The sequence below is a fragment of the Lentzea kentuckyensis genome (assembly GCF_002150765.1).
Lineage (GTDB): Bacteria > Actinomycetota > Actinomycetes > Mycobacteriales > Pseudonocardiaceae > Lentzea > Lentzea kentuckyensis.
In genome coordinates this window covers 56,326-113,753 of record NZ_MUYM01000016.1, presented here as the reverse complement: position 1 = coordinate 113,753, position 57,428 = coordinate 56,326, and the positions used below count along the sequence as shown (strand labels likewise).

Here is a 57,428-nt window from a genome sequence, read left to right as displayed (position 1 = left end):
GCACCGACGACCATCGGCGCCACCGAGACCGTTCCGCTGGTCTACGACTTCTGGGGCTTCCCGCAGCGCTACTACGAGGTCACGTACGAGGCTCCTGGCGCACCTGAGCTCGCCGAGGACGTGCGCAAGCTCCTCGGCGGGCACGTCGAGCAGGACACCGAGCGCGGCCTCGACCACGGCGCCTACGTGCCGCTGAAGGAGATGTTCCCGGACGCGGACGTGCCGGTGCTGCAGATGTCGATGCCCACGCTCGACCCGCGTGAGCTGCACGAGATCGGCCGGAAGCTGGCGCCGCTGCGCGACCAGAACGTGCTGATCGTCGGCAGCGGGTTCATGACGCACAACCTGAGCTGCGTGCACTTCGACCAGGGCCCGGACCACGAGGCGCCGTCGTGGTCGAAGGAGTTCGACGACTGGGCGCACCAGCAGCTGGCCAACGGCGACGTGGACGCGTTGCTCGACTTCCAGCAGAAGGCGCCGGCCGCCGGCATCGCACATCCGAGGACCGAGCACTTCGCGCCGTTGTTCGTGGCGCTCGGCGCTGCGAGCGACGAGAAGGCCCGTACCAGCGTCGAAGGCTTCTGGTACGGACTCTCGAAGCGGTCCGTGCAGTTCAGCTAGCCGCCCCTTCGAGGAACAGCGTGGCCAGCCGCCGCGCGAGCGGGGGCGTCCCGGAGCGGACGCCCCCGCTCGCCATCAGGAGCAGCACCACGTCGTCGACCGAGAAGTCGGCCCGCAGCCGCCCGGTCGCCTTCGCCCGCCTGATGAGCTCGGCGAGCGAGCGGAACGACGTCTCGCGCACCGAGGCGAAGTCGATCGCCCTGGGATAGGCGCTCGTGAAGGCCGCCGAGAACCCGCGGTCGAGCACGTGCAGGAGGCACAGCTGCTCCACGGTCCGGCAGAACCCCTGCCAGGGATCCGGGTTCGCGAGGCCCTCGTCGACCACGGCCGTGCAGGCCGCCAGCCGCTCCGCGAACGCCTCCGCCAGGAGCGCCTCCTTGGTGGGAAAACGGCGGTAGAGCGTCGCCGGACCGACCCCGGCCCGACGGGCGATCTCGCGCATCGGCACGTCCAGGCCTTCGGAGGCGAAGGCCTCCCGCGCGACCGCCAAGATCCGGTCGCGGTTGTCCCGGGCGTCCGAACGCAGGTTCTGAGTCAGATCCACCGTCACCGTCTCAGTTTCGGCTAAGTGGACGCCCTGTTCCACTAATTTCGCCGTCATGCGAGCACTTCAGTTCAGCCAGTACGGACCCGCTGACCTCCTGCACGTGGCCGAGGTCGCCGAACCGCACGCGGGTCCCGGCCAGGTCCGCATCGCCGTGCGCGCCTCCGGGGTCACTCCTGGCGACACCTACCTGCGGTCCGGGATGTTCGGCGAGCGGTTGTCGTCGCGGTTGCCGTTGCCGCACGTGCCCGGCGTGGACGCGGCCGGTGTCGTCGACGAGGTCGGTGAGGGGGTGACCGGCGCGAACACCGGCGACGAGGTGTTCGGGATGGTCGACCTGGCCCTGCTCGGCGGAGCCAACGCCGAGTTCGCGGTGCTGGCCGCGTGGGCACCGAAGCCGGCCGCCCTGAGCTGGGAGCAGGCGGGCGGCGCGGCGGCCAACGTGGAGACCGCCACCAGGGCGCTGGACCTGCTCGGGGTGCGCGACGGCACGACGTTGCTGATCGCGGGGGCCGCGGGCGGGGTCGGCACCGTGGCGATCCAACTGGCGGCGGCCAGGGGTGCGCGGGTGATCGGGACCACCGGGCCGTCGAGTCAGGACCTGGTGGCCTCGCTGGGGGCGACGCCGGTCGAGTACGGCGAGGGCTTGGCCGAGCGGGTCGCGGCGGCGCTGTCGCGGCCGCCACACGACGGTGGTGCGGTCGGCGCCGTCCTGCACTGCGCGGGCACCGTGCCCGACCTCATCTCGATCGCGGGCTCGCCGGACCGCGTGGTGACGATCGCCGACCTGTCCGGCGACCACGGGATCCGGCTGACACACACCGCGGCCGGCCCTGATGCCGATCCCCAGGCGCTGCACGGCCTCGCCATCGCGGCGGCACTCGCCGAGCAGGGCGCGTTCACCGTTCCGCTGGCCGAGGTCTTCCCGCTCGCCCAGGGAGCCGACGCCCACAGGCTGAGCGAGACCGGGCACGCCCACGGCAAGATCGTGCTCGTCTGAGAACGCGAAAGCGCCGCGACACCGAGGTGCCGCGGCGCTTTCGGTCTGATGCCTAGCCCCGTGTGAGGGTCAGGCCGTAGCGCGACAGGATCGGGTTCACCGGCTGGAAGTACGTGGTGCCGCCGGACGTGCAGTTGCCGGAACCGCCGGACGTCACGCCCTGGGCCTGGCCGAAGCCCGAGCCCGCCACCCACGAACCACCGGAGTCACCGGGCTCCGCGCACGCGTTGGTGCGAGTGAGGCCGCGGACGGTGCCCTGCGGGTAACTCACGGTCTGGTTCTTGGCCTGGACCGTGCCGCAACGCCAGCCGGTCGTCGAGCCGGAACGGCAGATCTGCGCGCCGACAGCCGCCTCGCTGGAGCCCTTGACGATCACGTTGGCGCCGCCGTAGCGGTTGACCCACGGCCGCGGCGTCCAGTTCGCGTTCGTGCGGACCCACGAGTAGTCGTTGCCGGGGAACGTCGAGCCGGCGAACGTGCCCGCCGCGACCCGGTTGTAGCCGGACACCGCGGTGCCCGTCGTGCCGCAGTGGCCCGCGGTCACGAAGCCGCCGGACACGGAGAAGCCGAGCGAGCAACGTCCGCCACCCATGTAGATGGCGTCACCACCGCGCAGGTCGTACAGCGGCTTGGGGTTCTCGGTCACCTCTTCGACCGTGACGTTCGAGCCGATGGACTTCGCGGTGGCGATGAACCTGTCCGCCGCGGCGTCGCGGGTGAGCTTGTTGACCTCGACCACGACGCTGTTGGACTTCTCGTCCACCCGCCAGCTGGTGATCGCCGAAGGGGCGGTCATGAGGTCGAGCACCGACTTGGTGCCGTTGAGCTGAGTGAGCGAGTTCGACACGACCTGGGTGTCGGCGCCGCTCACGGAGAGTCCCGGCCTGGTCACGGCGACGGTCAGTCTGCCGCTCGCCTGGTCGATCCACGCTCCGCCGAACGCGTCGCCCAGAGAGGACTTCGCCTGCTCCGCGATATCGCTCGACTTCTGGTCAGAAGCCAACCGGACGCGGGCCTGCTCAGCGTTCAGGCCCAAATCACGCTGGACCGCTTGGAGCAATTCGGCCGGGTAGCTCTCCGTGTCGGAACCGGTTGGGGCGACCGGTGCGGCAGGGGCGCCAAACGCCGGTACGCTGAGAGCAGTCACGACTCCGGTGGCGAGCAGAACGGCACCGGTTACACGGGCCGCACTCGTGCGGTTCATCAGACGTCTCCCTCACTTTCGGGTGCAGGGGAACCCGAGAGATCGGTTGCAGGGACCTCTCTCGGGGGCTCTAGGGGGACGGGTGGTGGGGCGGCGGCAGGGGTCGCCCCACCCCTCCCACTTCATTCCAGCTGAGTTCTCGACCAAGGACGCTGCGCTCAAGTGGTCGTTCCACGAGCCTCATCGCGCCCTCCCTCAGTCTCTTTCGGAGCTAAACGTTCGCCCGTTCGAGTGATACTGCCGGGCCGTTAGCTATTACGCCTGAACCCGACAGTGGACGAAGTGTGTCACAGCTCACGACAGATCAACTCCGCTGCGTAGCAATTGACAGTTAACTGTCGCTCAACGTAGTGACGTGATCACCGAATGGGGTCGACAGTTGACGGGGGTGTCGAGCTGTCGGTCGGCTGTCGGGATCCTGTCGACGTAGTCGGCGGTCCGGTCGGTGTCGTGCTTTCGGTGGGCGACTGACTGGTCGTACTCGACGGGCTCGGTGGCACCGTCACGGTCACCGTTTCGGTCTTCGTCGTCTCGGTGTGGGTTTCGGTGTGCGTGCTCGTGCTCGACGTCGGGCCGGTGTCCGCCGATGTCGGCTTTCCGGTGACGAGTTGGACGCTCGTGACGGTGAGAACGGTGACCACGAAGGCGAGCAGGCCGCCGACCGCGATGACCTGCCAACGCTTTTCGCGTTCCATCGACCGTTGGTAGAGCACGGCGCCCACAGTGGTCACCACGCTCGCGAGGATCGCGCCGATGATGGTGCCGACGACGTTGAGGCGAAGGCTCAGCACGGCCGCGGTGACGGCGGCGAGCACACTCGCGACGAGCTTGACGGGGGGTGATCTTCTCCTTATCAGACATGACACTTGTGGGACGTCGGGCACAGTTCACCGGTTGTGCGCCGGTGACGTGCATCATCAACGCATGCGCTTGGTGACTCTCGAAGACGTCCACGCGGCCGCCGCCGCGATCGCCCCGCATGTCGTCCGCACACCGTTGCTGTCCTTCGGTCCGGACTTCTGGATCAAGCCGGAGTGCCTCCAGCCGATCGGGGCCTTCAAACAGCGCGGCGCGGTGAACGCGTTGTCCCGCATACCTTCCGAGGACCGCGCCCGTGGTGTCGTGGCGTACTCGAGCGGTAACCACGCGCAAGCGGTCGCCTACGCCGCCAAGACCCTCGGCATGCCGGCGGCGATCGTCGTGCCGAACAACACGCCCCAGCTGAAGATCGACGCGACGCGCGCGCACGGCGCCGAGGTGTTCGTCGTCGGCATCACCGAACGCGAGTCGCGCGCCTACGAACTGGTGGAGGAGCGCGGCGCGACGTTGATCCCGCCGTTCGACCACGCGGACGTCATCGCCGGCCAGGGCACCATCGGCCTGGAGATCCTCGACGACCTCCCCGAGGTCGCCACGATCCTGGTCCCGGTGAGCGGCGGCGGGTTGATCTCTGGTGTCGCCACGGCCGTGAAGTCGTTGCGCCCCAACGTTCGCGTGATCGGCGTCGAGCCAGAACTGGCCGGCGACGCCGCCGCGTCGCTGCACGAGGGCAAGCTGGTCCGCTGGGACGCGCACGACCGTGCCCGCACCGGCGCCGACGGCCTGCGCGCCGAGCCGTCCGACCTCACGTTCGCCCACATCCGCGAGTACGTCGACGACATCGTGACCGTCACCGAGGACGAGATCCGGGCAGCGGTGGGGGAAATCGCCCGGCGCACGCGGGTCGTCGCCGAACTGAGCGGCGCGGTTCCCGTTGCCGCGTACCTGAACCGCGAACTGCCCACCGGCCCGACCGTGGCCGTGGTGTCCGGCGGCAACATCGAGCCGAAGCTGTTCGCCGAACTGGTCGGCGAATGATCTCGCTCGACGACGTCCGGAAGGCGGCGGCGGTGATCGCACCGCACGTGGTGCGCACGCCGCTGCTGCCGTTCGGTTCCGGCTGGCTCAAGCCCGAAAACCTGCAGCCGATCGGCGCGTTCAAACTCCGCGGCGCGCTGAACGCGTTGGCACGCCTGGAGAATCGCGCCAACGGCGTGGTGGCCTACTCCAGCGGCAACCACGCCCAGGCCGTGGCGTTCGCGGCCCGGCTGCACGGCGTCCCGGCGGCGATCGTGATGCCTTCGAACACCCCTGAGGTCAAGATCGCGGCCACGAAAGCACTGGGAGCCGAGGTCTTCATCGTCGGCATCACCGAACGCGTGGAACGGGCGCAGGCCCTCGTCGCCGAACGCGGCGCCGCGCTGATCCCGCCGTTCGACCACCCTGACGTGATCGCCGGCCAGGGCACGATCGGCCTGGAGATCCTGGAGGACCTGCCTTCCCCGGACGCCGTCGTGGTCCCGATGTCCGGCGGCGGACTGGTCTCCGGCGTCGCCACGGCGATCAAGGCGCTGAGCCCCGGCACCCGTGTCATCGGAGCGGAACCCACCCTGGCCGCCGACATCGCGGCGTCGCTCAAGGCCGGCGAACTCGTGCGCTGGGACCCTCTGCAACGCGCTCAGACGGCCGCTGACGCGCTGCGGGACGAGCCCTCGGAGCTGACCTGGGCGCACATCAGCAAGCTCGTCGACGACGTGATCACGGTGTCGGAAGATGAGATCCGCACCGCCATGGCCGACCTGGTCGGGCGCGCCAGGCTCGTCTCAGAACCCAGCGGCGCTGTCGCGGTCGCGGCGCAGGCGAAACTCGGCGGCGGTGTCGCCATCGTGTCCGGCGGCAACGTCGATCCGGTGCTGTTGCGCGGCGTGCTGGCCAACGGCCAAGCAAGCTGACCGAAACGGAGAGCCGGGTGCTCAGCCGCGGCCGGCGATCACGAACCAGGTCACTGGCTCGCGTGCTGTCCGCCTGACCGGATGTGCGTCGGCGGGCCCTCGACGCCGCAGTGCAGGCAGTCGCCGGGGTGCGGGTTGTCCGGCTGCTCGTGGTCCGTGGCCAGCACCCGGTTGTCCACGCCGATCGCGAGCACGCCACCCGCGATCGCCGCGACCGCGCACAGCACGAGGGCCATCTGCCAGCCGGAGGTCATGACCGCGGGGTTCGTGTAGTCCTCACCGATCAGGCCGACCGCCGCGGGCAGCACGGCCATGGCGAGCAGGCTGCCGGTGCGCGCCACGGCGTTGTTCACGCCCGACGCGACGCCCGCGTGGTGATCGGGTGCGGCGGCGAGCACGGTCGCGGTGACCGGTGCGACCACGGCGGCCAGGCCGAGGCCGAACACGACCACGCCGGGCAGCACGCCGGTCAGGTACGTCGAGCCGGGTTCGGCCCCCCGCAACAGCAGCATGCCCAGGCCGATCACGATCGGGCCGATGACGAGCTGCCAGCGCGGGCCGTAGCGTTGCGCGATCTTCCCCGAGGTCGACGACAGCAGCAGCATGATGATCGTGAGCGGCACGCTGGCGAGGCCGGACGCCGTCGGCGAGTAGCCGAGCGACACCTGCAGCTGCAGGACCAGCAGCACCATCACGCCGCCGAGCGCCGCGTAGACCAGGAACGTCAGCAGGTTCGCGACCAGGAACGTCCGGTCGCGGAACAGCTCCGGCGGCACCAGCGGATCCGCCGACCGCACCTGGACCACGCCGAACGCGATCATCGCGATCAGCCCGAGTCCGGCCACCAGGTAGGACTGCTCGACCAGGCCGCCGGTCAGCAGGGCGAGCCCGACCGCGCCGACCAGCGCCGAAACGTAGTTGGGGTGCCCGGCTTGTTCGTCGCGCGACTCCGGCACCGACCGCAGCGCGAGCCACACGCACAGCGCGGCCACCGGCAGGTTCACCAGGAACGCGAGCCGCCACGACCACGCCTGCACCAGCAACCCGCCGACGAACGGCCCGATCGCGGTGGCCACGCCGGACAGCCCGGACCAGGCGCCGATCGCGCGCGACCGGTCCTCCCGGTTGAACGACGACTGCAGGATCGCGAGCGCACCCGGCGTCAGCAGCGCCGCGCCCACGCCCTGCAGCACGCGCGCGGCGACCAGCACCGGCACGTCCCACGCGACGCCGCACAGCAGCGACGAGACGCCGAACCACACCACGCCGATCACGTAGACCCGCCGCCGGCCGAACCGGTCACCCAATGATCCGGCGACCAGGATCAGCGAGGCCAGGGCGAGCATGTAGCCGTTCAGGATCCACTGCAGATCGGTGACCGACGCGCTGAACTCCGCGCCGATCCGGGGCAGCGCCACGTTGACGATCGTGCCGTCGAGCATCGCCATGCCCGAGCCGAGGATCGTCGTCGCCAGCACCGCGCGGGCGCGTGGCGTGCCCCAGGTGATCATGCGCGGCTGATCAAGACGGTCGGTTCAGCGTGGCGACGAACTTGTAGCGGTCGCCGCGGTAGACCGAACGCACCCACTCGATCGGATTGCCCTCGGTGTCGAACGAGTGCCGCGACAGCAGCAGCATCGGCAGGCCGATGTCCGCACCGAGCAGCTCCGCCTCTTCCGGCGAGGCGAGCGCGGTCTCGATCGTCTCCTCGGCGTGTCCCATCTCGACACCGAACCGCTCGGACAGCACCTGGTACAGCGAGGCGCCGGGCGCGAGGTAGCGCCTGAGCCCGCGGAACCGTCCGAGCGCCAGGTGAGTCGTCTCGATCGCCATCGGCTCGTTGTCCGCGAGGCGCAGGCGGTGCAGGCGCAGCACCTTCGCACCGGGACGCACGCCCAGCAACCGGGCCAGCTCGGCCTCCGCGGGCATCTCCGAAGCCTCGATGAGCTTGGACGACGGCACGCGGCCCTGAGCACGCATGTCCTCTGTGTACGAAGACAGTTGCAACCTCTGGGCGACCTTCGGTTCGGCCGCGAAGGTGCCCTTGCCCTGCACCCGGAGCAGCCGGCCTTCGACCGTCAACTCGGCAAGCGCTTGCCGGACGGTCGTCCTGGAGACGTCGAACTCCGCGGCCAGCGACCGTTCCGTGGGGATCGGCGAACCGGGCGGCAGCGCCCTCAACAGGTCGAGCAGGTGCCGCTTGAGACCCCAGTACTTGGGTTCGCGTTGTGCACGCGTCCTGGCGTCCACGCCTGATGCAGGCGTCGTCTCCAGCATGGCCTCCTCCTCGCACTCCATGTCACGCCACACAAGGATGCCTTGTCCGTGTCGATTCGTGCGTCTTAACCCCCGCCATTCGACACAAAAAAGGTCCGAGGACTCCGCAACGCTTTGGCAACGCGCTTGACAGGACCGGTGACGCAGCACACGCTGTTGCACATTGGTCTACACCACTTGGGCGTTCCGGCCGAGGGGCCGGGCTTGCTGAAAGGGCGCGACTGTGAAGGGCTGGAGAGGACTCGCTGCTGGTGCCGCCGCACTGGCAGTGGCCGTGTCGGGATGTGGCACGAGCACGAACAGCGGTAGCGGCACGGAGACCAAAGAGATCACCGTGTGGCTCATGGACGGCTCCGCGCCGACGACCCTGACCGACGCTCTGAACAAGGAGTTCGAGAGCGCGAACGGCATCAAGGTCAAGTACGAGGTCCAGAAGTGGGGCGGCATCCAGGAGAAGCTGACCACCGCGCTGGCCAGCAGCACCCCGCCCGACGTCATCGAGCTCGGCAACACCCAGACGGCGAGCTTCGCCGACCAGGGCACCCTCGCCGACCTGACCGCGGACGCCGGCCAGTTCAACGGTGGCGAGTGGCTGGGCGGCCTGAAGGACTCGCTCACGCTGAACGGCAAGCAGTACGGCGTGCCGTTCTACGCCGCGAACCGCACGGTCATCTACCGCACCGACCTGTTCCAGGCCGCCGGCATCGCGCAGCCGCCGACGTCGCGGGCCGAGTGGATCGACGCGATCAACAAGCTCAAGGCCGCGAACGCGTCCAACCCGGACTTCCAGGCCCTCTACCTGCCCGGCCAGTCCTGGTACTTCCTGCTCTCGCTGCTCTGGGACGAGGGCGGCGACGTCGCCACGCAGGACGGCGGCAAGTGGACGAGCAAGCTCGACTCGGCGCAGTCCAAGGCCGGTTTCGAGGCCTACAAGGCGCTGTACGACGCCTCGGCCGCCAAGAAGGCGCCGGCTGACACCGACGAGGCCAAGCCGCAGCAGATGGAGGTCTTCGGCACGGGCAACGTCGGCATGATGATCGGTCTGCCGTGGGAGCTCGCCGGTGCCGTCAAGGCCAAGCCGGACCTGAAGGACAAGACCGCGGCGTTCCCGATCCCGTCCAAGAAGGCCGGCTCGACCGCGCCGGTGTTCCTCGGCGGCTCGAACCTCGCCATCCCGGCGGCCAGCAAGAACTCCGCCGCGGCCAAGAAGTACCTGGCGCTGCTGTCGTCCAAGAAGTACCAGGAGCAGCTCGCCGAGGGCGGCTCGGTGCCCGGCACCTCGAAGGACACCGCGAAGCTCGCCACCACGCCGCTCGGCAAGGCCATGGCGACCTCGTCCCAGAACGGCAAGGTCACCCCGGTGACGCCGAAGTGGGCGGCCGTCGAGGCGGGCCAGAACCCGCTCAAGGACGCGCTGACCGCGTACCTGACCGGCGCGAAGACGCTGGACCAGGCGACGAAGGACGCGAGCGACGCCGTCACCAAGGCCATGGGCTAGCCCAGCTGAGATGACGGCCGTCAAGACGACCGAAACGGCAGCGCCGGCCGGGGACATCCCGCCGGCGCTGCCGCCTGCCGTGACGGGCGGGGCGCGCCAGCGTCGCCGCCGGGCCGGCGCCTTCGACCGGGCGCTGCCCTACCTGCTGATCGCTCCGGCGCTCATCGCGATCCTCTGGCTGATCGGGTTCCCGGTCGTCTCGGTCTTCGTGACGAGCTTCCGCCAGCTCAACCTCGGCGAGCTGGTCCGCGGCGAGATCGTGTGGACCGGCATCGACAACTACGTGACGGTGCTGCAGGACGAGCGCTTCTGGACCGTCTCGCTGCGGACCGTGGTGTTCACCGTCGCCGTCGTCGGCGTGTCGGTGGGCGCGGGTCTGCTGATCGCGCTGCTGATGCGCAAGCTCTCCGGGTGGGTCCGGGTCGCGCTCCAGGTCACGATGCTGTGCGCGTGGGCGATGCCCATCCTCGCGTCCGCGACCGTGTACATCTGGATGTTCGACCAGAACTACGGGATCTTGAACAAGACTCTGGTGCAGCTCGGTTTCGACCAGTTCGCCGGGCACTCCTGGTTCGGTTCCGGCACGTCGACGCTGACCGTCGTCGGTCTGCTCATCGTGTGGCAGGCGATCCCGTTCCTCGCGTTCTCCCTCTACGCCGGAGTCCTCGGCGTGCCTCGTGACCTCTACGAGGCCGCGGGCATCGACGGCGCGACGGGTTGGCAGACGTTCCGCGCGGTGACGTGGCCGGAGATCAAGTCGTTGCTGATGATGGTGACGTTCCTGTCGACCCTGTGGGACTTCAAGGTCTTCGCCCAGATCTGGGTCTTCAAGGAGGGCGGCCCGAGCGGTGAGAGCACGACGCTCGCCGTGCTGCAGTACCTGGAAGGCATCGCGAAGAGCCACTTCGGCGTCGCGGCCGCGATCAGCGTGCTGATGATGGTCATCCTCGGCCTGATCACGTTCCAGTACCTGCGCCGCCTGCTGCAGACCGAGGAGGGCAAGATCTGATGCTCAAGAAGTCTGCGGCGAACGTCGCGGGCCTAGTGCTCGCGCTGTTCTTCCTCTTCCCGACGTACTGGATGATCACGTCCGCGTTGAAGCCCAAGGGCTCGACGATCACCTCGGACTACGACCTCGTGCCGTTGTCGGTGACGTTCTCCAACTTCGTGACGGCGTGGACGAAGCCCGGCTTCCTGTCCTCGCTCGGCAACAGCCTGCTCGTGACGCTGAGCGCGGTGCTCGCCGCGATCATCGTCGGCATCACCGCGGCGGTCGCCATGTCGCGCTTCGCGTTCCGCGGCCGCAAGTCGTTCGTGCTGCTGATGCTGGTGGCGCAGATGGCACCGTTCGAGGCGTTGCTGATCCCGATGTTCCTGATGATGCGGGATCTCCAGCTCTACGAACACCTTTCCTCGTTGGTGCTGGTGTACTTCGCCGTGACGCTGCCGTTCTGCGCGTGGACGTTGCGCGGGTTCGTCAACGGCATCCCGGTCGAGCTCGAAGAGGCCGCGATGGTCGACGGCTGCGGCCGTTGGGGCGCCTTCCAGAAGGTGACGCTGCCGTTGCTCGGACCGGGCCTCGTCGCGACGTCGGTGTTCGCGTTCATCACGGCGTGGAACGAGTTCCTGTTCGCCAAGGTGCTGATCCGCAGCCAGGACAGGGAAACCCTGCCGGTGTGGCTGTCCGGTTTCCAGACCGCGTTCGGCACCGACTGGGGTGGCGCGATGGCCGCGTCAGTCCTGTTCACCGTGCCGGCACTGGTGTTCTTCCTCATCGTCCAGCGCAAGATGGTCGCCGGCGTCACCGCCGGTGCAGTGAAGGGATGACGCGTGGATCAGTTGGCCGCTGCCGTTCTGCTTCCCGGATTCCACGGAACGACCGCCCCCGACTGGTTGCTGCGGCGGGTCGCTGACGGTCTTGGCGGCGTTGTGCTCTTCGGGCGCAACGTCGTCGACGACGCCCAGGTGACCTCTCTCTGCGGTGAACTGCGTTCGGTGCGCCCGGACGTGGTGATCGGCATCGACGAGGAGGGCGGCGACGTCACGCGGCTCGACGCGGGCCGCGGCTCCGAGGTGCCGGGCAACCACGCCCTGGGCGCGGCGGACGACCTCGACCTGACCCGCTCGGTCGCCGTGTCGATCGGCGCGCGCCTGGCTCGTTGTGGCATCTCGCTGAACCTGGCCCCGTCCGCGGATCTGGTGCTGACGCTCGACGACCCGATCATCGGCGTCCGCGCGTTCGGTTCGGACCCGGTGCACGCCGCCCGGCACGTGGCCGCATGGGTCGAGGGCCTCCAGGCCGTCGGCGTTGCCGCTTGTGCCAAGCACTTCCCCGGCCACGGAGCGTCCACTGAGGACTCTCACGAGCAGCTGCCGATCCTCCCGCGCACCGAGGAACAGCTGCGCGCGGTGGAACTCGTGCCGTTCCAGGCGGCCGTGCACGCGGGCGTCCGCTCGATCATGACCGGACACCTCGTCGTCCCCGAGTGGGGCAACGCGCCGGTGACGCTGAACAAGCACGCGATCGACCTGCTGCGCACCGAACTGGGCTTCACCGGCGCGGTGATCACCGACGGCCTGGACATGAAGGCGGTCGGCGGCGACCTGGCCCAGGGCGCCGTGCGCGCCCTGGCCGCAGGTGTAGACGCGATGTGCCTCGGCGGCATGGCCCTGGACGACAACGACCTGCAGTGGCTGATCGACTCGATCGTGGCCGCCGTGAAGTCCGGCGACCTGTCCGAGGAACGCCTGACCCAGGCAGCGACGCGCTCCCTGGCCCTGGGCCTCCCTCCGTCCACCGTGGACGCCCACGACGCCGAGATCGGCCTCACCGCAGCTCGACGCGCGGTGGAGGTGCGTGGCCGCGTTGGTGTCGGTGCCGACCCGGTCGTCGTAGACCTGGTCGTGGACCCGTCGATCGCGGTCGGCGACGTCCCGTGGGGGCTGGGCCCCTACCTGCGCGAGATGCTTCCGGGCACCGAGGTGATCGCGGCCCGCGACATCACGGCTGGCGAAGTTGCGAAAACCGCAGGTGACCGGACGATTGTGGTGGTGACCCGAGATGCCCACCGCCACACCACCGCTCGACAACTGGTAACAAACTTAACTAATCTGGGCCTGGACGTCGTGCACGTCGAAACCGGTGTGCCGGGTCCGGACCTGGGCAGCGTCGCCCGCATCGACACCCACGGCGGTTCTCGGGTGAGCCTCCGAGCCGCGGCCGAGCTGATCCTGAAAGGCACGACATGACCACGCCCCAGCCGGGCCGGCACATGGCAGCGGAGATCGCCGAGCAACCGTCGATCTTCTCTTCCCTGTACGCCGCGCGCTCGGCCATCGCCGAGGTAGCCGCCGTCATCCGCGAACGAGCCCCGCGCTTCGTCCTGTTCGCGGCCCGCGGTTCCAGCGACCACGCCGCCATCTACGCGAAGTACCTGACCGAAATCCTGCTCCAGCTCCCGGCGGGCCTGGTCTCGGCTTCCACGACGACGCTGTACGGCGCCGAGCCCGACCTGCGCGACGTGCTCCTGGTCACGGTGTCGCAGTCCGGCGGCTCCCCCGACCTGCTGGAGGTCACCGCCTCCTACCGCAGGCGCGGGGCTCTGACCGTGGCGGTCACCAACACGCCCAATTCGCCTCTGAACGCGGCCGCCGAGCTGTCGGTGGACGTCTCCGCGGGCGTCGAGCACGCCGTGGCGGCGACCAAGACCTACTCGGCCACCCTGCTGGCGTTGTACCTGCTGATCGACGCCGTGCGCGGCGGCGACGGTGAGGCCGCGGCCTCGCTGGGCGAGCTGGCCCAGGTGACGCTGGACGCGTCGGCCCCGACCGTCGACGAGGCCGTGCGCCGCTACCGGTTCGTGGACCGCGTCCTCACCACCGGCCGCGGCTACTCCTACGCGACGGCGCTGGAGGCTTCGCTCAAGCTCGCGGAGACCTCGTACCTGGCGGCCCGCGCGTACAGCGGCGCCGACCTGCTGCACGGCCCGGTCGCGGCCGTGGACGGCGAGACGGCGGTTCTCGCGATCACCTCGCTGGGCAAGGGCGGCGACTCGATCCGCGACGCCCTCGACGTGGTGCACCAGCGCGGCGCTGACGTGGTGGCAGTCGGTTCGGCCTCCGAGAAGGTGGGCGCGACCCTGGCGATCGCCATCCCGGAAACCGCTGAGGAAGTGGCTCCAGTCCTGGAGATCCTCCCCGTGCAGCGCCTCGCCTACGGCCTGGCACTCGCCCGCGGTGGCGACCCGGACAGCCCGCGCGGCTTGAACAAGGTCACCCGCACGCTGTGAACGACGGAAAGGCCCGCCCGGATCTGCTTCGGGCGGGCCTTTCGCCTTCTCAGCCGAAGATCTCCCCGACGAGCCTCGCCGTCGCCTGCTGGAACGGCACGGCCAAGGACAGGCCGGCGTCGTCCACGTAGTTCAGCGCGGCGGTGAGGGTCTTGCCGCCGTCGATCGTGCAGTACATCAATGCCGCGTGGCCCATGATGCCGCCGTTGTGGGTGATGACCTTGCCGCTGCCCGTTTCCTGCACGAACACGCCCAAGCCGTACGGCACCTTGGTGTGCGGCTCGAACATCTCGGCCAGCAGCGGGGCCGCCACGAGCTTGCCGCTCACGAGCGCGGTGATGAAGGTGTGGAGGTCGGCGGTCGTCGAGATCATGTCGCCACCGCTGGAGATCCACGACGGGTTGTGGCTCGTGACGTCGATCGTCTTCTCCTCGCCGCCGGTCTCGTACCGGTAGTAGGCGTGGGCGTGCGGGTCACCGACCTCCGTCTCGGTGGTCGGCACCACGGTGTCCGTCAGCCCGAGCGGCTCGAAGATCAGCCTCTGCATCTCGTCGGCGAGCGAACGGCCGGTGACCTTCTCGATCAGCAGCCTGGCGATCACGTAATTGGTGTTGGAGTAGCTCCAGTCCGCGCCCGGCTCGAACCGCGCGGGCTTGGCGAGAGCCAGCCGCACCAGCTCCTCCGGCAGGTGGGTCTTGAACCGGTTGTTCACCCATTCCTCGCCCTGCCAGGCGATTCCGGGCACGACCGTGCCGTCCTCGAAGACCTCGCCGGTGAAGTTGAAGATCCCGCTGGTGTGCTGCAACAGCATGCGGACGGTGATCCGCCGGTCGATCCCGAACTCGGGCAGGTGGTCGTCCACCGAACCGTCCAGCTCGATCCTGCCCTCGGCCACCAGCTGCAGCACCACCGTCGCGACGAACGTCTTGGTGTTGCTGCCGATCCGGACCCGCCCGTCGAGCGGCGGCGGCCCGCTCTTCCCGAGCTCGCTCAGTCCAGCCGAGCCGACCCACTCGCCGCGCTCGTCGTGGACCCGCAGCTGCAGGCCGGTGAAGCCCGTCTCGACGATCTCCTGGATGGTCTTCTGCATCGTGATCAGCCCCAGTGCTCGTTGTTTCCGATGCAGAAAACGCTACGTTGCGTTCACGAACTCAGACAACGAGAGAGTTGCTTCAGGTCATCGTTAGTACAGTTCAGACACCTAATATCGTTGCAACAGTTCTGTTTTCAATGCAATGATCTCCACGAGCGTCGTTGCAATGAAATCGATTCGAAGCAACGAAGAGGGCCCCTGCTCGACCGAGCAGGGGCCCTGCTGTCGTCAGACTCACTGACCCGCTGTGGCGTACCCGGCGGAGACGGGCTGGACGGGCACCGCAGCGTCGAACACGACCTCGCCGTCGACCCACACCTTCTTCGGGCGCAGCTCGTCGTCCCACCACACCAGGTCCGCGACAGCACCGGGCGCGAGGCGGCCGAGACCGGACTCCCCGATGACCTCGGCGGGCACGATCGTGGCCGACGCGAGCGCGTCCGCCATCGGCACGCCCACGGACACGATGTTCCGCACCGCGCGGTCGAGCGTGAGGGCGGACCCGGCGATCGTCCCCTCGGGCGAGCGCGGCACGCCGTCCTCGGTCAGCAGCACGTCGGCGCCGCCGAGGTGGTAGCGACCGGGCGGCATCCCGGCTGCCGCAACGGCATCGGTGACCAGGGCGACCCGCGCCCCGGCCGCGTTGAACACCAACCGGCACACGTCCGGCCCCACGTGCGCGAGGTCGGCGATGAGCCCCAGCGTGAAGCGGTCGTCCACCAGCGCCACGCCGGGCACGCCGGGTTCGCGGTGGCCGAGCGGGCGCTGGGCGTTGAACAGGTGCGTGACCATGCGCGCGCCGGCGTCGGCGGCGGCGCGCGTCTGCTCACCGGTGGCGTCGGAATGACCCACGGCCACCAGAACCCCGGCCTCGACGAGCCGCCTCACGGCCTCGAGACCACCAGGCTGCTCAGGCGCCAGCGTCACCATCCGCAGGGCGCGGCGGAGCGTGTCGTCGTTGAGCAGAGCCGAGATCTGGTCCGGTCCGGGCTCGACCATGTACGACGGGTCGTGCACGCCGGCGCGTTTCGGCGACAGGAACGGCCCTTCGAGGTGCACCCCGAGCGGCCGGGCGCCCACGCCGTCCGGCAACGCGGCCGAAGCGGCCAGCACGGCCCGGGCCTGGCGTATCACCACGTCAACGGGCGCGGTGATGAGCGTGGGCAAGAACCGGGTCACACCGGTCGAGGGCAGAGCCTCGGCCACGGACCGCATCCCGGCGGCGTCGACCTCGGCGAAGTCGACGCCGACGGCGCCGTTCACCTGTACGTCGACGAGTCCGGGTGTGAGCAGTCCATCGGAGAGGACCTCCGCGCCGGGTGGTGCTTCACCGGTGGTCACCTCGACGATGCGGCCGTCCCTGATCCGCACCGAGGCAGGACCGACGATCGTGCGACCGAGCAAAGCGCGCGGTGCTGCGACAACGGCGTCCAAGATCCCTCCTTGAATGGTCCAGACCATTATGGCGTCAACAGCGGGTTCACGTCACGTCTCGTTAAGAGATAACCATCCCACATAACAATCCGTGAATCACGGCCGTATCGACCGGTACCCGTCGAAGATGACCATCCGTGGCGCATACTGGGGCCCAGACATCCGAGGTCTACGACGAGTTGAGGGTGCTGTGGCAGTCACTGACGACGCGATCCTGCGGGTCAAGGAGATGATCGTTTCGGGCGAGCTCAAGCCCGGCGACCGCCTCCCGCGTGAGGCTGACCTGGCCGAACGTCTCGGTCTGTCGCGCAACTCCCTGCGCGAGGCCGTGAAGGCGCTGTCACTCGTTCGAGTGCTCGACGTCCGCCAGGGCGACGGCACCTACGTCTCCAGCCTCCGCGCCGACGACCTGCTCGGCGCGCTGTCGTTCGTGCTCGACCTGCACCGAGGCGAAGACTCGGTCCTCGAAGTCCTGCAGGTCCGCCGCATCCTCGAACCCGCCGCCGCCGCGATGGCCGCCCAGCGCGTGGACGCGGAAGAGATCATCAAGCTCCGGGCGTTGTGCGACGCCGCCGAGTCCGCCAAGTCCGTGGAGGAACTGGTCGAGCACGACCTCGACTTCCACCGCGCCATCGCCCAGTGCTCCGGCAACGCCTACCTGGCCCAACTCCTCGACACGCTGGCCGGCCCCACCGTCCGGGTCCGCATCTGGCGCGGCATCACCCAGTCCAACGCCGTCGACCGCACCGTCGCCGAGCACCGCGCCATCGTGGACGCGCTCGCCGCCCACCAGCCGGAACTCGCCCGCAGCTGGTCGACGGTGCACGTGGCCGGCGTCGAGCAGTGGCTTTCCGACCTGGCCTAATTGGCTGCTGGCGTCTGCAAGTACCACCAACTCAACATCAACAGGCCCGTAACTACCTCCAACCTGTTCGACGACTACCGAACAGGTTGGAGGTAGTTACGGGCGGTTCGATCAAGAGTTGGTGGTACTTGCAGACGCCGTTAGCCGAGCTCAGACCTGGCGTAGCTGCTCCAGCACCGCGCGCACCGCAGGCTGCCCGTCCGCCCGATTCCGCACCACAGCCGAAACGGTCCGGAACACCTGCTGCTTCAACGGCCGCAACGCCACCCCGGGCCGCCGAGCCACCGACGGCACCAACGCCACCCCGAGGCCGGCCTCGACGAGCCCGCACATCACCCCGAAGTCGTCGCAATAGGCCTGCGCCCGCGGCACGAACCCAGCCGCGCCACACGCCCGTTGCGTCAGCTCGTGGCACGACGCGTCGGTGCGCGGCATGATCCACGGCCGGTCAGCCAGCACCGACAGATCCACCGAATCCTGCTGCACCAACGGATCCGAAAGCGGCAAAGCAACGTTCACCGGCTCCACGAACAGCTCAAAAGACTCGCACGAGGTGGGCAACGAGCGCGGCATGATGTTGTACGAGTGGATGACCGCGATGTCGATGTCCCCGCGCCGCAACGCCGGCAGCGAAGCCTCGGGCTCCATCTCGTGCACGAAAAGCTCCACATCGGACCCGTGCGCCGAGCGCAGCACCTGAATCACGCGCGGCAGCAAGGCCGCAACGGACACGAACGCTCCAACACGCACCACGCCGGACACAGAAGTCCGCAGCGAAGCCAGATCAGCCTCGGCCGCGGCCAACTGGTCCAGCACCAGCTGGGTGTGAGCAGCCAGGACGTGCCCGGCGCGGGTCAACGACAACCGCCGCCCGTCCCGTTCGACCAGGGGGACGCCGGCCTCGCGCTCCAGAGCAGCCAGCTGCTGGGACACGGCCGGAGACGTCACGTGCAAGGCCTCCGCGGCAGCGGTGACCGTGCCGTGGACCGAGAGAGCGTGGAGCAGCCGCAGCCGTCGTACGTCCAACACAAAGCTCAGCTTAACGTTCCGAGCAGAACTTCTAACTGGAACTTTCCAAACGTTCGAGTCACGCTGGAGTCATGTTCGGACGAGTGCTGGTAGCGATGGTCACCCCGTTCACCCCCGACGGTGACCTGGACCTCAAGGGTGCGCAGGAGCTGGCGGCGCACCTCGTCGGCAAGGGCGGGGCGGACGGGCTGGTCGTCAACGGCACGACCGGCGAGGCGCCGACCACGAGCGACGCCGAGAAGGCGCAGGTCATCAGGGCCGTGAAGGACGCGGTCGGCCAGGACGTCAAGATCCTCGCGGGCGTGGGCACCAACTCCACCCGCCACACCATCGAGCTCGCGCACCAGGCCGAGCAGAACGGCGCGGACGGCCTGCTCGTCGTCACGCCGTACTACAGCAAGCCCACGCAGGAAGGCGTCGAGAACCACTTCCGGCAGGTCGCCAACGCAAGTGGCCTCCCGGCGCTGCTCTACGACATCCCCGGCCGCACCGGCACGGCGATCGAGACCGAGACGCTGATGAAGCTCGCCGAGCACCCGCGAATCGTCGGCGTGAAGGACTGCAAGGTCGACCTGCTCGCGACGGCAAGGGTCATCGCCGAGACCGGGCTCGACTTCTACTCCGGCAACGACGAGCTGATCCTGCCGCTGTACTCGATCGGCGGCGTCGGCACGGTCAGCACCGTCGGGCACGTCGTCGGCAACGAGATCAAGGCGATGCTCGACGCCTACGACGAGGGTGACAACAAGGAAGCCCTGCGCCGCCACCAGGCCCTGCTGCCGGTGATCACCGCGATCATGACCCGCGAGCCCGGTGCCGTCGCGGTCAAGGCCGCGCTCAACCTGCTCGGACTCCCGGCGGGCCCGGTCCGCGAACCGCTCGCCGGTGCCACTCCCACCCTCATCGCCGAACTGCAGGCCCTCTTCGCCTAAAGCGCGTAGACCCGGCGAGCAGTGCCCGAGAAGATCGCGGCCTGCTCGTCGGGCGACAGCTCGGAGACCAGCTCCCGAGCCGCCCCCAGCCACTCGTCATAAGTGGCCGCCAGCAGACACACCGGCCAGTCCGAGCCGAACATCAGGCGATCGGTACCGAACGCGTCGAGCACCACCTCGAAGTACGGCCGTAGTGAAGCCACGTCCCACGACTTCCAGTCAGCCTCGGTGACCAGGCCGGACAGCTTGCACGTCACGTTCTCGTGCGCCGCCAGCGACCGGATCAGCTCGGCCCACTCCCCGACCCCCGACCCGATCGCGGGCTTCGAGCAGTGGTCCACCACGAAGGAAACCTGAGGCAACGCGGCAACGGTCCGGCGCGCGGCCGGCAGCTGGTGCGGCAACGTCAGCAGGTCGTAGACCAGCCCGTGCGAACCGACGGCCGCGAGCCCGTGCCAGACGTCCTTGCGGCACAACCACTCCGGGTCCGGCTCACTCTGCACCTGGTGCCGGATCCCGCGCAGCCAGGAACCGTCCGGGCCGCCGACCAACGCATCCAGCGCATCGCCCACACCCGCGGACGTCAGATCGGTCCAGCCCACCACCGCGCCCACGACGTCGGAAGACGCCGCCACAGCCAAGAACTCCGGCGTCTCCTCCGCCACGCACACCGTCTGCACCAGCACGGAGGCCGAGACCTCGGGTGCGGAAGCCACGAAGTCCGGTTCCAGGAACGACCGCCGGATCGCGCCCATCGGCGGATCGGTGATCCAGTCCTGGTCCCGCACCGACAGGTCCCACAGGTGGTGATGCGCATCGACGATCACGGCGTCGGAACCTCCGCGTCCAGCAGCCCCGACGACTTCAGCTCGGCCCACAGCTCAGCGGGAATCGCTGCCGAGAAGTAGGCAGCGTTCGACGTCATCTGCTCGGCGGTCCGCGACCCGATCACCACCGACACCACGGCCGGATGCCCGAGAGCGAACTGGATCGCCACCTCCGGCAACGTCACGCCGTGCCGTTCGCACACCTCGGCGATCGAACGGGCGCGAGCGACCAGCGCAGCCGGCGCGTTCTCGTAGTTGTACTTGGCATCGGCGGCGACGACCGGCTTGGACAGCAGCCCGGAGTTGAAGACACCGCACGCCACCACCGAGACACCGCGTTCGACACACGCCGGCAGGAACGACGGCAGCGCCGGCTGCTCCAGCAACGTGTACCGCCCGGCCAGCATCACCACGTCGATGTCGGTCTCGCGGACGAACCGCTCCGGCATCTCCCACTGGTTCATGCCCACGCCGATGGCGCCGACGACACCCTGCGACCGCAGCTCCTCCAACGCCGGATAGGCCTCCGCGAAGGCCACGTCCCAGTAGTCGTCGGGATCGTGGATGTAGACGATCTCCACCCGGTCGGTGTCCAGACGCTCCAAAGAGGACTCGATGGACCGCCGCACACCGTCCGCCGAGTAGTCCCGAACCCGCCGGAAACGCCGCGGCACCGCGAAGCCCTCGTCGTCGAGGCCTTCCCCGTCGAACGGCTCCAGCAACCTCCCGACCTTCGTGGAGATCACGTACTCGTCGCGCGGCCGCCCTGCCAGCGCGACGCCCAGCCGCCGTTCCGACAACCCGAGCCCGTAGTGCGGCGCGGTGTCGAAGTACCGGACGCCCGTCTGCCACGCCGCCTCGACCGCACCGAAAGCCTCCTCGTCGGAGATCTCCCGGTACAGGTTGCCGATCGGCGCGGCACCAAAGCCCAGACGAGAAACAGCAACCTTCACGGCAGCTCCCACACGAGTCGCACATCGGGTTCGGCACCGGAGTAGTCGTCCTCGACCTCCAGCAGTTCTGCCATCCGAGCCTGCCACGGAATGTTCGCCGGGTGGGTGGCCAGATGAGCACGCATCGCCCGGTAGTCGTCCACCTCGACCAGGTGGAACAGGTCGCGGCCGGAGCGCCAGATCCGCCACGAGTGCACCCCGGCCTCGCGCAGGGCGGAGTCCAGCTCTACGGGAATGGTGGCGTGAACGCGGTCATAGTCAGCCTCCCGCCCTTCACGAAGCCGGGTGTGCAGCGCAACGGTCTCCAACGAGGTCACTCCTGCTTCTGGCCGGTCGCGAACCTGGTCACGATCAGCGCGAGGATGATCACCGCGCCGTACGAGGCCTTGATGTAGAAGCCGGACACGCCCTGCAGCCGCAGGATCTGCTCGACCAGGCCGAGCATCAGCACGCCGGACAACGCGCCGAACAGCGTGCCCTTGCCGCCCTGCAACGAGATGCCACCGATCACCGCGGCCGCGAAGACCTGGAAGATCATGCCCTCGCCCTGCGTCGCGGCGACCGAACCGAGCCGTCCGGTCATCAGGATGCCCGCGACCACGGCCAGCACCGAGCCGATGATCAGCACGATCCACACCACGCGGTCCACCCGGATACCGGCGGCCCGCGCGGCCTCCGAGTTGCCGCCGATCGCGTACAGCGAACGGCCGGCGCGCAGGTACTTCAGCACGAAGATGCCTGCCGCGTAACAGAGAATGCAGATCCACACCGCGGCCGGCAGCCCGAGCCAGGTCGTGGAACCCAGGTACAGGAACGACTCCGGCACGTCGATCAGCGACTTGCCCTCGGTGATCGCCAGCTGCAGGCCGCGCAGCATGGTCAGCATGCCCAGGGTCACCATGAACCCGGACAGCCCGACCTTGAGGATCAGGAACCCGTTCAGGCCACCGATCAGCACGCCGATCAGCAGGCACAACGGCAGCGCCAGCCACGCCGCGAGACCGACGCCGAGGCCGCCGGACGCCGCGGGGATGATCAACGCGACCGCCAGCGCGGGGGCGAGACCGACCGTCGACTCGAGCGACAGGTCCATCTTGCCGACGATCAGGATCATCGCCTGGCCCAGCACCAGCAACGAGAGCTCGCTCTGCTGGGTCAGCACCGCGATCAGGTTGCCGGGCGTCAGGAAGATCGGCGACAACACGGCCCCGATGACCAGCAGAATGATGATCACCGGGACCAGCGCGAGGTCCTGATAGCGCGCGAACTGGAACTTCTGCTTCCCAGGCGGCGTAGGAGCCGAGACCGGCGGAGTCATGGCTTTGGTCATTCCGAGCTCATTCCTTCAATAGCCGCAATGAGTTCCTGGTCGCGCCAGCCACGAGAGAACTCGCGCACGACCGAACCGTGGAACAGCACCAGAACACGGTCGCAGACCCGCAGGTCGTCGAGCTCGTCGGAGACGACGATCGCGGCCTTGCCCCGGCGCGCCTGCGCGTCGACGACCCCGAGCAGCGACTCCTTGGACTTCACGTCGACACCCGCGGTCGGGTTGATCAGCACCAGCACCGACGGGTCGCCGGCGAGTGCCCGCGCCATCACGACCTTCTGCTGGTTGCCGCCGGACAGGTCGGACACCGGCTGGTCCGGCCCGGCGGCCTTGACGTCGTACGAAGCGATGGCGGTGGACCCCGCCGCACGTTGCGCCGACGGCCACACGAAGCGGCCGGCCGTGCTCATCGTCGCGTTCTCCGCGATCGACAGGTCCAGCACCAGCCCCTGGTGGTGGCGATCCCGCGGCACACAGCCGATTCCGGCCTTCAGAGCCGCCGGAACATCGCCGCCGCGCACCGCGGAGCCGTTCACCGAGATCGTGCCGACGGACGGCTTGCGCAGCCCGTAGACCGTCTCGGCGAACTCGTGCTTGCCGGACGACGCACTGCCCGCGAGCCCGATGACCTCGCCTCGGGTCGCCGACAACGAGATGTCCGAGAAGTGCTCGCCGCTCAACGACGACACCGACAGCACAAGATCCTCGGACGACGGCCGGTCGTCACCGCTGGGCACGTTGAGCCCACCGGCCTCACCGGTCATCGCCTCGATCAGGTCGGGCTTGGACATCTCCGCGACCGGAGCGGTGACGATGTGCCGCGCGTCGCGGTAGACCGTCACCGTCTGGCAGACCTCGTAGACCTCCTGCAGGTGGTGGGAGATGAACAGGAACGTCACTCCCTTGTCCTGCAACGACCTCATCCGGTCGAACAGCCGCTCGATCGCCGGGCCGTCGAGCTGCGCGGTCGGTTCGTCGAGAATCACGAACCGCGAGCCGACCGACAACGCCCGCGCGATCTCGACGAGCTGCCGCTGCTCGACGGTCAGCGCGGACACCAGCTCGTCCGGCCGCACCGCGACCTCGTAGGCCTCCAGCAACGAGGAGGCCTCTGCGCGAAGCTTCTTCCAGCTGATCAGGCCGCCGCCGAGGTCCTGCCGGTTGATGAACAGGTTCTCGGCGACCGAAAGCTCGGGCACGACCGTCGACTTCTGGTACACGCACGCGACGTGACGCCGCCACGCCGCGCGGTCGGCGACGGACGGCGCGGGCTCGCCGAAGAAGCTGACCTCGCCCGCGTCCGGCACCTGCATGCCGGTGAGGACGGAGACCAGCGTCGACTTGCCCGCGCCGTTGCGGCCCACGAGCGCGTGCGACTCACCGGCCCGGATCTCGATGCCCACGTCGTCCAACGCGAGCGTCCGCCCGAACCTCTTCGTCACGCCACGCGCGACAGCAGCCAGGTCACTCATCAGATCTGGTTGCCCCAGAACGCCTTGTCGTCCACGTTCTCCTTGGTGATCAGCGGCGCGGGCAGCTGGTCCTCCAGCCGGCCGTCGCCGACGTCGACGATGTTGGAGTCGTGGTCGGTCTTGCCCGGCGAGAACGTCTTGCCCTCGACCGCGGCCTTCGCGTAGAAGAGCGCCCACTGCGCGTAGAGGTCGGCCGGCTGCGAGACGGTCGCGTCGATCTCACCGTCGCGGATCGCCTTCAGCTCCGCCGGGATGCCGTCGTTGGAGACGATGAAGATGTGCTTCGGGTCGCTCGGCGGGACGATCAGGTTCTTCTGCTTCAACAACTGCAGCGTCGGCGTGAGGAACGCACCGCCTGCCTGCATGTAGATGCCGTTGATGTCCGGGTGCTGGTTGAGCCGCGTCTGCAGGGCCGCGGAGGCCTTCGGGCCCTCCCAGTCGGTGGGCTCCTCGAACACCGTGATGCCGGGGTAGTCCTTCTTCATGCAGGCGGCGAACGCCTCGGAGCGATCACGACCGTTGACCGACGACAGCGAGCCCTGGAACTCGACGACCTTGCCCTTGCCCTTGAGCTTGTCACCGAGGAACTTGCACGCCTTCTCGCCGTACGCCTTGTTGTCCGCGCGCACGACCATGTAGGTCTTGCCCTTGTCCGGGCGGGTGTCGACGGTGACGACGGGGATCTTGGCCTTGTCCAGCCGGTCCAGGGTCGACGCGATCGCACCGGTGTCCTGCGGCGCCATGATGATCGCCTTGGCGCCCTGCGACTGCAGCGACTGGGCGTTGGCGACCAGGTTCTCCACTTTGTTCTGCGAGTTGGTGGGGTTCAGCAGGTTGACGCCGAGGTCCTTGGCCTTTTCCGGGAAGTACTTGATGTAGGAGTTCCAGAAGTCGGTGTCGGCACGCGGGTGGTCGGCGCCGATCGGCCCGACACCGCTGGCACCGGTACCACTCGCTCCACCGCCACCACAGGCGGTCAACGTGAGTGCACCGGCGAGCGCGAGGCACACCGCGGCGGTGAGGTTGCGACGCTTCATCGTGTCATTTGCCTTTCAGGACTGCTTGGGACGCAAGCGAAGGCCGTACATGCCACCGTCGACGGCGAGGATCGTGCCCGCGGTGGAACCGGAAAGCGGGCTCGCCAGGTAGGCGATCGCGCCCGCGACCTCATCAGCGGAGACCAGACGTCCGTGCGGCTGGCGTGCCTCCAACGCGGCTCGTTCGGCGGCCGGGTCCGGCGCCGAGTCGAGCAGACGGCCCACCCACGGGGTGTCCGCCGTGCCGGGAGCGACCGCGTTGACGCGAATGCCTTCGCGGACGTGGTCGGCGGCCATCGCGAGCGTCAGCGAGTACACCGCGCCCTTGCTGGCCGAGTAGAGAGCGCGCTGCGGGAGCCCGGCCCAGGCAGCGATGGAACAGGTGTTGACGATCGCCGCGGCCGGCGAGTTCCGCAGGTGCGGCAACGCGGCCCTGGACACGCGGACCATGCCCAGCACGTTGACGTCCAGCACCTTCAGCCACTGGGCGTCGTCGTTCGCCGTCACGTCGCCCTGAGCGCCGATGCCCGCGTTGTTCACGACCACGTCGAGGCGGCCGAACCGCTGCACGACCTCGTCGATCGCGGCCTGCACGCTGTCGTCGTCCGACACGTCCGTGCGAATCCCGACCAGCGAGTCCTTGACGTCCGGGGTGAGGTCCAGCGCCACGACCGTCGCACCGCGCGACGACAGCAGATTCGCCGTCGCGAGCCCGATGCCGGACGCGCCACCCGTGACGACGGCGACCAGGCCTTCGAAGTCAGTCACTCTCGCCCTCCAATACCGTCCACACGGGACCCTCCGGGTACACGTAGTCGGACAGCGTCTCGTCCTTGAGCTGAGCGGAGAATCCCGGCTTGGTGGGTGCCAGGTAACGGCCGCGCTCGACGACGGCCGGGTCCAGGAAGTGCTCGTGCAGGTGGTCGACCCACTCGATCACGCGCTCGCCGACCTCGCCGGAGATCGCGACGTAGTCGAAGAACGACAGGTGCCTGACCAGTTCGCACAGGCCCACACCACCGGCGTGCGGACACACCGGGACGTCGAACTTCTTGGCCAGCAACAGGATCGCGATGTTCTCGTTCACGCCCGCGACCCGGCACGCGTCGAGCTGCAACACGTCGATCGCGCCGGCCTGCAGGAGCTGCTTGAACACCACCCGGTTCTGCACGTGCTCACCGGTGGCGATCCTGATGGGAGCCAACGCGTCCGCGATCGCCCGGTGCGCCAGCACGTCGTCCGGCGAGGTGGGCTCCTCGATCCAGTACGGGTCGTACGGCGCCAGCTCGCGCATCCAGCGGATCGCCGTGTCGACGTCCCAGCGCTGGTTGGCGTCCACCGCCACGCGCACCTCGTCGCCGACGACCTCGCGGGCGAGCTTCATCCGGCGCACGTCGTCGTCGAGGTTGCCGCCGACCTTGAGCTTGATCATGTCGAAGCCGTCGGCGAGGGCCTGCCGCGCGAGTCCGGCGAGCTTCTCGTCGGAGTAGCCGAGCCAGCCCGGTGACGTCGTGTAGGCCGGATATCCGTCGCGAGCAACGGTTTCCGCGCGTTCGGCCTTGCCGTGCTCGACCTCGCGCAGGATCTGCAACGCTTCGTCGGGCGTCAGAGCGTCGCTCAAATACCGGAAGTCGACGAGGCTGACGATCTCCTCGGGCGTCATCTGGGCGAGGAACCGCCAGACGGGCAGCCCGGCGCGGCGGGCGGCGAGGTCCCACGCGGCGTTGACCACCGCGCCGATCGCCATGTGCGCGACGCCCTTCTCGGGGCCGAGCCAGCGGATCTGCGAGTCGCCGATCAGCTCGAAGTACAGCTCGGCCAGCGCCTTCGCGTTCTCCGGCACGTCCTTGCCCACGACGTGCGGGGCCAGCGCCTTGATCGCGGCGGCCTGCACGTCGTTGCCGCGGCCGATGGTGAACGCGAGCCCGTGGCCTTCCGGCCCGTCGTCGGTCCGCAGCACCACGTACGCGGCGCTGTAGTCCGGATCCGGGTTCATCGCGTCGGAGCCGTCGAGCTCGCGCGACGTGGGGAACCGGATGTCCAGCACGTCCAATTCGATGATCTTGGGCATGGCTCAGGCCTGCCCGAGGGTCTGACGCTGTTTCCCGAGGCCCTCGATCTCCAGCTCGACCACGTCGCCGGCCCGCAGGTACGGCTTGGGCTCCGGCTGGCCGAGCGCCACCCCAGCGGGTGTACCCGTGTTGATGACGTCACCCGGTCGAAGGACAAGGAACTGGCTGAGGTAGCGCACGATCTCGGCCACCGGGAAGATCATGTTCTTGGTGGACGAGTTCTGCTTGATCTCGCCGTTCACCCAGAGCCGCATCTCCAGGCTCTGCGGGTCGGAGATCTCGTCAGCGGGCACGAGGAAGGGGCCGAGCGGGTTGAACGTCTCGCAGTTCTTGCCCTTGTCCCACGTTCCGCCGCGCTCGATCTGGAACTCCCGCTCGGAGACGTCGTGCGAGAGCACGTACGCGCCGACGCAGCTCAGAGCGTCCTCTTCGGACTCGAGGTAACGAGCCGTGCGCCCGATCACGACGCCGAGCTCGACCTCCCAGTCGGTCTTCACGGACCGGCGCGGGACGAGCACCTCGTCGTACGGGCCCACGACCGTGTCGGGCGTCTTGAGGAACATCACCGGCTCGCCCGGGATGTCCGCGCCGGTCTCCTCCGCGTGGTCGCGGTAGTTGAGGCCGATGCAGATGACCTTGCCGGGACGCGCGAGCGGAGGCCCGACGCGCAGCCCCTCGGTGTCCAGGACCTCCAGCTCACCGGCTTCGAGCGCGGCCCGCACGCGGTCGACACCGTCGTTCGCGAGGAACGCCCCATCGATGTCAGGGGTGATCGGCAGGAGGTCGTATGTGGTCCCGTCGTCGGTCCTCACTGCAGGACGTTCATCGCCGACCGGCCCGAGGCGCAGAAGCTGCACGGCCGTTCCTCCTCTACTCACACCGCCGAAATACATCGGATGTATAGCCCCGCGAGACCTAGTTCGTCTAGGTGTTGACCTGAAGTCGTCCGATGACTAAGAGGAGTCGATCATGAAATTGGTGGCCGCATCACTCCTGGTGGGCGCACTCCTCACGCCGTCCGGCCCAACGGAGCCCGTAACCGTTTTCGTGGAGCTGACCTCGGCGCCTGCGGTCGACACGAGCACCGTTACACAGGCACGTTCAGCCCGGGACAGGACTTCGGAGCAGGCATCTCGTGTCATCTCCCGGTCAGGTGGCCGGGAAGTTGCGCGAACGACCAACGCGGTGCCGGGCGTTGTGCTGTCGACCGAAAAGTCACGTCTGTCGGTTCTGTCGCGGATGCCCGAAGTGCGAGCCGTGCATCGGATGACACCCAAGAAATTCACCAACGCGCACGCCGTCCGGCTCACCCGGACCTCCGACGCCTGGAAGTCGCTCGGGCACTTCGGCGACGGCGTGCGGATCGGCGTGATCGACACCGGCATCGACTACCGGCACGCGGACTTCGGCGGCGGTTCGTTCCCCGCTGAAACATTTCCCACTGGCAAGGTCGTCGGCGGGCACGACTTCGCGGGCGACGCCTACACGGCGAAGCCCGGCTCGCTGCCCGAACCGGACGCCGACCCGCTCGACTGCGAGGGCCACGGCACGCACGTCGCCGGCACCGCCGCCGGGTTCGGGGTGAACGCGGACGGGACGACCTATCGCGGGTCCTACGCCTCTGTGGATCTTGATTCGCTGAGGATCGGACCCGGCACGGCACCTCGCGCGCTGCTCTACGCGCTGAAGGTGTTCGGGTGCGAGGGCGGCACGAACCTGACCGCGCAGGCGCTGGACTGGGCGCTCGACCCCAACGGCGACGGCGACTTCTCCGACAAGCTCGACGTGGTCAACCTGTCGCTGGGCAGCGACTTCGGCGCGGCGGACGACCCGGACGCGCTGTTCGTGCGCAAGCTCGTGCAGCACGGCGTGGTCGTCGTCGCGGCGGCCGGCAACGGTGGCGACTTCTACGACGTGGCCGGGTCGCCTGGCAACTCCCCCGACGCGATCTCGGTGGCGAACAGCCGTGACGACTTCTCGATGCTCGACGGGCTGGAGGCTCTCGGGAAGCAGTGGCCGGGGCAGTACAGCCAGAACTACAAGGGACCGCTGGACCTCACTCTGCCGGTCGTGCGACTGTCATCCAATGTGGACGGCTGTCAGCCGATTTCGGAGCCGCTGCGCGACAAGATCGTCTGGCTGGAGTGGGACGACAACGACGCCACCCGTGCCTGCGGTTCCGCGGCTCGGACGGACAACGCGTGGAAGGCCGGGGCAGCCGGCGTTCTGCTGTCGACGTCGTTGCCGGTCTTCGCGGCCGCGATCGCCGGCAACGCTCACATTCCGGCGTTCCAGCTGACTTCCACCGCTACCGCTGCTCTTCGTCCTGCCCTGGAGGCCGGGACGTTGACCGTGCACCTGACCGGCGCCCTGAAGCGCGCGGTGCCGACGGTGGTTCCGGCGATCGCGGACACCGTCACACCGTCGTCGTCGCGCTCCCGTTCGTCGATCTCGGTGGCCGCGCCGGGCGACACGATCTTCTCCGCCGCCGCCGGCACCGCGTCCGACGGCGTGTCGATGGGCGGTACGTCGATGGCTTCGCCGCACGTGGCGGGGATCGCGGCGTTGCTGCGCGAGGTTCATCCACAGTGGACTGTCGAGGAGATCAAGGGCGCGCTGATGAGCACCGCTTCCGGTGTTGTCCGCGACGACGCTGGAGTGCGCGAGGCGCCGATGCGGGTCGGTTCCGGCCGGGTCGACGGTCTCGCGGCGTTGTCCACCGACGTGCTGGCGGTCGGCGACGCGTCGTTCGGCACGGTCGAGGTGAGTGCCCCGCTGTTGAGCAACCGCACGATCCGATTGCTCAACAAGGGGACGAAGACCGTCCGGCTGAAGGCCCGGTACGAGCCGATCACCGCGGTACCCGGCGTGGCTTTCCAGGTCACGTCACCGTTCGTGGTGCTGCCGCCGGGCGGTTCGGCGTCGGTGACCGTGCAGCTGCGGATCGCGAACCCGGCGGCGTTGCGCAAGGCACCCGACCCCACGGTCTCGCTCGACGAGGGCCGGCAGTTCCTGGCGGAGGCGTCCGGCCTGGTGATGTTCACGGGCGACCGCTCGCTGCAGGTGCCCGTCTACGCGGCGCCGAAGCCGGTGTCGCGGCTGACCGTGGCCGCCGGCCGGGTCGCTGGTCAGGGCCTCGACCAGCCGGACTACCAGGCGCGGATGACCGTGCTGCAACTCGGCGCACGCTCCGACCGCCTGCCGGACTGCGGCCCCGACCTGCAGGACAACTGCGCGGTGAACCGCACGGCCCGCGGCGGCGACCTGCGCTATGTCGGCGCGACGGCGACCGCCGACCTGCTGGCGTTCGGCGTCGCGACCTGGAGCACGTGGGCGAACCTGGGCAGCAGCACCCAGCCCGAGGTGCGGTTCTCGGTGGGCGGCAAGGACTTCGTGACGACCGCGGTGAAGCCGACCAACGCCGACGGCGACGTGACCGCCGACATCTGGCTGGCACGCACCGTCGTCGCCGGAACAGAGGACGTCGTGGACGAGCAGCCGCTGAACGGCTTCGACGGCTCCACCGACACCAACCTGTTCGACAGCGACGTCGTCGTGCTGCCGGTGTCGCGGTCCGCGTTGCCGGCCGGCCCGGTGACCTACACCGTCGGCGTGCACAGCCGCTACACCGCGCCGGCCGACCCCGACGAGCTCGTCGACGTCGCCCCGCAGGCCACGTTCAACTACGAGGTGATCGTCCCGTCACTGTCCACAGTGGTCCATCCGGGTGATCAAGTCCCGGCTGGACCACTGGTGCTGTTCCACCACAACGCAACGGGTAACCGGGCCCTCGTCCGGTGACACCCGGTTGGCCGTGCCCCCGCTGACCAGCTCTCGGCATACTCGGTTCCTATGGATCTGGTGGTCGGACTAGACGCGGGTGGCACGTCCACGAGGGCTTTGGTCCTCGATCTCGACGGCGCCCGCCTGGGCCAGGGCCTGGCGGGCGGCGCGAACCCGAACTCGCACCCGCCGTCGGTCGCCGCCGCCCACATCGGCGAGGCCCTCGCGGAAGCGTTGGACGGCCTGGACTCCCGCAAGGTCCGCAGCGGCGTCCTGGGCATGGCCGGCGCCTCGAAGATGGCGGACCCGGCCATTTCCGCCCTGTTCCAGGAGGCCTGGGCACGCGCGGGCCTGCACTGCCCGATGCGCGTGATCACCGACTGCGAGGCCGCCTTCGCCACCGGCACCTCGTCCCCCGACGGCACGGTCCTGGTGGCGGGCACCGGTTCCATCGCCGGGCGTGTGGTGGACCACCGCATGGTCGCCCAGTCCGGCGGCTACGGCTGGCTGATCGGCGACGACGGCTCGGCGTTCTGGCTGGGCCGCGAGGCCGTGCGGGCGACGTTGCGGCTGCTGGACCTGGACGCACCCCTGGAAGGCCTGGCCACCGCAGTCCTGACCGCCGCCGGCACACGCAGTCGCGGCCAGCTGATCAACGCCGTCAACGTCCGCCCGCCGATCGCTCTCGCCCAGTTCGCCCCGCTGGTCAGCTCCGCCTACCACCACGGCGACCCCGAGGCGTTGACGATCGTGGCCTCCGCCGCCCGCCTGCTCGCGGACACGGCCTCCACCGTCCGCGAGCCGTCCGACACCTCCCCGATCGTGCTGGTGGGCTCGCTGATCAAGACTCCGGTCGGCACCCATCTCAAGCAGGAACTGCTCACCCGCTGCAACGCCCAGGTGATCATGGCGACGGAGGGCGCGGCAGGAGCGGCCTGGCTGGCGGCCGTCGACGTGCTCGGCCCCACCGCCCCGCGCCCGGCTTGAGCAATGTGCCGGAGTGCGACGGTGGTGAGGCTTGGCCTTTCACTCCCCAGGCGCGGTTACCGGCAGTCCGAGTGCGACAGCAGCCGCCGCCAGGCGTTTGTCGTAGGTGACGAACGCGGTGATCTTCTTGTCCGACGCGAACAGCACATCCGCGGTGGCGAGGTGGATGGCATCCAATGACCGCAGCATCGGATCGGCGTACGCGGCCGCAGTGGCGCGAACGGCAGCATTGATGTCCACCCGACAGAGCCGGGCGAGTACGCCGGCGACAGCATCCAACACACCTGGTGAGCTGCGCCGAAGAGCACGAGGCAACTCCACCTCGATCAGCGCGGACGACACGAGGGACTGGTCCGCGGCGTTGTTCAGCACTCGACGAGCGCCGCGGTCTCTCGCTCCTCACAGACCGGTCGAACGACCGCCGCCGAGTCCAGGTAGATCACCAGCGCTCCTCGTCGCGCATGCCCGAGACCAGCTCACCCGCATCCACTCCCGGCTCCGCCTTGGCACGATGTCCGCGATCGGCTTACCCCGATTGGTGATCTGCTCCACAACACCATCGTCCTACATTTCGTACTACAACAGCTCGAGACTTCGCGCGGCCCAGTCGCTCAATCAGGCGAACAACCCCCGGATGTCCTCGGCATCGAGGCTCGCACCGAACACGTCGCCCTCATCGATGACATTGGAGAACAACTCGGCCTTGCGAGCCTTGAGCGCCATCACCTTTTCCTCGATGGTGTCCTTCGCGACCAGCCGGTACACCATGACGTTTCGGGTCTGCCCGATGCGGTGGGTCCGGTCGACCGCCTGCGCCTCGGTCGCCGGGTTCCACCACGGGTCGAGCAGGAAGCAGTAGTCCGGTCCGGGTTGCCGGACGAGGATGCTCTCGCGGTCCACGACCCCTTGCCGGCGCTGCTGCGGCCGGCCGAGCAGATGACGGCGGCGGATCTTCTCGCCGCGGGACCGTCGCTCACCGAGGAGGAGCTCGACGCCGAGATGGCGTGGCTCCTCACCGACGTGCTGGCCGCGACGGGCGAAGTCGAGGAGTCGTTCTCCTCAGCGGTGCCTGCCGGGCGCGAGCAGGAGATCTTCGACGCGATGTGGCGCCTTCCCCATCCGGACGTGTGGGACGTGCTCACCATGATCGGCGAGGAGCACCCGGACAAGAAGATCGCGAAAGCGGCGCGGAAAGCGGCTTTCAAAGCAAGATCGTGAAACATGGAGCCGCTCCATGGCTCCCACCTTCAGGCAGATTTGGCCGGAAACGATGGAGCGAAAGGCCGTACCAGGCCTAGTTTTCCGACATGCCCAAAAGATCGTCCAGTGTGGTGGGACGGGAGTTCGGTGGCGGTATTCGCGCCATCATCGCCAGGACTGGCTACACCCATCGCCAGCTCGCCGAAAAGCTCGGCTGGCAGGAAGCCAAAATCTCGGACATGACGCTCGGCAAGGGCGGCGTGACCGAGCAGGAGGTCATCCTGCTGCTCGGCTACTGCCAGGCCACGGTCGAGGAACGCGAGCACCTGCTGGAGCTGTTCCGCGAGTGCGGCAACGCCTGGCTCCAGATGCCGAAGGACGGCGTACCGGACCAGGTCCGCACGCTCATCGACCACGAGCAGGACGCCGAGGAGATCATCACCTGGTCGATGATCCTGGTGCCCGGCTTGCTGCAAACGCCGGACTACGGCTACATCGTCACCGAGCGTTCGCCTGTCATCGAGGCCGAGGACGTCCCAGCCGTCGCCGCTGCCAGGGCGGCTCGCGCGAACATCCTCGAACCTGGCCGGAAGTTCGTCTTCCTGGTGCACGAACAGGCGCTCGAACTCCCGGTCGGCAACGTCGAGGTGTGGCGGGAACAGCTGGCCCACCTGCTCAGGATGTCGGTGCGAAAGTACGTCACGATCCGAATCGTTCCTCGGTCGGCAGGCGTGCACGCGGGTACGTGCGGCGACTTCAGGGTGATGAAGTTCCCGAAGTACCCGCCGGTCGTCTACGCCGACAGCGTCAACTACTGCCTTTTCTTCGACGACCCGGAGACCATCAAGGTCCACGAGGACATCCTGACGGCGCTCGCGGACGTCGCCCTGGGTGAGGAAGAATCGAGGGCGGTGATCGACAACATCCTGGAGGGCCTGCAATGACCGCCTGGCGCAAGAGCAGTTACAGCGGCAGCAGCGACAACTGCGTCGAGGTCGGCCGGAGCGTCGGCATCCGGGACAGCAAGGCGCCTGCCACTCACCTCCCCGTGTCGGCAGACGCGTGGGCGGCGTTCCTGAAGCTCACGACCAGCCTGACCTGAGTGTCAGCGCTCTGATGGCGAGTCAGGCGTCTGCAAGTACCGCCAAACCATGATCATCGAGCACATGTCGGGTTGATCATCAGCGTTCCTCGTCGCGCATGGCCGAGCAGCTACGTACGCTCGGCGTCCGGCGTCTGCGGGTGCCGGAACCCAGGGTGCCCAGCAGGCAACGCTCGCCGCAGCAACCACCCCGACGCCAGGATGCAGACGATCTGCAGCGGCCACGACAGCGCGGCACGCAAAGTCAGCAGCCAGAACACCTGAGCGTCGAGCCACAAAGGCGTGAAGACCGCGACCCGCAGCACGTACTGCCCGACCCACGCCCACGACGCGACTGAGTAAGCGCGCAAAAGGGCAGGATCGCGGCGCCACCGCGTCTTCTGCCCGAGCAGCGTTCCCACCACCACGCCGAGCAACGGCCAGCGCACCGCGATCGAGCCCGCCCACGCCAGGGCCGAGGCCACGTTGGACAGCAGCTGGATGAGGAAGAAGTCCTCGGCGCGCCCGGTGTAGAGCGCCACCAACGCGGCCGCCACCACCAGCAGCACGGACAACACGACCGCACGTGGCTTCTCGCCGCGTACGAAGCGCACGACGCCGATCACGAGACCGCACACAACAGCGGCCACGGCACCCGCGCCGATCAAGTGGCCCCACAGCAGCCAGCCCGCGACGAACGCCAGCGGCGGCAGGGAGGCGTCGAGGGCGCCGCCCCGGCCTCCGAGCAGTGATGCGAGCGACTCCTGGCGCACGTCGGTCATGCTTCCAGATTGCCTTAGGTGAACCTAAGTCAGGTAACGGACCCATATCGGGGATTGACCACGGTGAACCAGGTCACTACCGTCTGCGGAAATCGTCTGGAAAGTTAACAGACAGGAGCGGACCTAATGCGTGCCGGAAGCCCACGACTGCTGCGGGAGATCAACGACCGCGCAGCCATCGAGGCTTTGCTGCGCAACGGGCCGCTGACCAGGTCGGAGTTGGAGGGCCTGATCGGTCTCTCCAAACCGGCGACCGCACAGCTGCTCACGCGCCTGGAAACCGCCGACACCGTGGTCCGCAACGGACTGCGCGGTGGTGGCCGCGGGCCTCGTGCCCAGCTGTGGTCGGTCAACGGGGCGCTTGCGCACATCGCCGCTGTCGATCTCACCCCTGAGACGGTCGACATCGCGATCGCGGACATCTCCGGTGCCGTGCTCACCGAGCACAAGGCACCGATGCCCGCCAAGCACGGCGTGCTGGAGGCGTTCGTGAGTGCGGTCGGCAAAGCGTGCGGGCAGGCAGGCCTTGCCCCCGACCAGCTGCTGCACGTCGTGGTGGGCTGTCCGGGAGCGGTGAACCCCGCGAACGGCGAGCTCGCCTACGCACCACATCTGCCCGGCTGGAGCGGTTTCGACCTGCCCGGCCGGTTGCGGGAGCAGCTCGCGACCTCGGTGAGCGTCGAGAACGACGTCAACCTGGTCGCACTGGAGGAGATGGTCGCCGGACGGGCCACCGAGGTGCGCGACTTCGTCGTCATCTGGCCCGCTGACCTCGTCGGTGCCGCTGTCGTGATCAACGGAGTGCTGCTGCGCGGCGCTTCCGGTGGCGCGGGCGAGATCGACGGGTTGATGATCCCCGACCGCGCCAACGCCGACACCGACACGGACCGCTCCGGCGGCACGTTCGGTGAGCTGCTCAGCAACGCGTCGATCTGCAAGCTCGCCAGGGCTCACGGGCTCGCCGCGCGCAACGGCCACGGGGCCGTGCGCAAGGCGTTGGCCGCGGGGCCTGCGGGCCGGGAGTTCATGGTCGATCTCGCCAGGCGCATCGCCACGGGCGTGGCTAGCGTCGTCGCGGTGCTCGACCCGGAACTCATCCTCCTGTCCGGCGACATCGCCCAGGCGGGGGGAACCACGCTGAACGATCTCGTTGCCGCGGAACTGCGGCAACTGGTGGTTCCGAGGACACCTCTCCAACTGGCTCTGGTGACCGGGAAACCGGTGCGCAGCGGCGCACTGCACTCGGCACTGGCAGTGGCACGGGAGACGGTGTTCGGCCTGCCGGCCGCCACCACGGCTCCATTCCGCGGCCCTGTGGTCGCCGGGTCCCCACGTTGATCGAGAAGGAGTGCACATGCGCAAGCACACCCGTGCTGCCTTGCTCTGTGTCGCCGCAGCGCTGACCCTCACCGCATGTGCGGCGGGCAAGGGTGGCGGCGCGAGTTCCGAAGCCGCAGCCGCTCCCGGCAAGGACGACAAGCTCACCCTCACGGTCTGGAGCAACTACTCCGACCGCGAGCTCGAAGAGGTCACCAAGGCCCTCAAGACGTTCAACAAGAAGTTCCCGAACATCGAGATCAAGCACGAGGGCTCGCAGGACGACGACAAGATCACCGCGGGCATCCGTTCGGGCAACACCCCCGACGTCGCGCTGTCGTTCACCACCGACAACATCGGCCAGTTCTGCTCCTCCGGGGCGTTCCAGAAGCTGCAGCCCTACATCGACCGCGACAAGGTCGACCTGAACCAGATCTCGCCCGCGGTCCGCGAGTACACCGAGTACAAGGGCAACCGCTGCGCGATGCCCATGCTCACCGACGTCTACGCCATGTACTACAACACCGGCATGTTCGGCGAGGCCGGCATCTCGGCCCCGCCGAAGACGCTGGACGAGCTGTTCGAAGCCGCGAAGAAGCTGACCAAGAAGGCGCCGAACGGCGACATCCTGGTCGCGGGTTACCTGCCCACCATGGGTTTCTACGCCAACCGCCCGACCATCCTGGCGCCGTCGTTCGGTGCCGAGTGGGAGAAGGACGGCAAGTCGTCGCTCGCGAGCTCACCCGGCTTCACCGAGATGATGACGTTCCAGAAGAAGCTCGTGGACTTCTACGGCTACGACGCGCTGGAGCGCTTCCGCGCCGGTCTGGGTCAGGAGTACTCCGCTGACCACGCGTTCCACCAGGGCAAGATCGCGATCATGATGGACGGCGAGTACCGCACCGCCTTCCTCAAGGCCCAGGCGCCGCAGATCAAGTTCGGCACGGCTCCGTTCCCGACCTGGAAGCCCGCCGACTACGGCACCGCGTTCACCACGGGCACGATCATGGGCATTCCCAAGGGCGCCAAGAACCCCGGCGCCGCGTGGGAGCTGATCAAGCACCTGTCGTTCGACACCGACACGATCGTCGACCTCTCCAACGCCATCAAGAACGTGCCGAGCACCAAGGCCGCGATGGACGACAAGCGCCTGGAGGTCGACGAGCAGTTCAAGACGTTCATCGACCTGGCCAAGAGCGACAAGCTCAAGGGCAACCCGGTCACGCCGATCGGTGACGCGCACATCAAGGCGGTCACGGACTTCGCGGTGTCGTACACGTCCGGCAAGGTCCCGGACCTGGCAGCCGGCCTGAAGGAAGTCGACAAGAACATCGACGACCAGATCGCCAAGAGCGGCAAGTAAGGGAATCGCGGAGATGACCGCCACGCTCGAGGCTCGGCCCGCCCCCGGCAGGGGGCGGGCACGCGCCCGCCACCGTCTCGCCGTGCTCGGGTTCATGGCCCCGGCACTCATCGGCTTCGTCCTGTTCTTCGGTTACCCGTTGGTCGCCACGGTCATCTTCAGCTTCACGAAGTACGACCTGATCAACCCGCCGGAGTTCAACGGCCTCGACAACTACACGTTCATGTTCAAGGATCCCTTGCTGATCAAGGCGATCACGAACACGCTCTGGTTCGTCGTGGTGCTCACGATCGCGCGGACGGTGTTCGCGCTGGGCGTGGCATCGGTCATCGCTCGTCTGAAGTCGGGCGTCGGTCTGATCCGCACGCTGTGCTACCTGCCGTCGCTGGCGCCGCCGGTGGCCGCGACACTCGTGTTCTTCATGGTGTTGCGGCCCAACGGCGGCCCGGTGGACAGCGTCCTCGGCTGGTTCGGCGTCGACTCACCGCTGTGGTTCTCCGACCCGGCGTGGGCCAAGCCCGGCATCACCGCGATCATGCTGTGGATCTCCGGCGACCTGATGATCATCATCCTGGCCGCGATCCTCGACGTGCCGCAGGAGCAGTACGAGGCCGCCGAACTCGACGGCGCCGGCCCGATCCGGCGCTGGTGGCACGTCACGCTGCCGACGATCTCGCCGGTGCTGCTCTTCGGCATCGTGAACTCGGTGATCCTCGCGTTGCAGCTCTTCACCCAGGCGGTCGTCGCGGGGTCGGCCGGCTCGGGTGCGGCGGACGCGACGGGATCGACCAAATATCTCGGTTTCCCGGACAACTCCACGCTGACGTTCCCGGTTTACCTGTACACGCAAGGCTTCCGCTACTTCGACATGGGCTACGCGGCCGCCATGGCCACGGTCCTGTTCATCATCTCGTTCGCCGTGACCATCGTGCTGGTCCAGCGGATGCGCAAGAACTCCACGGCTGAGGAAGGGGGTCCGGGAGCATGACCGCCACGCTGACCAAACCACCGGTCGACGTCTCCGCGGAACCGGAGCAGCCACGCCGGAAGCGCGACGTCGGCGGCTTCCTGAACTGGGTCGCCACGCACGCGATCGGGCTCGCGCTCGGCCTGATGTTCGCCACACCGGTCGTGTTCGTCTTCCTCACCGCGGTGATGTCGGACGACCAGGCGTTCACCTCGAACCTGTGGCCGACCGAGTGGCACTGGGAGAACTTCGTCGAGGTCTTCGACAAGGCCCCGCTGTTCCAGTACCTGGTCAACAGCCTCACGTACTCGCTGCTCGCGACGCTGGGCATGCTGCTCTCGTCGATCCCGGCGGCCTACGCGCTCGCGAAGCTCAAGTGGCGCGGCCGGAACGTGGCCTTCATCCTCGTCATCGGCGCGATGATGCTGCCGCCGCAGGTCGTGGCCGTGCCGCTGTACGACACGTGGTCGTCGCTGGGCCTGACGGGCACGCTGATCCCGTTGATCGCGCCGTACTTCCTGTTCGACGCGTTCAGCATCTTCCTGCTGCGCCAGTTCATGCTCACCATCCCGCAGTCCTATGTGGACGCCGCTCGGGTGGATGGTTGCTCGGAGTTCCAGGCGCTGGTCCGGATCATCGTGCCGATGGCCAAGCCGGGCATCGCGGCCACCGCGCTGTTCTGCTTCCTCTTCACCTGGAACGACTACTTCGGCCCGTTGCTCTACACCGGCGAAGTGAAGGACCAGTGGACGTTGTCGCTGGCGCTGGCGACGTTCAAGGGCATGCACATCGTCCAGTGGAACTCGTCGATGGCGGTGACGTTCCTGACGATGATCCCCGCCGTCGTCCTCTTCGTCTTCGCCCAGAAGTCGTTCGTCAAGGGAATCACGTTCACGGGGGTCAAAGGATGAAACTCACCGTCGTCGGTGGCGGGTCCACCTACACACCAGAGCTGATCGACGGCATCGCCGGCCGTCGCACCAGCCTGGCGGTGGACGAGATCGTCCTGGTCGACCCGGACGAGCACCGCCTCTCTCTCGTCGGTCCGTTCAGCCAGCGTCTGCTGCAGCACGCGGGCCACCCGGCGAAGGTGCGCACCACCACGTCGCTCGAAGACGGTGTCGAAGGCGCGTCCGCTGTGCTGTTGCAGCTGCGCGTCGGCGGCCAGAAGGCGCGTGCGTCAGACGAGACGTTCCCGTTGACCTGCGGGTGCGTCGGCCAGGAGACCACCGGCGCGGGAGGCCTCGCCAAGGCCCTGCGGACCGTGCCGGTGGTCCTGGACATCGCGGAGAAGGTCCGCAAGCTGGCCGGCCCGGACACCTGGATCGTGAACTTCACGAACCCGGTCGGCATCGTGACGCGTGCTCTGCTGCAGCACGGCCACAAGGCGATCGGCCTGTGCAACGTGGCGATCACGTTCCAGCGCTGGACGTCCGGCCTGCTGGGCGTGGATCCGTCCACTGTGGAGCTGGAACACGTCGGCCTGAACCACCTCACCTGGGAACGCGGCGTCTACGTCGACGGCGTGGATCGTCTGCCGGAGCTCCTGTCCGACCACGTCGAGGGACTCGCCGAGCACATCGGCATCGACGGTGCGCTGATGCGGCGCCTGAACATGGTGCCGTCGTACTACCTGAACTACTTCTACAACCACGACGCCGTGGTGAAGAAGCAGCAGACCGAACCTCCGCGCGCCGAGGTCGTGGCCGCGGTGGAGAAGGAGCTGCTCGACATCTACGGCGACCCGTCGGTCGTGACGAAGCCGGAACAGCTGGGCCAGCGCGGCGGCGCGTACTACTCCGAGGCGGCGGTGCAGCTGGTGCACGCGCTGACGGGCGGCGCGGGCGCCGAGAAGCACGTGGTGAACGTGCAGAACAACGGCACGCTTCCGTTCCTGCCCGACGACGCCGTGGTCGAGGTTTCGTCCACTGTGGACTCCTCCGGCGGCGTCCCGCTCCCGGTCCGTCCGGTGGAACCGTCCATCTCCGGCCTGATCTCGCACGTCACCGCGTACGAGTACCTGGCACTGGAAGCGGCCGTGCACGGCGGCCGCGACCGAGTGGCCAACGCACTGCTCGCACACCCGCTGATCGGCCAGCACGCCATCGCGGACCAGCTGGCCGACGAGCTGATCGCGCAGAACCGCGATCTGCTGCCGTGGGTGAAGGGAAACTGACCAAGATGACCGACCGTGTGCTCGCGATCGACGGCGGCAACAGCAAAACCGCGGTGCTGCTGGTCGACGCGGACGGCAAGGTGCTCGCGCAGGTGCGCGGGCCCGGCGCGCCGCCGCAGACCGTAGGCATGAAGCGCGGACTCGACGTGTTCGAGGCACTGGCACGCGAGGCCGCGGCTCAGGCGGGACTGTCGCCCGACGAGCCGATCGCCTCGCACACAGCCGCGTACCTGGCCGGAGCCGACCTTCCCCGCGAAGAGGAGGAGCTGACCCGCGAGATCACCAAGCGAGGCTGGTCGAACACCACCTTCGTGGGCAACGACACGTTCGCGCTGCTGCGCGCCGGCACCAGCTCCGGCGTCGGCGTGGCCGTGGTCTGCGGCGCGGGCATCAACGCGGTGGGCGTCTCCCACGACGGCCGGACGCACCGCTTTCCGGCCCTGGGCGCCATCTCCGGCGACTGGGGCGGCGGCGGCCAGCTCGGCAACGACGCCCTGTGGCACGCGGTCCGCGCGGAGGACGGCCGGGGCAAGCCCACCGAACTCCTGCCGGCCCTGCTCGCCCACTACGACGAGACCTCGATCCTCAAGGTGGTCGAGAAGATCCACTTCGAGGAGATCGAACTGGACCCGCACGCCCTGTGCCCCCTCGTCTTCGAGGTGGCGGCCAGGGGGGACGCCGTGGCCCTGGCCCAGGTCGAGCGACTGGTCGAGGAAATCGTCCTGCTGTCCACCGTCTCGCTGCGCAAGCTAGACCTGATGGACGAGCCGGTGGACATCGTGCTCGGCGGCGGCGTCATCACCAACACCGGTGACGTCGTGGTCGGCCCGGTCCGGGAACGGGTGCTGAAAGTGGCGCCACTGGCCCAGGTGCGCGTCGTCGACGTGCCTCCGGTCGTCGGTGCCGCGCTGCTGGGTCTCGACACCATCGGTGCCTCGCCGGGCGCGGAGCTGAGGCTGCGCTCGGCCTACCACGATCACCTGCCGGCTTCTACGTCCACATTGGACGTCGTGGCCAGCGGGTGATCCCCTGAACCCCGTCTCAGGGGGTAGATCGGCGGCGGCGCCCCCTGAGACGGTCCCAACCCCACTGCTCGGGGCAGATCGGCGGCGGCGTCCCGAGCAGTGGTCCCAAGCCCTTTGGCGAGGGGGAGCTGATCGGCGGCGGCGCTCCCCCTCGCCAAAGGTCCCACGGCCCCCGCAGCGACCTCACGCGCCGAGGTCGCTGCGGGGGTTTCCCGTTTGACGAACGAGTTTCCGCGGATAACGTTCGGGTAATGCCCTACGCCCTGCGTGAGCCGCGGGTCGCCACGCTTCGTAGACCGAAGCATGGGTGAGAGCGTGAGCACTACTAAGGTCCGCACCGTGCTGAGACGTTTATCCCGCACGATGTTGTCCTTCGCGGTCGGTGCGGGCGTGGTCCTGCCGTTCCTCCTCGCCCCCACACCCGCCGCCGGCGCGGGTCCGTGCGACGCACCGGTGACCAACGCGGTCCTGTGCGAGAACACCAAACCCGGTACGGCCGGCTGGCTGGTGCCTTCGCGGGACAACTCGATCCTCGGCTTCACCACCGACATCAGCACCACACCGGGCGGTCGCGTCGATTTCAAGGTGCTGACCTCCGCACCGGCGTACACGATCGACATCTACCGGCTCGGCTGGTACGGCGGCCTCGGAGCCCGGCGAGTCGGTCAGATCGGCCGCGACACACCCCAGTCCCAGCCGTCCTGCCTGCGGGATACGCCGACCGCGCTCATCGACTGCGGCAACTGGGCGGTCTCGGTGAGCTGGGACGTGCCGTCCGACGCGGTGTCCGGCATCTACTACGCCCGTGTCCGGCGCACCGACACCGGCGCCCAGAACGAGATCGTGTTCGTCGTGCGGGACGACGCCTCCCGGTCCAAGATCCTCTTCCAGACCGCCGACGCGACGTGGGTGGCCTACAACCGTTACGGCGGCAACAGCCTGTACTTCGGTGACGGTCCCGGACAGGGCGGTTCGTCCTACAAGGTGAGCTACAACCGCCCCATCACCGGCGGTGGCGGCGAGGAGAACTTCCTCTTCAACGCCGAGTACCCCATGATGCGCTTCCTGGAGGCGAACGGGTTCGACGTGAGCTACACGACCGACGCCGACACGGCGCGCCGCGGCCAGCTCATCAAGAACCACCGGGTGTTCATGCCGGTCGGGCACCCCGAGTACTGGTCGAACGAACAGCGCGCCAACATCGAGGCCGCCCGCGACGCCGGTGTGCACATGGCGTTCCTGACCGGCAACGAGTTCTTCTGGAAGACCCGCTGGGAACCCAGTATCGACTCCTCCCGGACCGACTGGCGCACGATCGCCTGTTTCAAGGAGACCAAGGGCACCCAGAGCGACGGGCTGAGCGACTGGACCGGCACGTGGCGTGACCCGCGGTACAGCCCGCCGCAGGACGGCGGCCGCCCCGAGAACGCCTTGCTGGGCAACCTCTTCACCGTCAACGGCCGCCGCGACGACGCGCTGCAGGTGCCGGCCGCGTACGGGAAGATGCGGCTCTGGCGCCACACCGACCTGCAGTCGCTGGCGTCCGGTGCCACGTACACCTTCAAGCCCGGCACGCTGGGCTACGAGTGGAACAGCGTGGAGGACAACGGCTTCCAGCCCGCAGGCGTCGCGCAACTCTCGCGCACGACGGTCGACATGCAGGGCTACTTCGTGCTGAAGAACCACGGCGACGAGTACGGCTCCGGGGTCAAGACGCACGCGATCACCTACTACCGGCACCCCAGTGGATCACTCGTGTTCGCCGCCGGGACGGTGCAGTGGGCATGGGGCGTCGACGACGAGCACGCGTACCGCACCAACACGCCGACGTCCGACGTCCGGATGAAGCAGGCCACCGTCAACTTCCTGGCGGACATGGGCGTTCTCGCCGACTCACTGCAACCGGGCCTGACCGCGGCGACCCCGAGCGCCGACACCGCGCCGCCCGGCGTGTCGATGACCGCGGTGCCTGGAGAGTCAACCGTCGGCCAGCCGTACACGTTCTCCGGCACGGTGATCGACGCCGCAGGCCAGGTCGCGGGGGTCGAGGTGTCCACCGACGGCGGAACCCGGTGGCACCCGGCAACGTGGCAGGCCGGGCAGACGACCTGGAGCTACACCTACACGCCCGTGCAGTCGGGCACGGCACGCCTGAGGGTCCGCGCCGTCGACGACTCGGCCAACCTCTCCGCACCGATCGCCGCGGACCCCGGCGTGGCCTCGCGGGTCTGCCCGTGCGGTGTCTTCAGCTCCGCCGACACACCGGCGGTCGCCTCGGCGCCCGACAGCTCCGCGCTGGAACTCGGCATGAAGTTCCGCGCGGCCGCTTCCGGCTACGTGCGGGGAGTGAGGTTCCACAAGGGCGACGCCAACACCGGGACGCACACCGGTTCGCTCTGGTCGAGCAGCGGTGAGCAGCTGGCCACCGGCACGTTCACCGGCGAGACGGTGAACGGCTGGCAGACCATGCTGTTCGCGGCCCCGGTGGCGGTGCGGGCGAACACCACCTACGTCGTCTCGTACTTCACCCCGACCGGACGGTTCTCCTACGACTCCGAGTACTTCTTCCGCAGGAACAAGCAGCTGGAACCGCTGACCGGTCTGGCGTCCGATGTGGACGGACCGAACGGCGTCTTCCGCTACGGCACCGGCTTCCCGAACAACACGTTCAACCAGACCAACTACTGGGTCGACGTGGTGTGGGCACCGGAGCCCGGCTCGGACACCCGCGCACCGGTCAGAACGACCAGTTCGCCCCTCCCGGACGCCGGTTCGGTCGCGCTGACCACGACGGTGTCGGGCACGTTCGACGAGGCGGTGACGCCGAACTCCGTGCAGTTCACCGTCACCGGCCCGAACGGCGCGGTCTCCGGCACGACCTCGTTGACCGCGGACGCGCGCACGGTCACGTTCACCCCGGCGGCTCCGTTGGCCGCGGCGACGACCTACAACGCGTCGGTGCGAGCCGCGGACGCCGCCGGCAACCTGTCCGCGGCGGCCACCTGGAAGTTCACCACCGGTTCGCCGCGGCCGGCGGCGTGCCCGTGCACGATCTGGGACGACTTCACCACCCCGGCCACCGCGGACTCCGGTGACACCAACCAGGTCGAGGTCGGCACCAAGGTCCGCTTCGACGCCGGGGGTCAGGTCCACGGCGTCCGGTTCTACAAGGGCGCGGGCAACATCGGCACCCACACCGGCACCCTGTGGTCCTCGTCCGGTCAGCAACTCGCGACCGGCACGTTCACCGCGGAGACCTCGTCCGGCTGGCAGAAGCTGGTGTTCGCCTCGCCGATCGCGGTGCAACCGAACACCACCTACGTCGTGTCGTACTACGCCCCGAACGGCAGGTACTCGGTCAGCTCCGGCTACTTCAACGGCCAGGGCGCGGGCTACAAGTCGTTGTACGCCTTGCCGAACGGTACGGACGGAGGCAACGGCGTCTACCGCTACGGCAGTGGAGGCGGGTTCCCGACCTCGTCGTACAACGCCACGAACTACTGGGTCGACGTCATCTACCGCGGCAACACCGACGGCGACGGCGAAGCCCCACCACCGACGCCGACGCTGACGAACCGCTCACCTGGCGCCGACGCGACGAACGCGGGCCTGGCGGCGCCGCTGACGGCGACGTTCAGCGCCCCGGTCTCCGCCGACTCCGCCCAGTTCTGGCTGACCGACCCCAGGGGTGACCGGCTGACCGGCACGGTGTCGCTGTCGGCCGACCGGAAGACCGTCACCTGGCAACCGGCCGGTCCGCTCGCACCGGGCACGCGCTACCAGGCCCGGCTGGACCTCGGTGCCGCGAGCGGCGTCCCACCGCTGGACTGGGCCTTCACCACCACGGCGACGCCGGCCTGCCCGTGCTCGATGTTCAGCACGGCGACCGTGCCCGCCAAGACGTCCGCGGACGACGGCAACGCCTACGAGCTCGGCATCCGGTTCTCGCCGACGCGTTCCGGTCAGATCACCGGCGTGCGGTTCTACAAGGGCGCGGGCAACACCGGCACGCACACCGGGTCGCTGTGGAACTCCTCCGGCCAGCGTCTCGCGACCGGCACGTTCACCAACGAGACCGCGACAGGCTGGCAGACCCTGACCTTCGTCCAGCCGGTGACCGTCAGCGCGGGCCAGACCTACACGGCGTCCTACACGACCACGACGGGCCACTACGCCGTGAACATCGGGTACTTCACGGCCGGTCCGGTCACCTCACCGATGCTGGTCGCCCCGTCGGAGCAGAACGGCGTGTTCGCCTACGGGTCCGGCTTCCCTTCGAGCACCTACGCGAACGCCAACTACTGGGTGGACGTGGTCTTCGAACCGAGCTAGGGCACGCTCGACTCGGCAGAGGTCGACGACGGCGGGCTCAACGACGAGATCGTCGGAAGCGAAACCGACGGCATCACCGTGGTGGCGACGACGCTCTCGCGCGGTTGCGCGGTCTCCGGTGTCACCACCGGGTTCGAGTGCGGGGGCGGGGTCACGACGGGCCGGGTGGACGACGGCCGCGGCGGCGCCACCTTCACCGCGGACGGCACCGGTGTGAACTCCATGGGCGGCTGATCGCCCCCGATGTTCGCGATCTCCGGCTCACCCGGCGAGGCGTCGGACGGGCCTGGAACGGGCACCACACCGGCGCTCATCGCCACACCGGCGACAACCCCGATTGTGAGGAGCGCTACACCAAGCGAAAAGGAAGGAAGCGGCAAACCAGAACGCACCCGGCAGAAGGTAGCGACCTAATGAGACGAATCCCCCGGATCACCCTCAAGCTTCGCTCGATCGAGTGGTAAAAGAATCGTCACCCACAGCGACAAAACTTACGATGCTGTAACCGACGGTGGCGTAACCCGCCTTTGATTGTGCATGCTAACCAGTCGCCTGTGAACGGGAGCCGCGGGCGCGTGGGAGTAAGGGGGATGTTGTGCTGCTGCGATGGAACAGTCTCGTGTCCCTGGGGGACAGCTTCACCGAGGGCATGGACGATCCGGGCCCCGGAGACACCTACGTGGGGTGGGCGGACCGCCTCGCGAACATGATCGCCCAGAACGCACCTGAGTTCAGGTACGCCAACTTCGCGATCAGAGGCAAGATGCTGCAGGAGATAGTCGACGACCAAGTACCGCTCGCGATCTCGCTCAAACCGGACCTGGTGACGTTCTGCGGGGGCGGCAACGACATCATGCTGCCGAACAGCGACCCGGACGCGCTGGCCGAGGTCTACGAGGTCGCGGTCGCCGATCTCCGCGCGGCGGGGTCCGACGTCGTCATCTTCACGGGCTTCGACACCAAGAGCACACCGTTCCTGCGGAGCCTGCGGGGCAAGATCGCCATCTACAACAGCCACCTGTGGTCGATCGCCGAGCGCTACCACTGCCGGATGGTCGACCTGTGGTCCATGCACGTGCTGCACGACAAGCGCGCGTGGAGCGAGGACCGGCTGCACCTGTCGCCGGAGGGACACCAGCGGGTCGCGCTCAAGGCCTACGAGGTGCTCGGACTCAGCGACGACCACTCGTGGAACGAACCGTGGCCGGCGCTGGAGCAGGCGGACTGGGTCACCCAGCGCAAGGCCGATCTCAAGTGGGCGCGCGAGCACGTGGTTCCGTGGATCGGACGCACGCTGCGGGGTGAGTCGATGGGCGACGGAATGGCGCCGAAGCGGCCGGAGTTGTTGCCGATGGCGCGGTGCACCGAGGAGAACTACCAGTAGCAAGGCGAGGGCCCGACCGGCACTCTCCCCCGAATGCCGGTCGGGCCCTCCGAACGCAGGCGCCTTACCCCCTCGGTAATCCCCCACTCGGCGGCCTGCACTTCCAACATCCCATTTTTTGGGACCAGATGACTAAACGTCCGCTAAACCTCGGACGACAACGAGTCCAGTGCGGCCCGCACCTCGACCGCGCGAGCCGAGTTGACCTGCGCGTACAACCGCAGCGCCTCCGTCAATTCCGCTGTCGCAGCAACCCATTCCGCCCGCCGGAGCAACACCCCGCCGAGCACCTGGCGACCGAAACCCTCCAGGTACGTCACCTCGGCGACCGCGGCCTGGTCGACGACCTGACGCGCCAGCGACTCGGCCTGGTCCAGCGCTCCGGCTTCCAGGGACAGCTCGGCCAGGTTGGCCAGACCGCGGATCAACGCGCCCTGGTCACCGGAGCGCCGGTACACCTCGACGGCGTGAGCTTGGTGCTGCAGCGCCACTTCCACGTGTCCGCGGGCCTGCTCGACCTGTGCCACGTTGTTCAGCCCGTGGGCCTCGCCGACGACGTCACCGGACTGCTGGGCGAGCTGCACCGACTCCCAGAAGTGCAGCAACGCCTCGTCGTGGTGCTGGAGCCGGAACAGGACGTCGGCGAGTTGGGCGAGCGTCAGCACGAGGTACTGGCGCTCGCCCAGCTCGGACGCGAGCCGGTGCGCGCGGCGAGCGTCCGGCAGCAGGACGGGTCGTCCCAGCCGGGCGTTCGTCGTGTAGGTCGTGTCCAGCATCAGGATCTGGCCGAGGCGGCTCCCCGTCACCTCGGCCGCGGCCAGACCGAACCCGACCAGCGCGACCCACTCCCCGGTGAGCGCGCGCACCGTCGCATACGGGTGTAACAGCCGTACGAGCTGCCACACCTGGTCGTGCAGACCCGATTCGGCGGCCGCGTGCACGACCGCGACGATGTTGGGCCACTCCTGGTCGAACCAGTCGACCGGATCACCGAACTCCGGCAGCGACGTGGAACCGTTGTCCCCGAAGGCGAAGTCCAGTCCGTCACGCGCCGGTCGGATGGCGCGGCGGACGTGGTCGCACGCCACCAGGTAGTAGTTCACCAAGCGCCGCAACGAGTCCAGGTCCGGCCGGCCGGCTCCGCGCACGTACAGCCGCACCAGCTCGTGCATCGTGAACCCGTCCGGCCACGGCTCGGCCAGCAGGTTCACCTCGACCAGCTGGGTCAGCCTGGACCGAGCGGACTCCACGTGGGTGCGGGTCAACGCGGCAACGGCGTGCGACGACATCCACCGGCCGGGCGCCATGCCGACGGACGTGAAGACCTCGCCGAGTTCGGACGGCAGGTCGCGGGTCGACAGGTCGAGCGCCCGCGACACCCCCACGCCTGCCTCAGGTAGGTCCAACCCACGCATCCGGTGCCCGTCGTCGGCCAGCTCCCCCACCAGCTCCTCGACCGTCCACTCCGGACTTATCACCAGCTTCGCCGCGGCCACCCGCAACGCCAGCGGCAACCCGCCGCACAGCTCGGCCAGCTTGCGCGCGGCCGTCGGGTCTTCCTCCGACAGCGGCCTGCCCAGCACGTCGTCCACCAGCGACCGCGCGGCCTCGTCGTCCAACGGCCCGAGCTTGCGCACGCGGGCGGAATTCGTCACCACGAGCCGTTCCAGGTGCGAGCGCGACGTCACCAGCACCACCGAGCCCGACCCCGGCGGCAGCAGCGGCTGCACCTGGTCGAAGCCCGTCGCGTCGTCCAGCACCACCAGCACGCGGCGGCGGTTGAGCAACGACCGGTACAACCCGACACGGTCCTCCACCGCGACCGGCACACCGTCCGCCGGCACGCCCAGCGCCACCAGGAACCTGGTCAGGACCTCGCCCGGTTCGGTGTCGCCGAGCGACGCGAACAGCACGCCGTGCGGGAACATCTCGGCGTTCTCGTGCCCCCACGTGATCGCCAGGGCGCTCTTGCCGACACCGGGCGCACCGGTCAGCACCGCCACAGCCGTGCCGAGCAGGTTCCGCGTCGCGCACACGTTGTCCAGCCACGCCCTGTCCTCGTCACGGCCGAACAACCGCGAGGCCGAGGCGGGCAGCAGGGCCGGCGCCACGATCCCCGCCCGCGGCGCGACGGGCCGCGACGCGACCGGGCCGATCAGGCTCAGCGCGGGGTCGTCGCGCAGCACCTGCTCCTGCAGCAACCGCAGCTGCGGGCCGGGATCGATGCCGAGCTCGTCCACCGCGCGGCGCTGGAACCGTTGGTAGGCCTCAAGAGCGTCGGCGCGCTGCCCGGACCGGTACAGGGCGCGCATGCTGTGCGCGACCAGCCGTTCCCGGAACGGGTACTCGGTGCACAGGCCGCGCAGCTCGCCCACGAGCTCCAGGTGGCGGCCCAGCTCCAGTTCGGCGTCGATGCGTTCCTCCAACGCCGACAGCCGAAGTTCTTCGAGGTCCGAGGTCATCGGGTCACCCGGTACGTCAGCGAGCACCGGCCCGCGCCACAGCCCCAACGCCTCGCGCAGCAAGCCCGCCCTGATGGCGGCGGGCTTGCCACGGGAAGACGCCACGAGCTGCCGGGCGCGGTGCAGGTCGAGACGCCACGGGTCGACGGTCAGCTGGTATCCGGTCGGCGTGGTGCGGATTGTCGCGGAGCCCGACGGGTCGGCCTCCTCCAGCACCTTGCGCAGCCTTGACACGTAACCGTGCACAATCGTCCGCGCGGTGGCCGGCGGCGATTCCGTCCACAGCGCGTCGACGATCTGGTCGATCGAGACGGGTCGGTTCGCCTCGACGACCAGCATGGCCAGCAGTCCGCGCATGCCACGGCGGCCCAGCTGGATCAGCCGTCCGTCCGCGAGCACCTGGAGTGGACCGAGCACGCCGAACTCAAGTCCGGTTTTGCTCCGCATGCCCCTCCTTCAGATGCGCTGACCTCGTCACTTCAACAGGTGCGCAAGCCCGAGTCGCAGATACAAGTACGGCTGAAGTTCGCGGGACGCTACTGTTCACGCGTGCCGCGAGACAGGAATTCCGTGGTTGACCGCGGCGCCGGGTGCCTCCTCGGCGGCGCTCTCGGTGATGCGCTGGGCGCGCCTGTGCAGTACCTCGGCCTGGCCGACATCCAGCGCGAGCACGGCCCCGAGGGTGTGCTCGCACCGCCGAAGCCCGCGCTCTTCACGGACGACACCCAGCTGACCCTCTTCACCGCCGACGGCTACCTCCGCGCCTGGGTGCGCGGAAAGCGGACCGGCGAGTGGGAGCCGTCGCAGATGGTGTGGCACAGCTACCGGCGCTGGCTGATCACCCAGCAGCAACCGGCCCCGGAACACGGCGCGGTCGGGCTGCTCGCCGACGAACGGCTGTACGAGAGCCGCTCTCCGGGTCTGACGTGCCTGCGCGCGCTGGCCGCGGAGACACCGTCCACTCCGGAGAACCCGCACAACGAGTCGTCCGGCTGCAACGGCGTCACGCGCACCGCGCCCGCCGGCTTCGCGCCGTCCGCCGCGATCGCGTACGACCTCGGCTGCCGGTTCGCGGCGTTGACGCACGGCGGCACGGGCGGCTGGGTCTCCGGCGGCGCGCTGGCGTTGCTGATCCACCTGCTGGCGGTGAAGGGCAGGCCGCTGCGCGAGGCGATCGACCAGGTCATCGGCCGGGTGCTGCGCGACGACACGTACACGGCGACGGTGCTGACGCGCGCCGTGGTGCTGGCGGAGGAACACGACGGCTCGTCGTCCGTGCGCGTCGACCGGCTCGGCAGCGGCTGGACCGGCCCCGAGGCGCTGGCGATAGCGGTCTACACCGTGCTGACGCATCCGAAGCCCGTGCAGTTCGTGGACGCCATGCGCGCCGCGGCGAACCACTCCGGCGGCAGCGACGCCACGGCGGCGTTGACGGGCAACATCCTCGGCGCGCTGCACGGCACCGAGGCGCTGCCCCGCGACTGGCTGAGCGGCCTCGAACTGGTGGACGTCCTCGACGCCATGGGCCGCGACCTCGGCTGCTCGGCGGTCAACGTGGACTTCAACGAGGACCGCTACGCCTGACCCGGAAACAGAGACAGCCTGTGGGGCGCGCTCCCGAATTCGCGCATCCACAGGCTGTCTCGCACGAGGTGTTGGTCGACAGCAGGCCGGGTCTTGCCCCGAGCGCGAGCTCCGATCCAGCTCTTGATCAACGAAATCCGTGCCCCGGAGTCGAAGCTCCGTTGGGCGGGCATGTTAACAGATGTGTACCGGAAGTCCAGGGCTCGAGTACACCCGACGATCTTCGTCGACGATGTGAACCTGGCAGTCCTCCTGGCTCGCTGCCCACTCGATTCCGTCCCTGCCCAGCGCAAACGCTGCTGTGGCAGTGGTATCGGCGATCGCGAGGTCGTCGGAGAAAACCGTGACCGACAGAAGTCCCGTGACGGGCAGACCGGTACGACCGTCCAGGATGTGCTGGCCGCGTTCGTACAACGCTGACGTGGCAACGGCTCCGTCCCGCACGCCGAGCACCACGCTGAGCTGGTCGGCGAGATCGGGATGCCGAACGCCCACGCGCCAAGGCTTTCCCGGCTCGGGCTCGCCGGCCGTCACGACATCGCCGCCCGCGTTGACGCAGAACGTCGTCGCGCCGCCCTCGCGCAGCATGTCCGCGGCCCGTTGCACGGCCCAGCCCTTCACCACCGCGCACGGGTCGAGCCCGCGTCCCGGCACCTGTGCCGTGAACGCGCCGCCCGTCGACTGCTCGTACCAGTCGCACAGCGAGAGCACCTCGACCAGATCCGGGGTGAGCTCTTCCCTGGAGAGCTCACCCCGGTCCAGCCGGGAAACCTCGCTGTCCGGCTTGAACGGCGAGAACCGCGCGTCCGCCTCCCGCAACCAGGCGAACGCCCGCTCGGCCAGTGCGTCGTCCCCGTCACGGAGATCCACCGAGATCGGCAGGCCCATGATCTGCTCGACGCGCCGCACGGCCGGCACGACTACTGCGCCCCGTCGATCGCGGCCTGCAACGACTGCTTGTAGCCCTCGGAGGTCGCGGTCGCACCGGACACCGTGTCGATGTCCGCGCTCTGCGCCTTCAAGGCCGACTCGCGCAGCAGCGGCAGCGCCATCCTGGTCGGGTTGCTGTTGGGCGCCCGCAACGCCTTCACGTCGGTGATCTTGGTGCCCTGGAAGGTGACCTGGACCTGCACGGTGCCTTCGGACGTGTTCACCGCCGTTCCCGGAACGGTGCGGGTCTGAGCCTTCTGCTGGGTCTGCTGTTGCTGTTGCGGTTGGGTGGTCGGCGTGGATCCGTTCGCCTTGGGCGCGGAAGTGGTGGTCTGCGGCGCCGCCTGCTGCTGGTTCTGCTGCTGTTGCTGGGTTTCCGGCGCGGCGGCGGCTTCGTTGATCTCACCCTCGTGCGCGGCACCCGGCGAGTAGAGCCACACCGGGACGAGGCCGGCGACGCTCAGTGCCAGAACGGGAATTGCCCTCTTCACGTCGAACCCTCTCAGTTGGCCAGCGCGAAGCGCTCGGCGTGGACCTGGTTGCTGGGCACTCCCAGTTCGTCGAGGCTGCGCACGACGGCGTCGGTCATGCCGTTGGGGCCGCAGATGAACACGTCGCGGTCCTGCACGTCCGGCACGAGCGCGGCGATGTTCTCCGGCCCGAGCAACGGCCCGTTCGCGGTGATGGTCTTCGAGGACCCGGTGACCAGGCGCAACACCGCGCCCTTGGCCCGCACGAGGCCCTCGATCTCACGCAGCAGCACGGCTTCGCGCGGGTCGGTCACCCGGTAGAGCACCACGACGTGGCCCTTGATCTCCTCCAGCAGCGCGCGGATCGGCGTGACGCCGACACCGCCCGCGACGAGGAGCGCGTTCTGCTTGGTCTGGTGCATGGTCGTGAAGGCGCCGTACGGGCCCTCGGCGAACACGCGGGTGCCCACCTTGATGTTGCGGATGTCCGCGCTGCCGGTGCCCAGGGCCTTCGCGGTGAGCCGCAGGTACTTGCCGTTCGGCGCCGCGGACAGCGAGAACGGGTTGGCCTGCCACCAGCGGTCCTTGGTCAGGAAGCGCCACAGGAAGAACTGGCCGGCCTTGGCGCCCAGCTGGTCCAGGTCCTTGCCCTCGATGTAGACCGAGACGACGTTGTGCGCCTCGGGCACCACGGCTGCGACGTGGAACTGGTGGCGCCAGTTGCGCCAGAACGGGAGCACCAGCCGTCCGATGAGGACGGACCCGAGAGCGAACGCCCAGAGGCCCCACCAGTACGCCGTCGCGAGCTCGGACTTGCGGAACGTGCTGCCGACCGCGACCTGGTGCGTGAACGCCAGGAAGATCGCGATGTAGGTGTACAGGTGGATGAAGTGCCAGGTCTCGTAGGCCATCCGGCGCCGCGCGAAGCGGGCCGAGACCACGCCGACGACCATGATGATCGTCCACGCCACCAGCGCGCGGAGGATGCCCTCCAGCTCGGTCGCCTGACGGATGACCTCGGCGATCGGGCCGTCGTCACCCGCGTTGCCGAACGCGATGAAGGTCAGGTGGCCGATCAGCATCCAGAAGATCGTGAAGCCGACCCAGCGGTGCCACGAGGTGAGCTTGTCCATGCCCAGCCGGCGGTCGAGCCACGGCAGCCGGGCGACCAGCAGCAGCTGGAACGCCATCGCGAGCGCGCCGTAGAGACCGGTCAGCCGGCCGAAGTTGACCAGCTTGTTCGAGCCCACACCCGCCGTGTTGAACAGGTAGGTCACGAAAGCCACGTTGGCCAGCAAGAACACGTAGAGGCCGGCTTTGGCCAGCACCTTGTGCGGCGTCGCACGGCCGGCCGGAGCCGGTCGCACGGTCTGCGGCAGGGTGGTCGTCACGGCTGGCTCCTCGGTCAGGCGGTCACTGGCGGTCTTTCACGATCCTGTGCGTCTGAGCTGTGGCTCCGCTTTGCACGCGCTGTCGACTTCCTGTCGATCGAGCGAACGGGCCACCAGGTGACGCACCATGAGCACGTGGACAAGGGGAACTCGGTTCGATTGCTCGTCGTCGACGACGAGCCGCACATCGCTGACCTGGTCGCGACGGTCGCCCGTTACGAGGGCTGGCAGGCCGCGACCGCCCTCAACGGCGAGGAGGCCCTGAGAGAGGCCGCCGAGTTCCAGCCGGACATCGTCGTGCTCGACCTCATGCTTCCTGACCTGGACGGATTCACCGTTCTTGATCGAATGCGGGCCGCCGGGGCGATGGTGCCCGTGGTGTTCCTGACGGCTCGTGACGGCACCGCCGACCGTGTGGCGGGACTCACTCGCGGCGGCGACGACTACCTCGTGAAGCCGTTCTCGGTCGAGGAGCTGATGGCCCGGTTGCGGGCCGTGCTGCGCCGCTCGACGGGTCCGTCGTGGAAGCGGTCCGTGCTGAAGGTCTCCGACCTGGTGATGGACGAGGACACCCGCGAGGTCCGCCGCGGCGGCAAGCTCGCGACGCTGACCCCGACCGAGTACGAGCTGCTCAGGTACCTCATGCGCCGGTCACCGGCCGTGCTGACCAAGGCGCAGATCCTCGACCACGTGTGGGAGTACGACTTCGGCGGCCGCTCGAACGTGGTCGAGCTGGTCATCTCGCACCTGCGCCGCAAGCTCGACGACGGCCGCGAGCCGTTGATCCACACCGTGCGCGGTGTGGGGTACGTGCTCCGCCGAGCCGCGGAATGAGGCTCGGTGTGAAGCCCGTCCGCGAATGGCGGCTCGGCACCCGCCTGGCGCTGGGCCTCGGCGCGCTCGCGCTGACCGTGTTCGTGATCATCGGCTGGGTCATGGTCGCGTCGATGCAGTCGTTCCTCGACCGCCGCCTCGACGACCAGATGGTGATCAGCCAGACGGGCGCGGCCAACGAAATCGCGAACCACGGCCAGGTCACCAAGCTCCCGCCGGACTGGTTCGCCGTCGTTTACAAGATCGAGAACGGCGCGCTGCAGCCCCAGCCCGGCGACCAGCAGCCGGACGACCGCGCGGAGTTCGACGCCCTGGCGAAGAAGGCGCTGACCTCCGACGAGTTCGAGACCGACTACCTGCGTGGCGAGGGCAAGTTCCGGATTCGCGCCTGCCAGGTCGTCCCAGGAGAGTGGATCCTGGTCAGCGCGGCCCCGATGCACGACCGCGACGGCACGATCTCCCAGCTCATCACGGTCGGCGTGATCGCGTTCCTGGCCGCGCTCGTCGCGTTGGTCGTGGGTGGTCAGGCGCTGATCCGCAAGGGCATGCAGCCGCTGTCGGACATGGCCGACACCGCGCACGACATCTCCTCGCACGACCTGACCGACTCGGCCGACCTCACCGTGCGCGTGGACGGCAAGGGCGGCGGCGTCGAGGTCGAGGAACTGCGCGAAGCGTTCAACAACATGCTCGCGCACATCGACTCTTCTTTGTCCGCTCGAACCGCCGCAGAACAACGCCTCCGGCGGTTCATCGCCGACGCTTCACACGAGCTGCGCACGCCGTTGACCTCGTTGCGCGGCTACGCGGACCTCTTCCGGTACGCGGCGGCCAACGAACCGGGCGAACGCGAGAAGCACCTGGAGAAGCTGCGCTCGGAGGCCTCACGGATGAGCGTGCTGCTCGACGACCTGTTGTTGCTGGCCCGCTTGGACTCCGCGGAGTCCGAACCACCGCTGCGCCCCGAGGAACTGGACCTGGCGATGGTCGCCGAGGCCGCGGCCGACGCGTTCCGGGCGGCCCGTCCATCGCACGAGCTGTCGGTGGACGCCGACACCGTGACCATGACCGCGGACGCGACCCGGTTGCGGCAGGTCCTCGACAACCTGCTGACCAACGCGGCCGTGCACACCCCGGCAGGCACCGCGGTGTCGCTGCAGGTGACGGCCTCGGACGGCTGGGCGGTGGTGCGGGTGAGCGACACCGGCCCCGGTATTCCGGAGGCCGACCAGGCGCGCATCTTCGACAGGTTCTACCGCGTGGACAACTCGCGAACCCGCCAGCGCGGCGGCAGCGGCCTGGGCCTCGCCGTGGTCCAGTCCCTCGTCCAGGCCCACGGCGGCACCATCACCCTGACCAGCCGGCCAGGCTCGACCACCTTCACCATCCGCCTCCCCCGCCACCTGCTCGGCTGACCGCACGCGGGGCCCTCCCGTGCGCTCCAAGTGAACGAAAGCTCCCCGCGTGCACTTTGGCTACTCGGCGTTGGAGCTGGTGGCCCAGAGGTCGATGCCCGACTCGACGGCGTATTTGTCGATCTCAGCTAGTTCGTCGTCGGTCAGCGGCGGCGCCTGCAGTGCCGCGAGGTTCTGCTCCAGCTGCCCGACCGACGAGGCGCCGATCAACGCCGACGTGACCCGCGGGTCACGGATCGTCCAGGTCAGCGCGAGCTGGGCGAGTGACTGCCCGCGCGCCTTGGCGACCTCGTTGAGCGACCGGATGCGGCCGAGGTTCTGCTCGCTCAGCAGGTCGGTCGACAGCGACTTGCCCTGCGAAGCCCGCGAGCCCTCCGGAATTCCGTTGAGGTAGCGGTCGGTCAGCATGCCCTGCGCGAGCGGCGAGAAAGCGATGCAGCCGGCACCGACCTCCTCCAGCGTGTCCAGCAGCTCCGGCTCGATCCAGCGGTTGAGCATCGAGTACGACGGCTGGTGGATCAGCAGCGGCACACCCGCACTCTTCAGCAGCTGAGCCGCCTCGCGGGTCTTGGCCGGCGAGTACGACGAGATGCCGACGTACAGCGCCTTGCCCTGCTGCACCGCGCTGACCAGCGCGCCCATCGTCTCCTCGAGCGGCGTCTCCGGGTCGAACCGGTGCGAGTAGAAGATGTCGACG

At 68.7% G+C, this 57,428-nt stretch carries 53 protein-coding genes (2 of these 53 only partly in view); 27 read left to right on the top strand and 26 right to left on the bottom strand.

Features of this window, described 5'->3' with window-relative positions; translation table 11 throughout:
• A protein-coding gene (locus B0F77_RS10220; protein WP_086662567.1) for a dioxygenase family protein crosses the window boundary here: on the top strand, positions 1–621 show its 3' portion. 141 nt of this gene lie to the left of the window's left edge; the window shows 621 of its 762 coding nt (coding positions 142–762); its start codon lies off the left edge, out of view; the stop codon is at positions 619–621.
• Here the strand turns inward: B0F77_RS10220 and B0F77_RS10215 are convergent.
• Positions 614–1,171, bottom strand: a complete 558-nt coding sequence (locus B0F77_RS10215) for a TetR/AcrR family transcriptional regulator (protein WP_245847933.1) — start codon at positions 1,169–1,171, stop codon at positions 614–616. The genes B0F77_RS10220 and B0F77_RS10215 overlap by 8 nt on opposite strands.
• Before the next feature lie 49 nt (positions 1,172–1,220).
• Here B0F77_RS10215 and B0F77_RS10210 point away from each other — a divergent pair, with 49 nt between their 5' ends.
• Positions 1,221–2,165 carry an NADP-dependent oxidoreductase gene (locus B0F77_RS10210; protein WP_086662565.1) on the top strand — a complete coding sequence of 315 codons (945 nt, stop codon included), beginning with the start codon at positions 1,221–1,223 and terminating at the stop codon, positions 2,163–2,165.
• Positions 2,166–2,217: 52 nt separating this feature from the next.
• Here B0F77_RS10210 and B0F77_RS10205 read toward each other — a convergent pair whose 3' ends face one another.
• Positions 2,218–3,369 (bottom strand): S1 family peptidase, encoded by a 1,152-nt coding sequence (locus B0F77_RS10205; RefSeq protein ID WP_086662564.1) that lies wholly within the window; start codon positions 3,367–3,369, stop codon positions 2,218–2,220.
• A 359-nt stretch (positions 3,370–3,728) separates the two neighbouring features.
• On the bottom strand, positions 3,729–4,184 hold the full coding sequence (locus tag B0F77_RS10200; RefSeq protein ID WP_086662563.1) for a hypothetical protein: 456 nt from the start codon (positions 4,182–4,184) through the stop codon (positions 3,729–3,731).
• A 109-nt stretch (positions 4,185–4,293) separates the two neighbouring features.
• On the opposite strand from B0F77_RS10200, the gene B0F77_RS10195 reads away from it, so the two are divergent.
• Both B0F77_RS10195 and B0F77_RS10190 read left to right on the top strand, forming a co-directional pair.
• A complete protein-coding gene (locus B0F77_RS10195) occupies positions 4,294–5,226 on the top strand; it encodes a threonine ammonia-lyase (protein ID WP_086662562.1) in 933 nt (310 codons plus the stop codon).
• Positions 5,223–6,140, top strand: coding sequence for a threonine ammonia-lyase (locus B0F77_RS10190; protein WP_086662561.1), 918 nt, complete (start codon positions 5,223–5,225; stop codon positions 6,138–6,140). Before B0F77_RS10195 ends, B0F77_RS10190 begins: the two co-directional genes overlap by 4 nt.
• Before the next feature lie 50 nt (positions 6,141–6,190).
• Here the strand turns inward: B0F77_RS10190 and B0F77_RS10185 are convergent, their stop codons facing one another.
• Both B0F77_RS10185 and B0F77_RS10180 read right to left on the bottom strand, forming a co-directional pair.
• On the bottom strand, positions 6,191–7,651 hold the full coding sequence (locus B0F77_RS10185; protein ID WP_086662560.1) for an MFS transporter: 1,461 nt from the start codon (positions 7,649–7,651) through the stop codon (positions 6,191–6,193).
• 10 nt (positions 7,652–7,661) lie between these two features.
• A complete protein-coding gene (locus B0F77_RS10180; RefSeq protein WP_030470948.1) occupies positions 7,662–8,417 on the bottom strand; it encodes a GntR family transcriptional regulator in 756 nt (251 codons plus the stop codon).
• Between the two features lie 223 nt (positions 8,418–8,640).
• Here B0F77_RS10180 and B0F77_RS10175 point away from each other — a divergent pair, with 223 nt between their 5' ends.
• The 5 genes from B0F77_RS10175 to B0F77_RS10155 are packed head-to-tail and all read left to right on the top strand — an operon-like array spanning position 8,641 to position 14,204.
• The gene (locus tag B0F77_RS10175; RefSeq protein WP_086662559.1) at positions 8,641–9,915 is read left to right on the top strand and encodes an extracellular solute-binding protein; all 1,275 of its coding nucleotides are present in this window, start codon (positions 8,641–8,643) and stop codon (positions 9,913–9,915) included.
• Between the two features lie 10 nt (positions 9,916–9,925).
• Complete coding sequence (locus B0F77_RS10170; protein ID WP_086662558.1) at positions 9,926–10,924, top strand: carbohydrate ABC transporter permease; 999 nt, start codon at positions 9,926–9,928, stop codon at positions 10,922–10,924.
• Positions 10,924–11,742: a carbohydrate ABC transporter permease gene (locus tag B0F77_RS10165; protein WP_086662557.1), complete on the top strand. Its 819-nt coding sequence runs from the start codon at positions 10,924–10,926 to the stop codon at positions 11,740–11,742. Before B0F77_RS10170 ends, B0F77_RS10165 begins: the two co-directional genes overlap by 1 nt.
• A 3-nt stretch (positions 11,743–11,745) precedes the next feature.
• A complete protein-coding gene (locus B0F77_RS10160; RefSeq protein WP_086662556.1) occupies positions 11,746–13,164 on the top strand; it encodes a glycoside hydrolase family 3 protein in 1,419 nt (472 codons plus the stop codon).
• The gene (locus B0F77_RS10155; RefSeq protein WP_086662555.1) at positions 13,161–14,204 is read left to right on the top strand and encodes an SIS domain-containing protein; all 1,044 of its coding nucleotides are present in this window, start codon (positions 13,161–13,163) and stop codon (positions 14,202–14,204) included. Before B0F77_RS10160 ends, B0F77_RS10155 begins: the two co-directional genes overlap by 4 nt.
• Before the next feature lie 49 nt (positions 14,205–14,253).
• On the opposite strand, the gene B0F77_RS10150 is transcribed toward B0F77_RS10155, so the two are convergent.
• Complete coding sequence (locus tag B0F77_RS10150) at positions 14,254–15,294, bottom strand: serine hydrolase domain-containing protein (RefSeq protein WP_086662554.1); 1,041 nt, start codon at positions 15,292–15,294, stop codon at positions 14,254–14,256.
• Positions 15,295–15,531: 237 nt separating this feature from the next.
• The gene (gene nagA / locus B0F77_RS10145; protein WP_086662553.1) at positions 15,532–16,731 is read right to left on the bottom strand and encodes an N-acetylglucosamine-6-phosphate deacetylase; all 1,200 of its coding nucleotides are present in this window, start codon (positions 16,729–16,731) and stop codon (positions 15,532–15,534) included.
• Between the two features lie 190 nt (positions 16,732–16,921).
• Between nagA and B0F77_RS10140 the strand changes: the two genes are divergently transcribed.
• Positions 16,922–17,596, top strand: coding sequence for a FadR/GntR family transcriptional regulator (locus B0F77_RS10140; RefSeq protein ID WP_086662552.1), 675 nt, complete (start codon positions 16,922–16,924; stop codon positions 17,594–17,596).
• 150 nt (positions 17,597–17,746) lie between these two features.
• On the opposite strand, the gene B0F77_RS10135 is transcribed toward B0F77_RS10140, so the two are convergent.
• Positions 17,747–18,625: a LysR family transcriptional regulator gene (locus B0F77_RS10135; protein ID WP_086662551.1), complete on the bottom strand. Its 879-nt coding sequence runs from the start codon at positions 18,623–18,625 to the stop codon at positions 17,747–17,749.
• Positions 18,626–18,696: 71 nt separating this feature from the next.
• On the opposite strand from B0F77_RS10135, the gene dapA reads away from it, so the two are divergent.
• On the top strand, positions 18,697–19,557 hold the full coding sequence (dapA, locus tag B0F77_RS10130) for a 4-hydroxy-tetrahydrodipicolinate synthase (protein WP_086662550.1): 861 nt from the start codon (positions 18,697–18,699) through the stop codon (positions 19,555–19,557).
• Here the strand turns inward: dapA and B0F77_RS10125 are convergent.
• From B0F77_RS10125 to B0F77_RS10085, 9 genes are read right to left on the bottom strand one after another with little or no spacing between them, the layout of a single operon-like run.
• On the bottom strand, positions 19,554–20,384 hold the full coding sequence (locus B0F77_RS10125) for an amidohydrolase family protein (RefSeq protein ID WP_086662549.1): 831 nt from the start codon (positions 20,382–20,384) through the stop codon (positions 19,554–19,556). The two genes, dapA and B0F77_RS10125, sit on opposite strands and share 4 nt — an antisense overlap.
• Entirely contained in the window at positions 20,381–21,337 is a 957-nt protein-coding gene (locus B0F77_RS10120) for an aldo/keto reductase (protein WP_086662717.1), read from the bottom strand. Before B0F77_RS10120 ends, B0F77_RS10125 begins: the two co-directional genes overlap by 4 nt.
• Positions 21,334–21,645, bottom strand: a complete 312-nt coding sequence (locus tag B0F77_RS10115) for an L-rhamnose mutarotase (RefSeq protein ID WP_086662716.1) — start codon at positions 21,643–21,645, stop codon at positions 21,334–21,336. The genes B0F77_RS10120 and B0F77_RS10115 overlap by 4 nt, the downstream gene beginning before the upstream one ends.
• 5 nt (positions 21,646–21,650) lie before the next feature.
• Positions 21,651–22,667: an ABC transporter permease gene (locus B0F77_RS10110; RefSeq protein ID WP_086662548.1), complete on the bottom strand. Its 1,017-nt coding sequence runs from the start codon at positions 22,665–22,667 to the stop codon at positions 21,651–21,653.
• Positions 22,664–24,139, bottom strand: a complete 1,476-nt coding sequence (locus B0F77_RS10105; protein WP_086662547.1) for a sugar ABC transporter ATP-binding protein — start codon at positions 24,137–24,139, stop codon at positions 22,664–22,666. Before B0F77_RS10105 ends, B0F77_RS10110 begins: the two co-directional genes overlap by 4 nt.
• On the bottom strand, positions 24,139–25,176 hold the full coding sequence (locus tag B0F77_RS10100) for a sugar ABC transporter substrate-binding protein (protein WP_086662546.1): 1,038 nt from the start codon (positions 25,174–25,176) through the stop codon (positions 24,139–24,141). The genes B0F77_RS10105 and B0F77_RS10100 overlap by 1 nt, the downstream gene beginning before the upstream one ends.
• 15 nt (positions 25,177–25,191) lie before the next feature.
• Positions 25,192–25,944, bottom strand: a complete 753-nt coding sequence (locus tag B0F77_RS10095; protein ID WP_086662545.1) for an SDR family NAD(P)-dependent oxidoreductase — start codon at positions 25,942–25,944, stop codon at positions 25,192–25,194.
• Positions 25,937–27,247, bottom strand: a complete 1,311-nt coding sequence (locus B0F77_RS10090) for an enolase C-terminal domain-like protein (protein ID WP_086662544.1) — start codon at positions 27,245–27,247, stop codon at positions 25,937–25,939. Before B0F77_RS10090 ends, B0F77_RS10095 begins: the two co-directional genes overlap by 8 nt.
• A gap of 3 nt (positions 27,248–27,250) precedes the next feature.
• Positions 27,251–28,105: a fumarylacetoacetate hydrolase family protein gene (locus B0F77_RS10085; RefSeq protein ID WP_086662543.1), complete on the bottom strand. Its 855-nt coding sequence runs from the start codon at positions 28,103–28,105 to the stop codon at positions 27,251–27,253.
• 409 nt (positions 28,106–28,514) lie between these two features.
• Between B0F77_RS10085 and B0F77_RS10080 the strand changes: the two genes are divergently transcribed.
• Together B0F77_RS10080 and B0F77_RS10075 are read left to right on the top strand one after the other, a co-directional pair.
• Positions 28,515–31,049 (top strand): S8 family peptidase, encoded by a 2,535-nt coding sequence (locus tag B0F77_RS10080; protein ID WP_245847932.1) that lies wholly within the window; start codon positions 28,515–28,517, stop codon positions 31,047–31,049.
• A gap of 51 nt (positions 31,050–31,100) precedes the next feature.
• A complete protein-coding gene (locus tag B0F77_RS10075; protein WP_086662541.1) occupies positions 31,101–32,018 on the top strand; it encodes an N-acetylglucosamine kinase in 918 nt (305 codons plus the stop codon).
• Between the two features lie 39 nt (positions 32,019–32,057).
• Here the strand turns inward: B0F77_RS10075 and B0F77_RS10070 are convergent, their stop codons facing one another.
• Complete coding sequence (locus B0F77_RS10070) at positions 32,058–32,360, bottom strand: PIN domain-containing protein (RefSeq protein WP_245847931.1); 303 nt, start codon at positions 32,358–32,360, stop codon at positions 32,058–32,060.
• Positions 32,361–32,633: 273 nt separating this feature from the next.
• Positions 32,634–32,918: a DEAD/DEAH box helicase gene (locus tag B0F77_RS10065; protein WP_342746786.1), complete on the bottom strand. Its 285-nt coding sequence runs from the start codon at positions 32,916–32,918 to the stop codon at positions 32,634–32,636.
• 6 nt (positions 32,919–32,924) lie between these two features.
• Here B0F77_RS10065 and B0F77_RS10060 point away from each other — a divergent pair, with 6 nt between their 5' ends.
• From B0F77_RS10060 to B0F77_RS10050, 3 genes are all read left to right on the top strand, one after another.
• The gene (locus B0F77_RS10060) at positions 32,925–33,236 is read left to right on the top strand and encodes a hypothetical protein (protein ID WP_086662540.1); all 312 of its coding nucleotides are present in this window, start codon (positions 32,925–32,927) and stop codon (positions 33,234–33,236) included.
• An 89-nt stretch (positions 33,237–33,325) separates the two neighbouring features.
• Positions 33,326–34,162 carry a helix-turn-helix domain-containing protein gene (locus tag B0F77_RS10055; RefSeq protein WP_143466664.1) on the top strand — a complete coding sequence of 279 codons (837 nt, stop codon included), beginning with the start codon at positions 33,326–33,328 and terminating at the stop codon, positions 34,160–34,162.
• Entirely contained in the window at positions 34,159–34,320 is a 162-nt protein-coding gene (locus B0F77_RS10050) for a DUF397 domain-containing protein (protein WP_086662538.1), read from the top strand. The genes B0F77_RS10055 and B0F77_RS10050 overlap by 4 nt, the downstream gene beginning before the upstream one ends.
• A 110-nt stretch (positions 34,321–34,430) precedes the next feature.
• Here the strand turns inward: B0F77_RS10050 and B0F77_RS10045 are convergent, their stop codons facing one another.
• Positions 34,431–35,081, bottom strand: a complete 651-nt coding sequence (locus tag B0F77_RS10045) for a DUF3159 domain-containing protein (protein WP_086662537.1) — start codon at positions 35,079–35,081, stop codon at positions 34,431–34,433.
• A gap of 126 nt (positions 35,082–35,207) precedes the next feature.
• Between B0F77_RS10045 and B0F77_RS10040 the strand changes: the two genes are divergently transcribed.
• The 7 genes from B0F77_RS10040 (at position 35,208) to B0F77_RS10010 (ending at position 46,261) form a co-directional block, all read left to right on the top strand.
• The gene (locus B0F77_RS10040) at positions 35,208–36,419 is read left to right on the top strand and encodes an ROK family transcriptional regulator (RefSeq protein ID WP_086662536.1); all 1,212 of its coding nucleotides are present in this window, start codon (positions 35,208–35,210) and stop codon (positions 36,417–36,419) included.
• A gap of 16 nt (positions 36,420–36,435) precedes the next feature.
• Positions 36,436–37,761, top strand: a complete 1,326-nt coding sequence (locus B0F77_RS10035) for an ABC transporter substrate-binding protein (protein ID WP_086662535.1) — start codon at positions 36,436–36,438, stop codon at positions 37,759–37,761.
• A 13-nt stretch (positions 37,762–37,774) separates the two neighbouring features.
• On the top strand, positions 37,775–38,749 hold the full coding sequence (locus B0F77_RS10030) for a carbohydrate ABC transporter permease (RefSeq protein WP_086662534.1): 975 nt from the start codon (positions 37,775–37,777) through the stop codon (positions 38,747–38,749).
• On the top strand, positions 38,746–39,639 hold the full coding sequence (locus tag B0F77_RS10025; protein ID WP_086662533.1) for a carbohydrate ABC transporter permease: 894 nt from the start codon (positions 38,746–38,748) through the stop codon (positions 39,637–39,639). The genes B0F77_RS10030 and B0F77_RS10025 overlap by 4 nt, the downstream gene beginning before the upstream one ends.
• On the top strand, positions 39,636–40,904 hold the full coding sequence (locus tag B0F77_RS10020) for a 6-phospho-beta-glucosidase (protein ID WP_086662532.1): 1,269 nt from the start codon (positions 39,636–39,638) through the stop codon (positions 40,902–40,904). Before B0F77_RS10025 ends, B0F77_RS10020 begins: the two co-directional genes overlap by 4 nt.
• A gap of 5 nt (positions 40,905–40,909) precedes the next feature.
• Positions 40,910–41,929, top strand: coding sequence for an N-acetylglucosamine kinase (locus B0F77_RS10015; protein ID WP_086662715.1), 1,020 nt, complete (start codon positions 40,910–40,912; stop codon positions 41,927–41,929).
• A 315-nt stretch (positions 41,930–42,244) separates the two neighbouring features.
• Complete coding sequence (locus tag B0F77_RS10010; protein WP_245847930.1) at positions 42,245–46,261, top strand: DUF4082 domain-containing protein; 4,017 nt, start codon at positions 42,245–42,247, stop codon at positions 46,259–46,261.
• On the opposite strand, the gene B0F77_RS10005 is transcribed toward B0F77_RS10010, so the two are convergent.
• Positions 46,258–46,575, bottom strand: a complete 318-nt coding sequence (locus B0F77_RS10005; RefSeq protein ID WP_143466663.1) for a hypothetical protein — start codon at positions 46,573–46,575, stop codon at positions 46,258–46,260. The genes B0F77_RS10010 and B0F77_RS10005 overlap by 4 nt on opposite strands.
• A gap of 281 nt (positions 46,576–46,856) precedes the next feature.
• Here B0F77_RS10005 and B0F77_RS10000 point away from each other — a divergent pair, with 281 nt between their 5' ends.
• Entirely contained in the window at positions 46,857–47,645 is a 789-nt protein-coding gene (locus tag B0F77_RS10000) for an SGNH/GDSL hydrolase family protein (RefSeq protein ID WP_245847929.1), read from the top strand.
• 143 nt (positions 47,646–47,788) lie between these two features.
• On the opposite strand, the gene B0F77_RS09995 is transcribed toward B0F77_RS10000, so the two are convergent.
• Positions 47,789–50,554 (bottom strand): AfsR/SARP family transcriptional regulator, encoded by a 2,766-nt coding sequence (locus B0F77_RS09995; RefSeq protein ID WP_086662529.1) that lies wholly within the window; start codon positions 50,552–50,554, stop codon positions 47,789–47,791.
• Between the two features lie 123 nt (positions 50,555–50,677).
• Here B0F77_RS09995 and B0F77_RS09990 point away from each other — a divergent pair, with 123 nt between their 5' ends.
• Positions 50,678–51,691 carry an ADP-ribosylglycohydrolase family protein gene (locus tag B0F77_RS09990; protein ID WP_245847928.1) on the top strand — a complete coding sequence of 338 codons (1,014 nt, stop codon included), beginning with the start codon at positions 50,678–50,680 and terminating at the stop codon, positions 51,689–51,691.
• Between the two features lie 174 nt (positions 51,692–51,865).
• On the opposite strand, the gene B0F77_RS09985 is transcribed toward B0F77_RS09990, so the two are convergent.
• From B0F77_RS09985 to B0F77_RS09975, 3 genes are read right to left on the bottom strand one after another with little or no spacing between them, the layout of a single operon-like run.
• A complete protein-coding gene (locus B0F77_RS09985) occupies positions 51,866–52,609 on the bottom strand; it encodes an FAD:protein FMN transferase (protein ID WP_245847927.1) in 744 nt (247 codons plus the stop codon).
• Positions 52,610–52,611: 2 nt separating this feature from the next.
• On the bottom strand, positions 52,612–53,112 hold the full coding sequence (locus B0F77_RS09980; RefSeq protein WP_086662527.1) for an FMN-binding protein: 501 nt from the start codon (positions 53,110–53,112) through the stop codon (positions 52,612–52,614).
• An 11-nt stretch (positions 53,113–53,123) separates the two neighbouring features.
• Positions 53,124–54,482 (bottom strand): ferredoxin reductase family protein, encoded by a 1,359-nt coding sequence (locus B0F77_RS09975; RefSeq protein WP_211293740.1) that lies wholly within the window; start codon positions 54,480–54,482, stop codon positions 53,124–53,126.
• A 135-nt stretch (positions 54,483–54,617) separates the two neighbouring features.
• On the opposite strand from B0F77_RS09975, the gene B0F77_RS09970 reads away from it, so the two are divergent.
• Both B0F77_RS09970 and B0F77_RS09965 read left to right on the top strand, forming a co-directional pair.
• A complete protein-coding gene (locus B0F77_RS09970; RefSeq protein ID WP_211293739.1) occupies positions 54,618–55,316 on the top strand; it encodes a response regulator transcription factor in 699 nt (232 codons plus the stop codon).
• Positions 55,313–56,731 carry a sensor histidine kinase gene (locus B0F77_RS09965; protein ID WP_086662525.1) on the top strand — a complete coding sequence of 473 codons (1,419 nt, stop codon included), beginning with the start codon at positions 55,313–55,315 and terminating at the stop codon, positions 56,729–56,731. Before B0F77_RS09970 ends, B0F77_RS09965 begins: the two co-directional genes overlap by 4 nt.
• 60 nt (positions 56,732–56,791) lie before the next feature.
• Here B0F77_RS09965 and mgrA read toward each other — a convergent pair whose 3' ends face one another.
• A protein-coding gene (gene mgrA / locus B0F77_RS09960; RefSeq protein WP_086662711.1) for an L-glyceraldehyde 3-phosphate reductase crosses the window boundary here: on the bottom strand, positions 56,792–57,428 show its 3' portion. It continues 392 nt past the right edge of the window; the window shows 637 of its 1,029 coding nt (coding positions 393–1,029); the start codon falls outside the window, past its right edge; it ends in the stop codon at positions 56,792–56,794.

Bases quoted from the DNA above. Each gene is read 5' to 3' on its own strand.
- B0F77_RS10210 (WP_086662565.1), top strand. From the start codon at position 1,221: ATGCGAGCACTTCAGTTCAGCCAGTACGGACCCGCTGACCTCCTGCAC.
- B0F77_RS10205 (WP_086662564.1), bottom strand. From the start codon at position 3,369: ATGAACCGCACGAGTGCGGCCCGTGTAACCGGTGCCGTTCTGCTCGCC.
- B0F77_RS10195 (WP_086662562.1), top strand. From the start codon at position 4,294: ATGCGCTTGGTGACTCTCGAAGACGTCCACGCGGCCGCCGCCGCGATC.
- B0F77_RS10190 (WP_086662561.1), top strand. From the start codon at position 5,223: ATGATCTCGCTCGACGACGTCCGGAAGGCGGCGGCGGTGATCGCACCG.
- B0F77_RS10185 (WP_086662560.1), bottom strand. From the start codon at position 7,651: ATGATCACCTGGGGCACGCCACGCGCCCGCGCGGTGCTGGCGACGACG.
- B0F77_RS10180 (WP_030470948.1), bottom strand. From the start codon at position 8,417: ATGCTGGAGACGACGCCTGCATCAGGCGTGGACGCCAGGACGCGTGCA.
- B0F77_RS10170 (WP_086662558.1), top strand. From the start codon at position 9,926: ATGACGGCCGTCAAGACGACCGAAACGGCAGCGCCGGCCGGGGACATC.
- B0F77_RS10165 (WP_086662557.1), top strand. From the start codon at position 10,924: ATGCTCAAGAAGTCTGCGGCGAACGTCGCGGGCCTAGTGCTCGCGCTG.
- B0F77_RS10155 (WP_086662555.1), top strand. From the start codon at position 13,161: ATGACCACGCCCCAGCCGGGCCGGCACATGGCAGCGGAGATCGCCGAG.
- B0F77_RS10150 (WP_086662554.1), bottom strand. From the start codon at position 15,294: ATGCAGAAGACCATCCAGGAGATCGTCGAGACGGGCTTCACCGGCCTG.
- dapA (WP_086662550.1), top strand. From the start codon at position 18,697: ATGTTCGGACGAGTGCTGGTAGCGATGGTCACCCCGTTCACCCCCGAC.
- B0F77_RS10110 (WP_086662548.1), bottom strand. From the start codon at position 22,667: ATGACCAAAGCCATGACTCCGCCGGTCTCGGCTCCTACGCCGCCTGGG.
- B0F77_RS10105 (WP_086662547.1), bottom strand. From the start codon at position 24,139: ATGAGTGACCTGGCTGCTGTCGCGCGTGGCGTGACGAAGAGGTTCGGG.
- B0F77_RS10100 (WP_086662546.1), bottom strand. From the start codon at position 25,176: ATGAAGCGTCGCAACCTCACCGCCGCGGTGTGCCTCGCGCTCGCCGGT.
- B0F77_RS10090 (WP_086662544.1), bottom strand. From the start codon at position 27,247: ATGCCCAAGATCATCGAATTGGACGTGCTGGACATCCGGTTCCCCACG.
- B0F77_RS10080 (WP_245847932.1), top strand. From the start codon at position 28,515: ATGACACCCAAGAAATTCACCAACGCGCACGCCGTCCGGCTCACCCGG.
- B0F77_RS10075 (WP_086662541.1), top strand. From the start codon at position 31,101: ATGGATCTGGTGGTCGGACTAGACGCGGGTGGCACGTCCACGAGGGCT.
- B0F77_RS10055 (WP_143466664.1), top strand. From the start codon at position 33,326: ATGCCCAAAAGATCGTCCAGTGTGGTGGGACGGGAGTTCGGTGGCGGT.
- B0F77_RS10050 (WP_086662538.1), top strand. From the start codon at position 34,159: ATGACCGCCTGGCGCAAGAGCAGTTACAGCGGCAGCAGCGACAACTGC.
- B0F77_RS10045 (WP_086662537.1), bottom strand. From the start codon at position 35,081: ATGACCGACGTGCGCCAGGAGTCGCTCGCATCACTGCTCGGAGGCCGG.
- B0F77_RS10040 (WP_086662536.1), top strand. From the start codon at position 35,208: ATGCGTGCCGGAAGCCCACGACTGCTGCGGGAGATCAACGACCGCGCA.
- B0F77_RS10035 (WP_086662535.1), top strand. From the start codon at position 36,436: ATGCGCAAGCACACCCGTGCTGCCTTGCTCTGTGTCGCCGCAGCGCTG.
- B0F77_RS10030 (WP_086662534.1), top strand. From the start codon at position 37,775: ATGACCGCCACGCTCGAGGCTCGGCCCGCCCCCGGCAGGGGGCGGGCA.
- B0F77_RS10025 (WP_086662533.1), top strand. From the start codon at position 38,746: ATGACCGCCACGCTGACCAAACCACCGGTCGACGTCTCCGCGGAACCG.
- B0F77_RS10020 (WP_086662532.1), top strand. From the start codon at position 39,636: ATGAAACTCACCGTCGTCGGTGGCGGGTCCACCTACACACCAGAGCTG.
- B0F77_RS10015 (WP_086662715.1), top strand. From the start codon at position 40,910: ATGACCGACCGTGTGCTCGCGATCGACGGCGGCAACAGCAAAACCGCG.
- B0F77_RS10005 (WP_143466663.1), bottom strand. From the start codon at position 46,575: ATGAGCGCCGGTGTGGTGCCCGTTCCAGGCCCGTCCGACGCCTCGCCG.
- B0F77_RS09995 (WP_086662529.1), bottom strand. From the start codon at position 50,554: ATGCGGAGCAAAACCGGACTTGAGTTCGGCGTGCTCGGTCCACTCCAG.
- B0F77_RS09965 (WP_086662525.1), top strand. From the start codon at position 55,313: ATGAGGCTCGGTGTGAAGCCCGTCCGCGAATGGCGGCTCGGCACCCGC.